A 55523-nucleotide genomic window follows, 5' to 3' on the forward strand; every position below is an offset into this window, starting at 1 on the left:
CGGACGCCTATGAATCACACTGACGACCCGTGCCGGAATCCCCAATCCGATTCCGGCTGAGGTGAAAACGCTCTAGCGGCCTGGGCCGACGCCCGCGAGCCGCACCAGTTCGGCGCCGGCCGCGCGTTCGCGGGTGATGATGGCGGCGAATTCGGCGGGGGTATTGCCGATCCCGTTGAAGAAATTCGGCGCCAGGGCGCGGCCCACGAATTCCTCATTGGTCACCACGCGGCGCACCGCGGCGGCCATCGCCTCCGCGATCGCCGGCGGCAGCGCGCCGGGCGCGGCCAGGCCCCACCAGGCGCCGCCATAGGGGAAGTCGAAGCCGAGCTCGGCCATGGAGGGCGTGTCCGGCAGTTCCGCCAGCCTGCGCGACCCCAGCACCGCCAGCGGGCGGATGCGGCCGCCACGGATCAGCGGCATGGACAGCGCCATGGCGCCGTAGCTGGCCTGCACGCGGCCGGCGACCAGCTCGCGGAAGGCGTCGCCGATGCCCCGGAAGGGCACGTGCTCCATCGCGAAACCCTCCTTCGCCTTCAGCCATTCGAAGAGCAACTGCTGCGCGGAGCCGACGCCGGAGGAGCCGTAGTTGATCTCGCGCTGGCCCTTGGCCCAGGCGATGAAGGTGCGCAGGTCGCCAGGCGGCACTTCCGGGCTGCCGACCAGCCCGCTCGGCGCGGAGGCGAGCTGCGTCACCGGCAGCAGCGATGCGAAGCGGGCAAACAGCTCCGGCTCCGCATGCGGCATGGTCGCCATGGATTCGATGTTCACCGCGCAGAAGGTGGTGCCATCGGGCGCGGCCAGGGCGCAGGCTTCCAGGCCGATCACGCTATTGCCGCCGGGGCGGTTCTCCACGATCACGGGCTGGCCGAGATCCTGGCGCAGCCCCTCCGCCACCGCGCGCACCAGGATGTCCAGGTTCCCACCCGGCGGCTGCGGCACGATGATGCGCATGGGCCGGCGCGGCCAGTCCGTCGATTGGGCAAGTGCAGGTGCAGCGAGCAACGCTGTGGCGCCCGCGCAGAAGCTGCGGCGGCTGATGGCTTTCATTGTTGTTTCCTCCCCGTTAGTGGAAAGCTCAGCTTTCGTCGGCGACTGGGTTGCACAGCAGGCCGACGCGGTCGATCTCCACCTCCACCACATCGCCGGGCTTCAGCCAGAGCGGCGGCGTGCGCTTGGCGCCGACACCGCCCGGCGTGCCGGTGGCGATCACATCGCCCGGCTCCAGCCGCGTGAAGGTGGAGCAGTATTCGATCTGGCGCGGGATATCGAAGATCATCTGGCCGAGCAGCGCATCCTGCACCACCTGGCCGTTCACCCGCGTCTGCAGGCGCAGGTCGTCCAGCGCGCCGACCTCGTCCGGCGTCACCATCCAGGGGCCGAAGGGGCCGGTCTCCGGAAAGTTCTTGCCCGGCGTGAACTGGTGCGTGTGGCGCTGCCAGTCGCGCACGCTGCCGTCATTGTAGCAGGCATAGCCTGCGATCTGCGCGAAGGCGTCATCCCGGGAAACGTGGCGGCAGGAGGTGCCGATGATGACGGCAAGCTCGCCCTCGAAGTCGAAATCGGTCGAGGCCTTGGGGCGCAGCAGCGGCGACAGGTGGCCGGTCTGGCTATTGGGAAAGCGCGTGAAGACGGTGGGGTTCTCGACCTCGGACCGACCCGTCTCCTTGCGATGGGTTTCGTAGTTCAGGCCGATGCAGAGGATCTTGTCGGGGTTCGGGATCACTGGCAGCCAGGTGATATCCGCGAAGGGAATGCGCGCGCCATCGGCCTGCGCGGCCTGCGCCACGGCGCCGGCGGCGATCAGCGACTTCAGGTCTGGGAAGCGGGCACGCAGCGTGCCGGCCTCGGTGACGACACCATCGCCGACCAGGCCCCATGTCGCCGTGCCGCCATGCGAGAAGCTTGCGAGTTTCATGCGTATTCCCCTTGAAGCGCTTGCAGCAGGTGTTCCAGCGTCGCGGCATCGGTGGCGACGCCATAGACATAATGGTCGGGCCGGATGATCGCGGCCTGCACGGCATGGCGCGCGAACCAGGCGGCGAGCAGGCCGTCCTGCTCCTCGACATCGTCGAGATGCAGCGTGGCGAAGGGCGCGGTGATGCGCGGCGCGCCGGCCGCCAGCATCAGGCGCCATCCATGGCCGAGGATCCGGTCCATCAGCACCCAGTCCTCGCTTTGGCGCAGGCGTGGCTGCGGGAATAGCGTGCCCTGGGCGGGATGCGGCAGCGTGGCGAGAAATCCGGTGGTGATGGGCGGCACAATCTCCTGCCGCGTTACCACCGGTGCGCGGCCGCCGCCCTGCGCCAGCAGCGCCGCATCGCGCGCGCGGGCGGCGACGGGATCCCGCTCGCAGATCTGCCGGCCGATCGCCTTGATGCGCGCGGTCAGCGTGCGGACATGCTCGGCACGCTCCACCTCGTAGCTGTCGAGCAGCGCATCCGGCGCGCCGTCACGCACCGCGGCCAGCTTCCAGACGAGATTGGAAACGTCGCGCAGCCCCTGGCACATGCCCTGGCCGATGAAGGGCGGCTGCTGGTGTGCCGCATCGCCGGCGAGGAAAACGCGGCCCTGGCGCCAGCTTTCGGCGACCAGCGCATGGAAGCGGTAGCTGGCGGCGCGCCACAGCGTCGCCTCGCCGGGTTTCAGCCAGCGGGAGAGCAGGCGCCAGACCTCGGGCTCGGTCTGCATCCGCGCAGGGTCTTCGCCAGGCAGCAGCATGATCTCCCAGCGGCGATGGTTGCCGGGGCCGACAATGGCGGTGATGGGGCGCGCGGGGTCGCAATGCTGCGCGGCGGTGGCCGGCAGGCGGGCCAGCGCCTCCTCACCCACCAGCATGTCCACCACCAGCCAGGGCTCGTCGAAGACGAGATCGACGAAGCCGATGCCGAGCGCCTGGCGCGTGAAGGAGGAGGCGCCGTCGCAGGCGATGACCGTTTGCGCGGTGACGGCGCGCGTGCCCGCGGCGCTGCGCAGCGTCAGCGTCGCGCGCGTGGCATCCTGCGCGATGCCCACAAGCTCCGTGCCCAGTTCCACCGTCACGCCCGGCTGCGTCGCGGCATGGGCGCGCAGCGCGGCTTCTACCGGCGGCTGGGTGAAGACCATGGTGGGCGTGAAACCCATGGGATAGGGCGGCGGCACCATGTCGATGCGGCGGATCAGCTGGCCGTCCACGCCGAAATGCTCGGAGGCGGGGAAGGGCGCGGTATGCGGCAGCACCTGCTCGGCGATACCCATATTGTCAAACAGGCGCAGGATCTCGTGGTCGATCGCGATGGCGCGCGGCTTCGGATAGATTTCGGTGCTGCGATCGATCGCCAGCGTGCGGAAGCCGGCCTGGCCGAGCAGCGCGGTGGCGACGGCGCCCGAGGGGCCGAAGCCGACCACCACCACATCGTGGTCGGTGCTCATGGCGCGGCGAACCGGATGGCGAGCTGGGCGCGCTTCGTGGCCTCCGGCTTCGGCGGTGCGATGCCCCATTGGTCCGTGCGGCCGGGCGGCCAGACCCATTCGGAGGGGCCGCGCACGACGTGGTGGTCATCCACCTGCTGCACCTCCGCCGTGTATTCCACCACGATGCCGAAGGGGTCGATGAAATAGGCAAAGACGTTGTCGCCCGGCCCGTGGCGCCCGGGCCCCCAGGCGATGGGATGGCCGCCATCGATCACGCGGCCGGCGCCGCGCATCACCGCCTCCCACCCCGCCATCTGGAAGGCCACATGGTTCAGCCCGTCATGCGGCGCCTCCGCCAGCACCACCGCATGGTGGTCGCTGTTGCAGCGTTCGAAGGCCATCAGCTTGGAGCGGTCCGTCAGCTGGAAGCCGAGGCCGGATTCGAAGAAGCGCGCCGTGGCATCGACATCCGCGCAGTTCAGGTTGACATGCGCCAGCCGCTCCGGCCGGTCGGGAGAGACCGCATCCGCTGCGCGCTGCTCGTCATCGGCGACGAGGCGGAAGACGGCGCCGAAGGGATCGCGCAGCGTGGCGCCAAGACCGCCGCCGGGTTCGGTGATGGCCGCGGGCGGCGCCAGCAGCGTGGCGCCCGCCGCCTGGGCGCTGGCCAGCACGCGGTGCAGCGCCTCGGCATCCGCGGCCCGGAAGGTCACGCTGCGGATCGCCGCCTGCGGCGCCGCGTGCAGCGCCAGCACATGATGGTCGGCGCCGGTGGCGCGCAGCCACAGCGAGGCGGCGTCGCGCGCCACCACCGTGAGGCCCCAGGTCGCCGTATAGAAACGCTCGGCCAGAGCGAGGTCCGGCACCAGAAGGTCGACGCTGCGCAGCGCGGTGAGGGGGAAGCGTGTCATGCCGGCAGTCCCAGGAAGCTCAGTGCATTGTCCCGCAGCACCGCCTCACGCGCCGCGCCGGGCTCCAGCACCTCCGCAATGCGGCCTACGGGATCATTCTCGCGGAAGGCGAAGGGGTCGTCGGTGCCGAGCAGGATGCGCTCCGCGCCCATCACGCCCAGCAGGTGCCGAAGCATCGGCGCGTCGAAGACCAACGCATCGACGTAGAATCGTCGCGCCTGCGCGCTGGGTGCTTCCTCGATGCTGTCGCGCAAGGCGCCAAAGGTGTGCCAGGCCTGTTCGAGGCGCGGCAGCAGGCTCGCCAGCGTGCCGCCGCCATGGCTGAAGCAGAGGCGCAGCGCCGGGTGGCGCAGCATCAGGTTGGACGTGATCACAGAAGCCGCGGCCAGGCCGATCTCGCTGGGATAGCCCAGCGCCTGCTGCAGGTTCTTGGGGCCCACCAAGCGGTCCATGCCCGCGGGCCGCACCGGATGCACCAGCACCGCCATGCCGAGCTGTTCGGCGGCGGCGAAGAAGGGGTGCAGCGATGCGTCGCCGATCACCGTGCCGTTGATATTGCTGCCGATCTCGACCCCGGCGAAGCCCAGCTGCTCCTTCGCCCGCCGCATTTCGGCCAGGGCTGTATCCAGGTCCTGCATCGGCAGGGCGGCGAGGCCGATCAGGCGGCCGCCGGAGGCCGCGACCATCTCCGCCGTGCAGTCGTTCACATGGCGCAGCAGCGGCACGGCGGCCTCCGCCGGCATCCAGTAGGAGAAAAGCTCCGGCATCGGCGAGATCGCCTGCCGCGCCAGGCCCTTGGAATCGAGATCCGCCAGCCGCAGCGGCACGTCCCAGCAGCGCGCGGCGACGGTGCGGTATGGCTTGCCGTCGATCATCACATGCCGCTGGCCGCCTTCCGCCGGCGCCATGCTCGGCCAGCCGGGCAGGTCGCTTGCGGGGAAGGCGCCGGGCACCACATGGGCATGTGCATCGATGGGACCGGCCGTCTGGGCCATGGTGTTTCCTCGCGTCTGGCCCATGGATGATGGATAAGCGGGCGGCTGTAAAGGGCAATGTATATATTTTGCGGCTGGCCAATCCCTGTGTATATCTGGTCCTGCCATGAGCAGCCCCGCCACCCACGCCTCCTCCGTCTTCGAGCGCATCCGCGCCGATATCCTGGCTGGCCGCCTCGCGCCCGGGCGGCGGCTGCAGATCAAGGCGATGATGGAGAGCTACCAGATCGGCCAGACCCCGCTGCGGGAGGCGCTGAACCGCCTGAGCGCCGATGGCCTGGTGCTGTGCTCGGACCAGCGCGGCTTCACCGTGCCCGGCATCAGCGCCGCCGAACTGCTGGAATTGACGAAAACGCGCTGCTGGCTGGAGGAACGTGGGCTCCGCGAATCCATGGCCGCCGCCACGGTGGAATGGGAGGAGCGCCTGCTGGTCGCCGGCCACCGCCTGGCCCGCACGCCGCGCGGCCCGGATGGCGAGGCCGCGGCTGAGGATGCGACCTGGGAGGCGCGGCACCGCGACTTCCACCGCCTGCTGGTGGGCGGCTGCGGGTCCTCCTGGCTGATCGGCTTCTGCGACCAGCTGACGGACCGCCACCAACGCTACCGCAAGCTCGCCGCCCGACGCGCCTTTCCGCGCCGCGACGTGGAGGCGGAACACCAGGCGATTCTGGAGGCCGTGCTGAAGCGGGATGCGGACCGCGCCGTGGCGCTGCTGACCGCGCATTACACGCGGACGGCGGAAATCATCCTGGAGGATGCGGCGGTCTTCCCGCCCGGTTGACGCCTGGCCCCCGCCCGGCGGAGGCTGCGGCAACCGGAGAGGAAACACGCGAATGATCCACGTGCTCGCCTTCATCACCACGAAACCCGGGATGCGCGAGGCCGTGCTGGCCGAGATGCGCGCCAATATCCCGGCCGTGCTGGCCGAGGAGGGCTGCATCGAATACGGCCCGGCGATCGATGCGGAGGGCATCGGCGCCATCCAGACCGCGATCGGCCCGGACAGCTTCGTGGTGGTGGAGAAGTGGTCCAGCGCCGCGACGCTCGCCGCCCACGGCGCCGCGCCGCATATGAAGGCCTATGGCGCCAAGGTGCGCGAGATGGTGGCCAGCCGGGTCATCCATGTGCTGAGCCCGGCGGGCTGAGACGCGTCTCAGTCCAGCGTCACGCGCCCCTCGCGCACCACCACCGCCCATTTCGCGACTTCGGCGCGGACAAAGGCGTCGAAGTCGGCGGGGGTGGTGGCCTCCACCAGAAAGCCCTGGCTCGCAAAACTGTCCTTGATCTCGGGGGACTGCATGGCGCGCGCGACCTCCGCATGCAGCTTCGCCAGCACCTCGGCCGGCGTGCCGGCGGGGGCGAAGAGTCCCTGCCAGGAGGCGGCGTTGAAGCCGCGCAGCCCGGCCTCCGCCATGGTGGGCACCTCGGGCAGCAGCGGGTGGCGCTCCAGCGAGGTCACGGCAATGGGGCGGATGGCGCCGGCCCGCACCTGCGGCAGCACGACGAGGAAATCCGCGAAGCTCGACTTCACCTGACCGGCGATGAGATCGGTCAGCGCCTGGGCCGAGCCGCGATAGGGCACATGCGTCAGATCGACGCGCGCCGCCTGGCTGAACATCACACCGGTGAGGTGCATGGAGGTGCCATTGCCCGGCGTCGCATAGGTCATGCCGCCGCCGGCCGCGCGCGCCTCGGCGATATAGCCCTGCAGATCGGTCGCCGGCACATCCTTGTTCACCACCAGGATCAGCGGCGCGGAGACCAGGCGGGAGACCGGCGCGAAGGCATTGGCGGGATCGTAGGGCAGGTTGCGGAACAGGCTGCCGGCGATGGCATTGCTGCCGGTGACGCCCATCAGCAGCGTATGGCCATCCGGCGGCGATTTTGCGACGGCATCGGCGCCCACCGTGCCGCCGGCGCCGGGGCGGTTCTCCACCACCACGGTCTGGCCGAGCGAGACGGTCAGCCGCTCCGCCAACCGCCGCGCCAGCACATCGGTGCTGCCGCCGGGTGGGAAGGGCACGACGATGCGGAGCGGGCGCGTCGGCCAGGTTTGTCCGAATGCCGGGGCGGCGAGGGCCATGGTGAGGGCCGCGCCGAGGCCGCGGCGGGTGAGTCCGGTCACGATTCGTCTCCCTGTTTGTCGGCGGGGCCCCAGCCGCCCCCGCCCGCGGTCTCCAGCACAAAGCGCTCCCCCGCCGCCCAGGCGATGCGGGCCTTGGAGGGAAGTTGTCGGGCCGTCCCATCGGCGCGCAGGATGCAGGCGGTGGCTGTCGCGCCAGGGCCGCCGCCCTGCGCCCCCGGGGCGCCGGCCAGATGCCGCTCGCCGCGATAGGAAATTTCCGCCGTGCCCGACAGCAACCGATAGATTCTGCGCACGCCATCGCCGCCGGGATGCAGCCCGGCGCCGCCCGAGCCACGACGGCGCGCGATGGATTCGACACGGATCGGGGCCGCGGTTTCCAGTATCTCCGCCGGCAAGTTGCGCGCATTCGAGACATCGGCCGAAAGCCCTGGCAGCCCCGGCCCATCGGGCCGCCCACCGGACCCGCCCGCCACGATTTCCGTAAAAATCCAGCGCCGGCCCGCGCCATCCACGCCACCGATGGAAAGCACCACCGCAACGCCGGCATTGGGCGCCGCCGCGGGTCGTGGCGAAAGCCGCGCCAGCGCGGCGAAGAGCGCGTTGCAGGCCAGCTTCACCGTGGCCGTGCGCGCATTCACCGCGGCCGGGAAGCGCGGATTCACCACGCTGCCCTCCGGCAGATGCAGGTCCAGCAGGTCGAGCAGCCCGTGATTGGCCGGCGCCTGCGGCGCGATGCGCTGCAGCAGGCAGAAGCAGGCGGCGAGCAGGCCGGAAGGCGCGGCATTCACCGGCCCCTCCGTCTGTGGCGCGGAGCCCGTGAAATCTACCGCGAGCCGCGGCCCCGGCAGGCGGCGCAGGGTGACGCGCAGCGGCACGGCGCCGGGGCTGCGGCCATCGCCTTCCAGCGCATCCTCCGCCGCAGCCTCGCCTTCCGGCAGCGCCGCCAGCGCCTGCGCCAGCGTCTGCCGCGCCTCGGCCAGCAGCGCGGCGCAGCCCTTGGCGAAGGCGGTGGTGCCCATGCCGGTGGCCAGTGCCGCGACCTCCCGCGCCGCGAGCGACACGGCCGCCCATTGCGCGGCAAGGTCGCCCGCCAGCATCGCCGGGGTGCGCGTATTGGCGGCCAGGATCGTGGCGATGCCGGGATCCTCGACCCCCGCATGCCGCCATTTCACGGGCGGCAGGCGCAGCCCCTCCTGGAAGATGCTTTGGGCATCGGGCGGGACGGAGCCGGGGGCGATGCCGCCGAGATCCTGGTGGTGCAGGATGGTGGCGGCGATGGCCACAGGCGCGCCCGCGGCGAAGATCGGCCGCGCGACGATCAGGTCCGGCAGATGCGTGCCGCCGGTCCAGGGATCGTTCATCAGCAGCCCGTCACCCTCCGCCAGCGTCGCCGCCGGGAAGGCGCGCAGCAGGCCGGCGATGGCCGGGATCATGCCGCCGAGCAGCAGCGGCAGCGACCGCGCCTGCGCCAGCACGCGGCCATCCGGCAGGAAGAGCGCGGCGGCGCAGTCCATCCCCTCCCGCGCCACGGGCGACAGCGCGGTGGCGAGCAGGCTGTCCTGCATGCGGTCGGCCAGACCCTCCAGCGCCAGGCGCAGGATGTCTCGAGATGCAGCCTCGGCGAGGCTCATGCGGCCTGCTCCAGCAGCAGCGCGCCATCCGCGCGGCGCGTGGCGTGCCAGCCGGGCGGGATGCGCAGCGTGGCGTCCGCGCCATCGCGCAGCTGCGTGCCATCGGGCAGGGTCCGATGCGAAAGCGTGGCGGGCGGCGGCGTGGCGGGCGGTGGGCCGAGCGGCGCTTCCGCCAGGCAGCGCAGCGCGAGAATGCGCCGCGCGCCGCCGGGCGCATGGCCGCGGGTGGCGGCATGCAGGGCATCGAAGCGCGCGGCGAGGTCCTGCGGTGTGTCGTCGGGCGCGAAGGGCACGGCCAGCGTCTCCGCCTGCCCGCCATAGACCATGGCGAGGCTGTGGGCGGGCCTGGCGGGGCAGCCCCAGGCCTCTAGCCGCGCAGCCAGCGCCGCGGCCTGGGCAGCGGCCTGCGGGGCGAGCTGGGCCAGATCCTCCAGCGCCAGGTCGCAGGGCGCCTCCAGGCTCGCCGCGGCGGGGGCCAGCGCCAGGCCGAAGGCGGAGAGTAGGCCGGGCGCGGGCGGCAGCAGCACGCGGCGCGCCCCGATGCGCTGCGCGATGGCCGCCGCATGCAGCGGCCCGGCACCGCCGCCCGCCACCAGCAGCGCCCGCGTCGGGTCCAGGCCGCGGCGCAGGGCGATGCGGCGCAGCGCGTTGGCGATGACGGCCTCCGCCAGTTCCAGCGCAGGCTTCGCATCGGTCGTGCCGAGCGCCGTGACCAGCGCGGCCGCCGCCGCCGCACGGTCCAGCGCCAGGCCGGGCGGCGCCCCGGGCAGCCAGCCGGCAAGCAGCGCCGCATCTGTCAGCGTGGCCTGGGTGCCGCCGCGGCCGGCAGGGCGCGCCGCGGGCCCGAAGCGCAGGCGCCCCTGCCGCAAGGCCAGCGTGGTGCCGCCGCCCATGCCGAGGCTTTCCACATCCAGCGCCGGACAGCGCAGGCGCAGCGTGCCCAGGCCGATCTCCCGCGCCGTCATCGGCTGGCCGGCGCGCACCAGGCTGACCTCCGTGGTGGTGCCGCCCATGTCGAGGCCGATGGCCTCCTCGCCCTGCGCCCAGAAGGCGACTGCGCGGGCGCCGGCGGCGGGGCCGGAGAGCGCGAGACCCAGCGGATGGTCCAGCGCCTCCGCCAGCGGTGCCAGGCCGCCCTCCGCCCGCAGCACCCAGGGCGCGGGGGTGAGGCCGGAGAGGCGCGCGGCGGCCAGCGGCTTCAGCGCGGCATCGGCCAGCGTGGCGAGGGTGCGTTCGAATTCGCGCAGGCCCGGATCGACCTGGTGGGAGAGGGACAGGCGCAGATCCGGCCGCGCGGCGGCGATGGCCTGCGCCACGGCCAGCTCATGCGCCGGATTCAGCGGCGCGAAGAGCAGGCAGATGGCAACGGCGGCGCCCTGCGGCAGGGCGGCGAGATGCGCGAGCGCGTCCGCGACGCCGTCGAGCGGCTCGACCTCCACGCCACGCGCATCGATGCGGCCGCCGACCTCGCAGCGCAGGTCGGGCGGCGAGAGCCAAGGCGGCGTGGGCGGCGGTGGCGCCTCCTCCATCGGATCGCGCTTCGACTGGCGGCCGAGATCGGGCACATCCACGAATCCGCGCGTGGCGACCAGCGCCACCGGACCGGCCGTGCCATTCACCAGCGCATTGGTGGCCAGGGTGGTGGCCAGCCGCAGCCGCGCGACCTCCACCGGTGCGATGCCGGCCTGCGTCAGCAGTGCGGTGACCGTGGCGCCCAGCGGCGCCGTGGCGTCCCGTGCCTGCTTCAGCAGGATTGTCGGCTGGTCCGCACCATGGGCGACAAGATCGACAAAATCGCCGCCGACATCGATGGCGACGTCGAGGCGCGTCATGCTCAGGCCGCCCAGCGCGTGGGGGCGAAGGCCGAAAGATCGATCTCCGGATCGCGGCCGGCGACGAGATGCGCAATCTCCCGCCCCGTGCTGGCGGCGCCGCACATGCCGATATGGCCATGGCCGAAGGCGAACCAGGCATTGTCCACGCGCGGCGCGCGGCCGATCACGGGCAGGCTGTCCGGCAGGCAGGGCCTGTGGCCCATCCATTCGCTGGTGACGCTGGTATCCAGATGCGGGAACATTTCCTTGCCGCGTGCCAGCAGCATCGCGGCGCGCCGGAAGTCGGGCGCGGCGCTGAGGCCAGCGAATTCCACGGAGCCGGCGAGACGCAGGCCCATCTGCATGGGGTTCACCATGAGGTTGTGCTCCACCGCCATGACGGTGTGGCGCAGCGCCAGGTTGTTGCTGCCGACGGTGACGTGATAGCCGCGCTGCGTCTCCAGCGGGATGCGTGGGCCGAGCTGATTGGCGAGTTTCGCCGACCAGGCGCCGCCGGCGAGCACCACGCCCTCCGTCTCCAGCGTCTCCCCGCCTTCGAGCTCCAGCGCATGGACGGAGCCGCCCTTGACGCGGAAGCCGGTGACGCGGGCGCGACGCATCTGCGCGCCGTCGCGTTGGCATTGTTCGAACAGCGCGCGTGTCATCGCGGCGGGGTCGAGCGTGCTGCCATTCTCCGGCGCCAGGATGCCGAAGCGGAAGCGGCCCTTCAGGTCGGGCTCCAGCGCCACCAGCTCGTCCTCCGCCACGTCGCGCATCTCGACGCCGAGGGAGCGGCGCAGATTCATGCCCCAGGCCCATTGCCGCGCGGCTTCCGGGCCGGAGTAGACGTAAAGACAGCCGCTGCGGCGCATCAGCCCGCTGGCATTGGCGCGTTGCAGCAGCGGCTCGTAGCAATCGAAGATCGGTGCGAGCAGGCCGCGCAGCGCGGTGGCGATGCGCACCACCTCGTCCCGCGACGAGTGCTTCAGGAAGCGCGCGAGCCAGGGCGCGACGACGGGCGCGTACCACCAGCGCACGGCGAGCGGGCCGAGCGGATCCAGCAGCCAGCCGGGCACCTTCTTCCACATCCCGGGCATGCCGACCGGCAGGCAGGCTGAGGGCGAGAGCGAGCCGGCATTGCCGAAGGAGGTCGCCTCCGCCGGGCCGAGCGGATCGACGAAGGTGACCTGGTGGCCATCGCGCTGCAGCCAGGCGGCGGTGGCGGTGCCGACGATGCCATTGCCGATCACCGCGATGCGCATGCTGGGGTCCTGCACCTGGCTGCTGTTCGAAGACCGAACGTCTGTGCGAATGCTAGCGCGCGTTCACCGCTGCACGCAACGCGAAGGTCACAACAATTGCGGTGCGAGTTCGGCGGCCTGTGCGCGCAGCAGCGGCAGATAGCCTTCGCGCAGGGCAGTGGCCGTGCCGCGTTCGGTATGCATGCCGATGTTGAGCGCCGCCACCACGCGCCCGTCATGCCGCCGCAGCGGCACGGCGAGGGAGCGAAACCCCTGCTCGGCCTCCTGGTCGACCAGGGCAAAACCCTCGCTGCGTGCGCGGGCGATGCGCTTGCGCAGGCGCAGCGGGTCGAGCTCCGTCTGCGGTGTGACGGCGAAGGGCGGGTGCTGCGCCAGCAGCGCCTCCATCTCCGCCTCCGGCAGGCTGGCCAGCAGCACACGGCCGAGCGCGGTGCAGAAGGCGGGCAGGCGCAGACCCACCATGGTGGTGAGATTGAGCAGCCGTGCCGGCTGGCCATAGGCGATGAAGACGATCTCCGCCCCATCCAGCACCGCGGCCGAGCAGGGCGCGCCGAGCTCGGCGCTCAGCCGCTCGCAGCGCGGCTGCAGGATGGCGGAAATGCCATTGGCGCCGAGATAGCCCGCGGCGAGCCGCAGCACGCGGGGCGTGAGGCGGAACAGCTTGCCCTCGACCTCGACATGGCCGAGCACGACCAGCGTATGCAGCGCGCGGCGCACGGTGGCGCGCGGCAGGTCCACCGCGCGCGCGGCTTCCGCCAGCGTCATCTGCCGGCGCTCCGGCCCGAAGGCCTGCAGCACGGCGAGGCCGCGGGCCAGGGCCTCGAGAAAATCCGGGCCGTGACCGGCGGCCTCGCGGCGGCCCGCATCCTCGGCATTCAGGCGCGGCATGTGCAGAACCTTCCAAAAGCGGCTTGTGTGGAAAGCTGGGCCTTGGCTACTATCGCACAAGTGTTCGGTCAGTGAACACTTGTTGCCGGAGGCGCCGCCGCCATGATCTCCGCCGAGATGAATGAACGCCTGACGCGCGTGGGGCCCGGCACGCCGGGCGGGCGCGTGCTGCGGCAGTACTGGCAGCCGATCGCGCTGGTCGACGAACTCGAGGAGAAGCGCCCGGTGCGCGCCGTGCGCGCGCTGGGCCAGGATTTCGTGCTGTTCCGCGACGAGCAGGGGCGCCTCGGCCTGCTGGATCGGGACTGCCCGCATCGCAACGCCGATCTCGCCTTCGGGCGGCTGGAGGATGGCGGGCTGCGCTGCCCCTTCCATGGCTGGCTCTTCGACACGCAGGGCAAGTGCCTCGACACGCCGGCGGAGCCGGAGGGCAGCACGCTGTGTACCCGCATCCGCCAGCGATCCTATCCCGTGGAACTGCGCAGCGGCATCGTCTTCGCCTTCCTGGGCGAGGGTGCGGCACCGCCTTTTCCGGCGCTGGATTGCTTCACGGCGCCGGATACGCATGTCTTCGCCTTCAAGGGCCTGATTTCCTGCAACTGGCTGCAGGCGCTGGAGGTCGGCATCGACCCTGCCCATGCCAGCTTCCTGCACCGCTTCTTCGAGGATGGCGACGCGGCCGAGGCCTATGGCAAGCAGTTCCGCGCCACCTCCGACGGCTCCGACCTGCCGATGACCTATGTGCTGCGCGAATTTTCGCGGCCGCGGATCGAGGTGGAGAATACCGATTACGGCCTGCGCGTGACCGCGCTGCGCAGGATCAACGAGGCGACGACGCATGTGCGCGTGACGAACCTGGTCTTCCCGCAGGCCTTCGTCATTCCGATGAGCGCGGAGATGACCATCACCCAGTGGCACATGCCGGTGGATGACACGCATACCTATTGGGTGGCGATCTTCACCAGCTTCTCGAAGCCTGTGGACAAGGCACAGATGCGCGCGCAGCGGCTGGAATCCTACAGCCTGCCGGACTACCTGCCGAAACTCGGCCGCCACAACGACTACGGCTTCGACCCGGAGGAGCAGGCGACCGAGACCTATACGGGCATGGGCGAGGACATCAATGTCCACGACCAATGGGCCGTGGAATCGCAGGGCGCCATCCAGGACCGCACGCGGGAAAACCTGGCAAGCAGCGACAAGGCGATTGCCGCCAATCGCCGCCTGCTGCTGCGCGCCATGGCTGCGATGGAGGAAGGCCGTGCGCCGGCGCTGATGCAGGATGCGGAGGCGACGCCGCGCATCATCGGCCCCGCGACGATCGACACCATGGCGCCCAGTGCCGAATGGGAAACCCGTTGGCGCGAGGCCGTGGCGCGCCGCCGCGGCGCCGCCCCCTGGGCCCCGCCGGCGCTCGCCGCCGAATGAGCTTTGTTCAGCGGCATGCGCTGCATGCCGAGGCCGAGCTGGCGGATGTGCTGCGGCAGATCGAGGCCGCGGGCCTTGGCGTGCTGCGCCTTGCCTTCCCCGACCAGCACGGCATCCTGCGCGGCAAGACCATCATGGCCAGCGAGGCGGCGGGCGCGCTGGCCAATGGCGTGGCGATGACCACGACGCTGCTGCTGAAGGATTCCTCGCATCGCACCGTCTTCCCCGTCTGGTCCGCCGGCGGCGCGATGGGCGAGAAGGCGATGGAGGGCGCGGCGGATGCATTGCTGGTGCCGGACCCCAACACCTTCCGCATCCTGCCCTGGGCGCCGCATAGCGGCTGGATTTTGTGCGACGCCTATTTTCCGGACGGCCGCCCGGTGCCGCTCGGCACGCGCCACCTGCTGCGCCAACAGGTTTCGCGGGCGGCCGAGCTCGGCTTCGAATTCTGCACGGGGCTGGAAGTCGAATTCCATCTGTTCCGGCTGACGGATCCGAAGTTGGCGCCCAGCGATGCGGGACAGCCGGGCACACCGCCCGACGTGGCGCTTCTGACGCAGGGCTACAACTACCTGACCGAGCTGCGCTACGACCAGCTCGACCCCATCCTCGAAATCCTGCGCCGCGAGATCCAGGCCCTCGGCCTGCCGCTGCGCTCGATGGAGGTGGAGTACGGGCCGAGCCAGGTGGAGTTCACCTTCGGTCCGCAAACCGGCCTGGCCAGTGCCGATGCCATGGTGCTGTTCCGCAGCGCGGTGAAGCAGGTGGCGCGGCGGCATGGCTACCACGCCACCTTCATGTGCCGCCCGCGCATCCCGAATGTGATGTCGAGCGGCTGGCACCTGCATCAGTCCTTGGTGAAGGACGGCCGTAACATCTTTGCGGGCAAGGACACGCTGCTGTCGGAGACGGCGCGGTACTACCTCGGCGGGCTGCTGGCGCATGCGCGGGCGGCAGCCGCCTTCTCCACGCCGACGATCAACGGCTATCGCCGCTACCGCAGCCATTCGCTGGCGCCGGACCGCGCCATCTGGGGCATCGACAATCGCGGCGTCATGGTGCGTGCGCTGGGCGCGCCCGGGGATGCGGCGACGCGGCTGGAGAACCGCGTGGGCGAGCCGGCGGCGAATCCCTATCTCTACCTCGCCTCGCAGCTCGCCTATGGGCTGGACGGCATCGCCGCGCAGCGCGATCCCGGTCCGCCGGCCGATACGCCCTATGAAACCGCGGCGCCGCTGCTGCCGCGCAGCCTGGCGGAGGCGGTGACGGCGCTGGAGGAGAGCGCCGCGGCGCGCGCCGCCTTCGGCGACACCTTCGTGGACTACTACGCGCGGCTGAAGCGCGCGGAGATTGCCCGCTTCGAGGCCGAGGTCTCGGACTGGGAACAGCGCGAGTATTTCGAACTCTTCTGACGGGATTGGGCACGGCAACGACCGTGCCTTCGGAAACGCCGCACGGCTTCAGGAAGGGATGCAGATGCTCCTCGAGCTCGATGCGGTCAGCAAGGAATTCCCGACCCGCGGCGGCCCGCCCGCGCGGGTGATGGATCGCGTCTCGCTCGATGTGCGGGCGGGCGAATTCATGGCGGTGCTCGGCCCCTCCGGCTGCGGCAAGTCCACGCTGCTGCAGATGGCGGCGGGGCTGCTGCCGGTGACCTCCGGCACGGTGCGGCTCGCGGGCCGACCGGTGACCGCGCCGCCGCCTGAGGCGGTCTATGTCTTCCAGCAATACAGCCGGTCTCTGCTGCCGTGGAGAACTGTGCGGGACAATGTGGCCTTCGCGACGGAGCATCGCATCGGCCGCAAGCGCGCGCGGGCGGCGGCGGAGGAACCGCTGGCGCAGGTGGGCCTGGCCGGCTTCGGCAACCATTTCCCCTGGCAGCTTTCGGGCGGCATGCAGCAGCGTGTGGCGATCGCGCGCGCGCTGGCTGCGGAACCCGCGATGCTGCTGATGGACGAACCCTTCAGCGCGGTGGATGCGCTGACGCGGCTCGACCTGCATGCCCTGGTCCTCGAGATATGCGCGCGCCGCCGCCTGACGGTGCTGCTGGTGACGCATGATGTGGAGGAGGCGATCACGCTGGCCGATCGCATCGCCGTGCTGACGCCGCGGCCGACCACGGTGGCCGAGGTGATCGAGGTCGGCATTGCGCGCCCACGCGATCCCGTCGCGACGCGCGAGCTTCCGCGCTTCCTCGAACTGCGCCACGCGCTGCTGGAGCGCTTGATGATCCGTCATGGCTGAGCGGCTGCGCGCGGTACTGCCCGGCCTCGCCGTGCTGGCGCTGCTGCTGGCGGGTCTCGAGTGGGCGGTGCAGGCAGGGCTGATCCGTCGCGTGCTGCTGCCGCCGCCCTCCGTCATCGGCACCACGCTCTGGGATCTCCTGGTATCCGGCGAATTCCTCGCGCCACTCGTGGCGACGCTGCGTCTGGTTTTCGCCGGCTTCGCCATCGGCAGCGTCATCGGCGTGCTGCTCGGCACCGCGATGGGCTGGTGGCCCGCGGCCTTCCGGCTGTTCGAGCCGCTGGTGGAACTGCTGCGGCCAGTCCCGAAATCCGCGCTGGTGCCGCCGTTGATGCTCTTCCTCGGTATCGGTGACACGATGAAGATCACCTCCGTCGCGCTGGTGGTGATCTTCCCCGTGCTGCTGAACACGCTGCAGGGCGTGCGTGGCGTGGATCGCGTGATGCTGGATGCGGCGCGCACCCATGGCTGGGGCACGGCGCATACGCTGTGGCACCTGGTGCTGCCGGCGGCGCTGCCCTTCATCCTGGCCGGCATGCGCATCAGCCTCGGCCTGGCGCTGGTGCTGGCCGTGCTGGCCGAAATGCTGGCGGGGCAGGGCGGGCTCGGCTTCCTGATCCTCGACATGCAGCGCAGCTTTCTCATCCGGCAGATGTATGCCTGGCTGGTCATTCTGGCGCTGCTTGGCCTGATGCTGAACGGCGTCTTCGTCGTGCTGGAACGTCGCGCGCTGCATTGGCAGAACCGCAACCCATAAGGAGGTCTTCGTGGACATCACCCGTCGTACTGCCCTGGCCATCCCCGCAGCCCTCGCCGCGCCTGCGCTGCGTGCGCAAAGCCTGACGAAGATGCGCGTCAGCGTGATTCCCGTGCTGGACGTCGCACCGCTGCATGCCGCGATTCGCGAAGGTTATTTCGCTGCCGAGGGAATCGAGATCGACACTTCCACCACTGCCGGCGGCGCCACCGGCCTTCCGGGGCTGGTCGCCGGTCAGTTCCGCGTCGTCTTCTCCAACGTTGTCTCCATCATGCTCGGCGTGCGGGAGGGGCTGGATTTCCGGTTCGTCTCCGGTGCGAGCAAGGGCAAGGATGCGCCGCCGGACATCCTGGCGCTGCTGGTGCGCAAGGGATCGGGCCTGCGCACGGGTAAGGACCTCGAGGGCAAGCGGCTGGCCTCCAATACCCGCAACAACATCGTCTGGTTGCGCGGCATGGCTTGGGTGGAGAAGACCGGCGGCGACTGGCGCCGCGTCACCACCGTCGAAGTGCCCTTCCCACAGATGGCGGATGCGCTGGCCGGCGGCCAGGTGGACGCGGCGATCTTCTCCGAACCCTTCGTCGCCGCGGCGCTGGAGACGCATGGCGACAGGCTGGAGCGCATCGGCTGGCCGATCAGCGAGACGGAGCCCGGCGGCACCAATGCGCAATACGTGGCGATGGCCGAGGATCTGGCGCGCAATGCGGAACTGTTCGACCGCTTCGGCCGCGCGCTGCACAAGGGCGTGGACTGGGTGAATGAGCGGGCCGGCCAGCCGGCACTGCTGGAGCTGATCTCTGCCTTCTCGCGCGTGCCGCTCGCGCGCCTGCAGAATACCGCGCTGCCCGCCTATCCCAAGGGCGTCACGCCGGCGGAGCTGGATACGCTGGTGGCAACGATGCAGCGCTACGGGCTGACCGGCCGCTACCCTACTAGCGCCAGCCTCATCCACCGCACCGCGCGCCTCTGATGCGGCGACCGTCCTCCGGCGTCTGGCTGGTGCTGGGCCTGCTCGCGCTGTGGGAAGCCTCGGCGCGGCTGGGCTGGGTGGACAGCCCGAACTGGCCGCCGGTGACGGACGTGCTTGCTGCACTGTTCCGTGACAGCGTGACGGGCGAATTGCCGCTGCGCGTCGGCGGGTCGCTGTATCGCATGTTTGCGGGGTTGGCGGCGGGCGGCCTGGCCGGAGTCCTGATCGGTCTCGGCTTCGCGCTGGTGCCGCTCACCGCGCGACTGTTCGGCGTGGTGGTGGAGTTGCTGCGGCCGATCCCCGTGCCGGCGGTGATTCCGCCGCTGGTGCTGTTCCTCGGCCTCGATGATCCCATGAAGATCACCGTGGTGGCGCTGACCGTCTTCTTTCCCGTGCTGACCAATACGATGCAGGGCGTGCGCGCGGTGGAGGCGGAGGCGCTGGCCATGGGCCGCACCTTTGGCATCGGCCCCTGGCGCCGCGCCGCCTTCATCGTGCTGCCCGCCTGCCTGCCCTATATCCTCGCGGGTCTTCGCGTGGCGCTCGGCCTGGCGCTGGTGGTGACGGTGGTGGCGGAGATGATCGCGGGCGAGCAGGGCGTGGGCAACTACCTCGTGCTCATGCAATTCGCCGGCCGTGCGCCGGAGATGTATGCGACGGTGCTGCTGCTGGCCGCGCTCGGCTATGCGCTGAACCGCGCCTTCGTCGCGCTGGAACATCGCGCCATCCATTGGTACTTCGCGATGGGGCGCTAAGCCCTCGCAATCACCGCGACGGGCCCGCCGCCATCCGGCCCCTGATGCTCCGCGCCGCCTGAGACGAAAAGGTCGGTGCGGCCGACGGCGGCGGCGATCACGCCGCCGACCAATGCGCGGGCGTGGCGCGTGGCGTTGATGTCGCTGTCGTCCCACATGATGTGGCGGCGGCCGCGGATGGTGCCTGTGGAGGAGGGCTCTGCCTTGGCCAGCACCGCGATCAGCCGCGCGGCATCCGCAGCATTGATCTGCCCGCCGGCGGGGTCCAGCCCTGCACCGCGCAGCGCCGCGTGCACCGCGGGTAAGGCGATGGCATCGGGCATCACGGCATGGGCGATGCGCAACGGCCCGCCCCAGGCCGTGCTCTGACCCATTACCACGATCTCGTTCCGCAGCAGCTCGACGCCGGCGGAACAGCTCGCGCGGCCGGAGAACAGCGACCAGTCCTGGCCTATGACCGAATCCGACAGCGCCGCCTCCGCCACCTCGCCCAACGCCAGCGCCACGCCGAGGGCGGAGGCGCCCCGCGACAGCCCCATGGAATGATAGGTATCCTCCGTCGCGACGGTGGCACCGCGGGCGCGGGCGGCGGCGATGCGCTCGCTGGTCAGCAGCGGGCATTTCACCTGGACGTAGTGGACATCGGCGATGTCGCTGATACCGGCCTGGGCCATCGCCTCCCGCACCGCGGCCGCCGTGGCTTGCACCTGCGGCATGCGGCCCAGCTCCTCCGCGGCAAAATCCCGCGTGAAGGCGGTGCCGAGGGCCAGCGCGCCTGCGGGTGCCGCGACCTCCGCCTCACCCACGGCAAAGACAAGAAAATGCGGCGAGAGGCCACCCTCGGTGCCGCCGGACATCACCATCGCCACGCGTTCGGCGACCTGCGCGGCGCTCAGGGCGAGGCGTGGCGCCAGCATGTGGCACAGCGCCTCCACCGCATAGGCGCGGGTGAAGTCGTTGACGCAGCCATTGCCCTCGGTCTTGCCGAGGATCGCCACCACCTGGCGCGGATCCAGCGTCCCGCTGTCGAAGAGCGCGGCGACCGCGCCGGCATCGCCGGGATGGCGTGCGGGGACGAGATGAACGAAGGCCTGCCGGATCATCGCGGGTCCTGTTCCAGGTGGCGGGAGATGGTGGCGCGTTCGCCGAACAGCCCGCGGGGCCGCGCGACGAGGATGGCCGCGATCAGAACGCCGATCAGCACCACCTGCAAGGCCGCGCCGCGCGCCTGTTCCGCCTGCGGCAGCAGGTCCCGCAGCAGCCCGCCGGAGATGGTCCAGATGCCCCAGACCAGCAGCGCGCCCGCCACCGCGCCGAGGTTGCGGCCGGAGCCGCCGACGATGAGCATGGCCCAGATCTGGAAGGTGAGGACCGGCAGAAAATCCTCGGGCGCGATGTAGCCGACGAAATGTGCGTAGAGCGCGCCACCAAGGCCCATTAGCATGCAGCCCATCACGAAGGCCTGCAGTCGGTAGCGCCGGGCGTGCTTGCCGAGTGAGGCGGCCGCGGCCTCATCCTCCCGGATCGCGCGCAGCACGCGGCCCCAGGGGCTGGCCACCAGCCGCTCCAGCCCCCACCAGGCGAGGCCTAGCGCACCGAGCACCAGCGCGAGATAGGCGAGGTTCCATGCGAGCCCGGCGCCAAGCAACGCGAACAGTGGTTTCGGGATGGACTGGATGCCGAAGGGTCCGCCGGTCAGCACCTGCGCGTTCAGCGCGACGAGCTGGATCACCACCGCGATGCCGAAGGTGGTGATGGCGAGGTAATCCTCCCGCAACCGCAGCGCGGCCAGGCCGACGATGAAGGCGGCCAGCCCCGCCGCCACCATGGCGCCGAGCCAGCCCAGCGCCACGGGCCAGCCGAGCGCGGTGGTCAGCAACGCGGAGGCATAGGCCCCGATCGCGACGAAGCCCGCGACGCCCACGTTGAACAGCCCCGCAAAACCCCATTGCAGATTCAGGCCGAGCGTCATCACGCCGAAGATCGCGGCGAAGCATAGAAAAAAGCTGCCATAGGCGAGGAGCTCCATCAGGGCTTCTCCCCGAACAGCCCATTGGGTCGCAGCAGCAGGATGGCGATCAGCACCAGGAAGGCCGTCGCCGCGCGATATTCCGCGCCGAAGAGCGGAACCGAGAAACTCTCGGCCAGGCCGACGATAAAGCCGCCCAGCACCGCGCCCCAGACGCTGCCGATGCCGCCGAGGATGGCGGCGGCAAACAGCGGCAGCAGCAATTCGAAGCCGAGGCCGGGGCGGATCTGTCCGACCAGCCCCGCGAAGACGCCGGCCACGGCCGCCAGCGCCGCGCCGATGATCCAGGTGGCGCGGATCACCGCCGCCACATCCACGCCGGCCACGCGCGCCAGCGCCGGGTTCATCGCCGTGGCGCGCATGGCGCGGCCGAGCGTGGTGCGTGTCAGCAGCAGATGCAGGCCGAGCACCACCACGCCAGTCAGGCCGATGACCAGCAGCTGGTCCGGCGTGACGCGCAAGCCCCCCAGCACATCCCGCGGTACCAGGCGGATCGCGATCTGGATTTCGCGCGTGTAGTATTCGGGCAAAGTCCCGTAGAGGAATTGCAGCAGGTTGCGCAGTGCCAGCGCGGCGCCGAAGCTTGCGATCACCAGCGTGATGGCGACGCCCCGCGCGCGCAAACGCTGGAACAGCAGCCAGTCCACCGCCAGCGCCAGGCCCGCCGTCAGCGCGGCCGCGATCATCATGGCGACCAGCAATTCCCAGCCGAAGGAGAAGGGGCCGATCGGCTGCATCACGCCGCCGCCCGTCATCGCCACGACGAAGCCGAGCGCGGTGACGGCGAGATAGGCGCCCCATGTCAAAAACTCGCCCTGGCCGAAATTGGCGAAGCGCAGGATGGAATAGGTCAGCGTCAGCCCCACCGCGCCGAGCGCGATGACGGAGCCCACGACGAGGCCATCGGCCAGCAATTGCAGCATCACCCGGCCTCCAGCCCCGCGCCCAGATACAGACCGGCCATGCGCGGATCCTCCACCAGCTCCGCGGCGCGGCCCACCAGCCTTTCGCGCCCCTCCACCAGCACCGCGGCCCGATCCGCGATGGCCAGTGCGGCCTTCACATTCTGCTCCACCAGAAGGATGGTGACGCCGGACTCGCGCACCGCCTGCAACCGCTCGAAGACCACGCCCACCAGCTTGGGCGAAAGGCCGGCGGAGGGTTCGTCCAGCATCAGCACGGCGGGCGAGGCGATCAGCGCGCGCGCCACCGCCAGCATCTGTCGCTGCCCACCGGAGAGCCGCCCGGCGGTCAGTTTCCGCTGCCGCTCCAGATCCGGAAACAGCCCAAACATTTTTGCCAGTTCCCCACGCCGGTGCTTCGGCACCAGGGCGGCGGCGAGCTGCAGGTTTTCCAGCACGGAGAGATTCGCAAAAATGTTGTCGGTCTGCGGCACGAAGCCGAGGCCTTCCTGCACCATGCGATGCGCGGGGGTGCGGGTGATGTCGCGGCCCTTGAGAAGAACCTGGCCGGACCAGATCGGCACCAGCCCCGCGGCCGCCTTCACCAGCGTGGACTTGCCCGCGCCATTGGGGCCGAGCAGCGCCACGATCTCGCCCTGCGCGACAGCCAGGGAGGCGCCACGCAGGATGGGCAGGCCGGGCTCATAGCCGCCCTCGATGGAGGAAAGTTCCAGGGCAGGGGTCATGCGCCGAGATAGGCCTCGATGACGCGCGGGTCGCGCTTCACCTCCTCGGGCCCGCCTTCCAGCAGCAGCCGGCCCTGCGCCAGCACCAGCACCGGGCGGCAGAGGCGCGTGACCAGCTCCATATTGTGCTCGATGATGAGGAAGCTGGTGCCCTGGGCGTTCAGCACCTCGATCTTCTCCATGATGGTGGCGAGCAGGGGCGGCGCGACGCCGGCGCCGGGTTCGTCCAGCAGGATCAGGCGCGGTTCGGCGACCAGCACGCGGGCCAGTTCCAGCAGCTTGCGCTGGCCGCCCGACAGCACGCGTGCCGGTTCCTGCGCCAGCCGGGTGAGGCCCACGAAATCCAGCCAGTGCCGCGCCCGGTCGCGGATGCGCCGTTCCTCCGCCGCCACGGCGCCGGGGCGCAGCCAATTGGCCCAGAAGCGCTCGCCGAGCTGGCCCGGCGGCGCCAGCATCACATTCTCCAGCACCGTCATAGCCGGAAAAGGCCTTGGGATCTGGAAGGTGCGGGCCAGGCCGTGGTCGAAAACCTGGTCGGGGCGGAGGCCGTCGAGGCGGACGCCATCCAGGGTGATGCGGCCGGCGCTGGGACGCAGGCTGCCGGCCAGGCAGTTGAACAGGGTGGTCTTGCCGGCGCCATTCGGGCCGATCAGCCCGGTGATGGCGCCGCGGGCCAGGGTGAAGGACACGTCCTGCACCACCGGCGGCCCGCCAAAACTCTTGGAAACCCCCTCCGCCACCAGCATCCGCGGCCATCCCTGATCCACCGGCCATGAAACCGTGGCGCGGGCGACGGTCAAGGCCCGTCTTGCAGCTTTGTCATCTTCAGCCTGATATGGGGGGGCGAGGGTGGGGCGGCCATGGAGTCGGACGTTTTCGAGTTGTGGGATTTGCGGGTCGAGGTGGTGGCCCCGCCCGGGGCGAAGCTGTGGTGCGGCGCCGTACCGGGCGACCACTTTGAGGTGCGGGGGGAGATGCTGCACCTGCCGCCGGGCCAGGGTTTTTCGATGTATTCGCTCGCCGCGCTGCTCCCGCTGCTGCCAGCAAAACAGCGGCCGACGCATCCGCAGGACTGGATGAGCACGGATGCGGAGGTGGCCTGCCCCGACCCCAACTGCCCCTCCCGCTTCCGCATCACCCGTACGGGCCTGCGCCGCTTCCGCCATGGCGACACCACCGCGGTGCCGGCGCCATGAGCGTGCAACGCTTCGACCTCGCGCCGGGCTATTCCATATCCCGCATCCTGCGCGGTGGCTGGCAGCTGGCGGGCGGCCATGGCGAGATTGCGCGGGATCGCGCGATTGCGGAGATGCGCGCCTTCATCGAGGCCGGCGTCACCACCTTCGACTGCGCGGATATCTATACCGGCGTCGAGGAGATGATCGGCGATTTCCGCGCGACACTTTCGCCCGCCGAGCGCGCGCGGATGCAGGTGCATACCAAGTTCGTGCCGGACTGGTCGGACCTGCCGCGCGTCGACCTCGCCTATGTCACGCGCATCATCGACCGGTCACTGCAAAGGCTGCGGACGGAGCAATTGGATCTGGTGCAGTTCCATTGGTGGAACTACGAAACGCCGGGCTGGCTGGAGGCGGCGCAGCACCTGGACCGGCTGCGGCAGCAGGGCAAGATCCGGCATATCGCGGGAACGAACTTCGACACGCCGCATGCTTCCGCGATGATCGAGGCGGGCGTGCCGCTGGTCTCCATGCAGGTGCAGTATTCGCTGCTGGACCGGCGGCCGGCCGGCGCGTTGGCGGGCCTCTGCGCGGCGCGCGGCATGACGCTGCTCTGCTACGGCACGGTGGCGGGCGGTTTCCTCTCCGCCCGCTGGCTTGGCCAGACCGCGCCGGCCGAGCCGATGGCCAATCGCAGCCTGATAAAGTACCGGCTGATCATCGAGGAGTTCGGCGGCTGGGACGCCTTCCAGGCGTTGCTGCGCGCGATGGATGGCGTGGCCCGCAAGCATGGCGTCTCCCTCACCGCCGTGGCCACGCGCTGGGTGCTGGACCAGCCGCATGTCGCCGGCGCCATCGTGGGCGCGCGCTATGCGGAACACCTGGCGGACAATCTCACCGTCTTCCGCTTCGCGCTGAATGCGGCGGATCGCGCCGCGCTGGAGGCTGTGCTGGCGCAGGCGCCGGGGCCGGCGGGGGATACCTATACGCTGGAACGCGACCGCGACGGGCCGCATGGGCGGATCATGAAATATGACCTCAACCGTGACTGACGCCGAGGCCTGCCTGGCCGAGGTGGTGGCGCTGCACGCGCTGTTCGAAACTTGGCTGGGCGCCCCCGGCCATGGCGATTTCAGCCGCTTCGAGCAGGCCTTCGCGCCCGGCTTCACCATGGTCGGCCCCGGCGGCACGCGGATGGACCGCGCCGGCACGCTGGCCTTCCTGCTGCGGGCCAAGGGCAGCCGCGGCGAGGGCTTCCGCATCGCGGTGGAGGAGGGCGCGCCGCTGCACCAGGCGCCGGGCCTGGTGCTGATGCATTACATCGAGCGGCAATGGCTGCGCGGCGGCGAAACCGCCCGCCGCGCCGCGGCCCTGCTGCAGATGACGCCGGCCGGGCCGCGCTGGCTCTTCGTGCAGGAAACCTGGGTGACGCCGCCGGTTTGATGCTGGACAGCCGGCCCTGGCTTCAGGACATTCCAGCCACAAGACGAATGGGAGATTCGGGAATGATCCTCCGCCGCGCAGCGCTCGCCGCCCTTGCCGCCGCCGCCTGGGGGGCCACGCCCGCCGCGGCGCAGGCACCCGCCTGCACCCATACCGTCGGCATGGTCGTTTCGCTGACCGGCCCGGCGGGGCGCTTCGGCCAGGCGGCGGCGAAATCCGTGGAGCTCGCCTTCAACGAATTGAACGCCGCGGCCGGCGCGCAGGGCATCGCCGGCTGCCGCCTGGCCTTCGACCTGCGCGATGCGCAATCCCAGGGCAGCGTGGCGGTGGACCAGGCGCGGCAGCTGGTGGATCTGCGGCGCGTGCCCGCGATCCTCGGCGGCATCATCAGCAGCGTCTCCATCCCCATCGTCACCAGCGTGACGGGACCGGCCGGCGTGGTGCAGATCTCGCCGGCCTCCTCCTCGCCGACGCTGACGCGCATGGCGGTGGAGGGGCAGACGCGCGGCTGGTTCTTCCGCACCATCACCTCGGACGCCCTGCAGGGCACCGCCGCCGCACGCTACGCCATGGACCAGGGGCTGCGGCGGCTGGCCATCATCCATGTGAACAACGACTTCGGCGTGAACATGGTGAACGAGTTCCGCCGCGCCTATGTGGCGCTCGGCGGCACCATCGTCTCCACCACGCCCTACAACCAGGGCCAGGCGAGCTACGCGCCGGAAGTCACCAATGCGCTGCGCGGCGATCCGCCGGCGCTGTACCTGGTGAGCTATCCCGGCGATGGCACCACCATCGCCCGCACCTGGATCCAGCAGGGCGGCCCCGCGACCTTCCTGCTGAATGACGGCATGAACAGCGCCGATTTCATCCGGGATGTCGGGCCGCGCTTCCTGAACAATGCTTTTGGTACCTCCTCGGGCACCGTCACCACGCCCTCCACCGAGTATTTTGCCCGCGCCTATCCCGCCATGTCGGGCGGCTTCGGCGCGGGCGCGCCGGCGGCGGACCGAGCCTTCGATGCGGCGGCGATCCTGGGGCTCGCCATCGCCAAGGCGGGCAGTTTCGAGGCTGCCGCGATCCGCGATGCGATCCGTGCGGTGACCGCGCCCGGCGGCACCGAGATCCATGCGGGGCCGGAGGGTTTCGCGCGCGGGCTGGCGGAGCTGCGCGCCGGGCGCGCCATCCGCTATGTCGGCGTGATCGGCGCGGTGGAATTCGACGCGAACGGCGATATCACCGGCCCCTTCCGCAAGTGGCGCATCCAGAACGGCGAGATTGTCACCGTCGGCCAGATGACGGTGGAGGAAGTGCAGGCCGTGCAGCGCCAGCTGCCGCCGCGCTGATGCCGCACCGTCCACGCCCGCCCCGCGTGCTGCTGGCCCCGGGGCTGGAAGCCAGCCGCATCGTCACCGGCCTGTGGCAGGTGGCAGACCAGGAACGCGATGGCCGCGTGCTGGACCACGCCGCGGCCGCCGCCGCCATGGCGGATTATGCCGAAGCCGGCTTCGACAGCTTCGACATGGCCGACCACTATGGCGGCGCCGAACAGATCTTCTCGCGGTTCCGCGACGCCGATGGCGCTGGCCAGGTCTTCACGAAATGGGTGCCGACGCCGGGGGCGATGACGCGGGAGGTGGTGCGCGAAGGTGTCGGGCGCAGCATAGAACGGCTGGGCTGCGTGCCGGACCTCATGCAGTTCCATTGGTGGTCCTTCCACCATCCCGCCTGGCTGGATGCGCTGCGCGAAATGGCGGCGATGCGCGCGGAAGGCGCGCTGCGCCATATCGGCGTGACGAACTTCGATACCGATCATCTGCGCGTGGCGGTGAAGCAGGGCATTCCGGTCGTCACCAACCAGCTCTCCTTCTCGCTGCTGGATCGTCGCGCAGCGGGCGCGATGAGCGAGTTCTGCCTCGCCCACGGCGTGAAGCTGCTGGCCTATGGCACGCTGGGCGGCGGCTTCCTTTCGGAGCGATGGCTGGGGCGGGACGAACCCCCGGAGATCACCGACTGGTCCAAGATGAAGTACCGCCGCTTCATCGAGGCGATGGGCGGCTGGGACGCCTTCCAGCATCTGCTGCGCGCGGTGGCGGAGATTGCGCGCAAGCATGGCGTCTCCATCAGCAATGTCGCGACGCGTTGGGTACTGGAGCATCCGGCGGTGGGCGCCGTGATTCTCGGCGCGCGGCTGACGGAGGCGGAGCATCGCGCCGATAATCTGCGCCTGTTTGGCTTCGCACTGGATGCGGAGGACCACGCGCGGCTCGACCAGGTCTTCGCGACGCTGCGGCCGATCCCCGGCGATTGCGGCGACGAATACCGCAAGCCGCCCTTCCTGACCGCCTCCGGCGATCTCAGCCATCATCTGGAGGCCCTGCCCAAGGCTTTCGTGGCCACAGAATTCCGTCCCGGGCGCAGCCGCGTCGACAGCGGCAGCGTCTGGGAGGCGAATTGCGGCTATAGCCGCGCGATCCGCGTGGGCGACCGCATCCTGGTCAGCGGCACCACCGCGACGCATACCGATGGCAGCGTCGTCTGCCCGGGCGATGCCGCGGGCCAGGCCGTCTATATCCTCGACAAGATCGCCGCCGCGATCGAGGCGCTGGGCGGCACGATGGAGGATGTGGTCCAGACCCGGATCTGGCTGCGCGATGCCCAGGATTGGGAAGGCGTGGGCCGCGTGCATGGCCGCGTCTTTGCGGAGGCGCGTCCGGCCAATACGCTGGTGGAAGTGGCCCGGCTGGTCGGCCCCTATCTCGTGGAGATCGAGGCCGAGGCCGTGGTCGGCTAGTTGGCCGGGCGCATCGACATCGCATAGGTCTCCTCGTCGTTGCGCGCGATCACCTCGACGTTGCGGCGTGAGGCCCAGATGTTCACCTGGTGGTGCAGCGGGATGATGGCGTAGTCGGCCATCGCCACGCGTGTGGCCTGGCGGTACAGCTCCTCCCGCGCCGGGATGTCGATGGTGGTCAGCGCGCGTTCCACCAGCGCGTCGAATTCCGGGTTCGAATACATCGAGCGGTTGGAAATGCCGCGGCCGCGCGCACGGTCGAGCGTCGCGATCAGCGCCGTCATCGGGCTGTCCGGCTCGCCCGTGCCGGTGCCCCAGCCGGACAGGCCGATGGGGAACTCATTGCGGGCGGAACGGGTGAAATAGACGTTGGACGGCATGGCCTGCACATCGGTGCGCACGCCGATGCGCGCCCACATCTGCGCGACGGCCTGGATGATCTGCTCGTCATTCACATAGCGGTTGTTGGGGCCGGCCAGCATCACGCGGAAGCCGTTCGGATAGCCGGCCTCCCGCAGCAGTTGCTGCGCCCGTGCCGGGTTGAAGGGGTCCGGTTTCAGCGAGGGATCGTGCCCCATCACGCCCTCCGCCAGGAACTGGCCGGAGGGCGAGGCATAGCCGCCCATCACGCGGCTGACGATGGCATCGCGGTTGATGGCCAGCGACAGCGCCTGGCGCACGCGGTTGTCGCGCAGCGGGCTGCGCTCCAGCCTTTCGCCATTCGGGCCGGAGACGGCGGGCGTGTCGTCCCGCTGGTGGTCGAGGTAGAGGTAGATGTTGCGCAGCGCGGCGCGGCTGGCGATGCGGATATTCGGGTCGCTCTTCAGGGAATCGACGTCGCGCGTGGAGACCGCGTCGATCGCCTGCACGTCGCCGGCGCGCAGCGCGGCGATGCGGGAGGCGTCGTTGGCGATGATGCGGTAGTTCACCCGCGCCCAGGGCTGCGCCGGGCCCCACCAGTTGGGATTGCGCTCCATCACCGCCTCCGTGCCCGGGGCGTAGGAAACGAGGCGATAGGGTCCGGTGCCGATGGCAGCGCGGCCGTTGTTGAAATCGGCGGTGTCGATCTCCGTGCCGAATTGCCGGCTGATGATGGAGATGCCGCTCATCCAGTTCGGCACCAGCGGATTGGGGGAAGCGGTGTGCATGCGGATGGTATGGGCATCCACCACCTCCAGCCGCTGCACCTGGCGCGTATAGATGGTGAAGCTGCCGGGGCTGTTGCGCACATTCGGCACGCGCTCGAAGGTCGAGACGATGTCCTCGGCGGTGAAGGGGCGGCCGTCATGCCAGGTGACGCCCTGGCGCAGCTTGAACTCCCACACCGTCGGGCTGATCGAGGTCCAGGATTCCGCCAGGCCCGGGCGCAGGCGGAAATCCTCATCCGTGCCCACCAGCCGGTCGAAGATGTGCTTGTTCAGCGCATTGTTCGGCGTCAGCGTGTGGTAGTGCGGGTCCATCGAGGTGAAGGCGCCGCCGACGCCGATCGTCAGCGTCTGCGCCACTCCGCCTGTGGCGCCGAGGGCCAGGAAGGTGGCGGCCAGCAGGGTCTTGCGCATGGGTCTCTCCCCGGACATGCTCGTCGGGCTGGATAGTATTGTCCGTACAATGCGGCCGCAACCGCCTTGTCACCGGCCCGGGGGAAAGACTTCGATGGATTTGCTCGTCACGGATGCAGTCATCGTCACCCAGGATGCAGAGCGCACCATTCTGGACCGCGGCGCGATCGCGATCCGCGGCGACCGCATTGCCGATATCGGGCCGACCGCACAGCTTGAGGCCGCGCATCCGGACCTGCCGCGCATGGCGGGCCGCGGAAAGGCTGTGCTGCCGGGCTTCGTCAATGCGCATACGCACACCATCCTGACGGTGCTGCGCGCGACGGTGGAGGATTGGTCCGGCAATGCCGTCTACGGCTATATGTCGCCCGTCTCCTATACCATGACGCCGCATGAGCGGGCGGTGATGGGCATGCTCGGCATCGTCGAGGGCATCCGCTCCGGCACCACAACCTTCGTCGATCCTTTCCGCCATGTGCCGGATTATGCGGATGCCATGGCCTCGCTGCGCGTGCGTCTCGTGCTCAGCGAGAACTGCGCCGATGTGAACACGCTGAAGATCCGCCATGGCGACTGGTCGCAGGACCCGGCCTTTGGGGAGGGCTTTCTCGAACGCACGCGCGCCGGCATCGCGCGCTTCCACAATACGCATGAGGGGCGGCTGCAGATCCAGATCGCAGCGCATGCGACGGACAACTGCACGCCCGATTACCTGGAGAAGCTGACGGAGCTGGCGCGCCAGCACAATATGCCGCGCACCATCCACCTGGCGCAGTCCGTCGAGGAAATCCGGGTGATACGCGACAAGTACGATTGCACGCCTGCCGAATATCTCGCGCGGCATGGCTGGGCGGAGCCCGATGTGGTCGGTGCGCATTGGACCTATCTGACGGAGCGCGACATCGCGCTGCTCGGCGAGCGCGGCATGCAGATGGTGCATTGCCCGGCAAATGGATCGCGCCGCGGCCCGCATCCGGTGCTGGCGAAATCCATCCGCCGCGCCGGCATCAACATCAGCTTCGGTACCGACAACATGACGGAGGACATGTTCCACGCCATGAAGATCGGCCTGATCGTGCATCGCGGTGCCGAGAGCCAGCAGGGCACGGATCCGCAGCCGGAGGACATTTTTGACAGTTGCAATCGGAATGGCGCGCGCAGCATCGGGCGGCAGGACGACATCGGCAGCCTGGAGGTCGGCAAGAAGGCGGATCTCACCTTCCTCAACCTGAACACGCCGGCGCTGCGGCCCGTGACGAACCTGATCGGCAATATCGTGCATTACGGCCATCCGGGCACGGTGGAATCCGTGATGGTGGATGGGGAATTCGTGCTGCGGGACGGCAAGGTCCTCGTGGCCGATGAGCAGGCCCTGCTGGAGGAAGCGCAGGCCGTCACCAAGGCGGTCTGGGCGCGGATGCTTGCGAACAACCCGGACCTGCCGCCGCCGCGCAAGCTGAACTGGATGGATGTGTGAGGCCAGGCCGATGAAGAAGATGCACCTGGTCGCCTATATGAAGACCGGGCCGAGCGCCAGCTATCCCGGCAGCTGGCGCCACCCGACGGCGACGCTGCACGACCTGTTCGAACCCTCGCGCTACGAACACATGGCCCGCGTCCTGGAAGCGGCCTGCTTCGATGCCTGCTTCTTCGCGGATGGCCTGGGCCTGCCTGACAACTACAGGAACCACTTCGCCGATTATGCCGGGCGCGGCGGGCAGACCAGCATGCTGGACCCGATGGTGGTGCTGCCTTTGATGGCGCGCGTCACCAGGCATCTTGGCCTCGGCGCGACGCTCTCGACCACCTTCCACAACCCCTACAACCTGGCCCGCGCGCTGGGCTCGCTCGACTTGCTCAGCAAGGGCCGCGTCGCCTGGAATGTCGTGACCACGGCGCGGGAATTCGAGGCGCAGAATTGCGGCCCCGAATCCCTGCCGCCGAAGGAAACGCGCTACGACCGCGCGGATGAGATCCTGGAGGCCTGCTGCGCGCTCTGGGATGGCTGGGACCCCGATGCGCTGGTGCTGGACAAGGCCAGCGGCGTCTTCGCCGATGCGACGAAGATCCGCTACGCCAACTACGTCGGCCAGCACGTCTCCTCCCGCGGTCCGCTCTCCATCCCGCGCAGCCCGCAGGGGCGGCCGGTCATCATGCAGGCGGGGTCCTCCGAGCGTGGCCGTCGCTTCGCGGCGCGCTGGGCGGAGATGATCTTCTGCTCGCCTGCGACGAAGGAGGCGGCCATCGCCTATCGCAACGACATCCGCGCGCGCATGGAAGTCATCGGTCGCAATCCGGATGAATGCGCCGTGCTGCCGACGCTGCAATTGGTGATCGGGGAGACGCAGGCGATCGCGCAGGAGAGGGCGGCGCTCTACGCCTCGCTCGCCGATCCGGAACTGGTGCTGGCCGCCAGCTCCTGGGCCGTCGCCGCCGATCTCAGCCTTCTGGAAACGCCGGAGGCGATCGAAGGCCAAAGCGGCAACCAGGGCGTGCAGGGGCACCGCGATCGCATGATGCAGGTGGCCAAGGCCAAGGGCATCAGCTTCGCGGAAGCCGTGCGCCGCCCGCGCGACCTGACGGCCGGCACGCCGGTGATGATCGCCGATATCATGGAGGACTGGTTCCGCTCCGGTGCCTGCGACGGCTTCATCCTGCCGCCGACCACCTGGCCCACGAGCTTCGAGGAATTCGGGACCATGGTGGTGCCGGAGCTGCAGCGCCGCGGCCTGTTCCGCACCGCCTATGCCGGGTCTACATTGCGGGAGAATTTGCTGAACCCCGGGTGAGGACAACGCCAGATGAAGTATCGCAACCTGGGCCGCAGCGGCCTGCGTGTCTCGCCGCTCTGCCTGGGCGCCATGATGTTCGGCGGCGCGACGGATGAGCCGACCAGCCGCCGCATCATCGACACGGCCCGCAGCCAGGGCATCAACTTCATCGACACGGCGAATGGCTACAATGCCGGCGCGTCGGAGGAGGTGGTGGGCCGTGCCATCGCCGCCGATCGCGCCTGGTGGGTGCTGGCAACGAAGCTGGCGAACCCGGTGATGCCCGGGCCGAATGGCGGCGGCCTGTCGCGGCTGCATATCATGCTGGCGGTCGAGGCTTCGCTGAAGCGGCTCGGCACGGACTGCATCGACATCCTCTATTGGCACAAGGAGGATCACGCGACCCCGCTGGCGGAGGCCGTGCATGCCATGGCGGACCTGGTGCGCGCCGGGAAGATCCGGCATTTCGGCGTCTCCAACCACCGCGCCTGGCGCGTGGCGGAGATCTGCCGGCTTTGCGACCTGGCGGGCATCGACCGGCCGGTGGTCAGCCAGCCGCTGTACAATGCGCTGAACCGGATGGTGGAGGTGGAGCATATCCCCGCCTGCGCGCATCTCGGCCTCGGCGTCTTTCCCTATTCGCCGCTGGCGCGCGGCGTGCTGACCGGCAAGTACCGGCCGGATGCGCCGCCGCCCGAAGGCACGCGCGCCGCCCGGCAGGACAAGCGGATGATGGAGACGGAGTGGCGCCCGGAGAGCCTGCGCATCGCGGCGCAGCTGGCCGCGCGCGCGGCGGAGCGCGGGATCAGCGCCGGACAGTTCGCGCTGGCCTGGGTGCTGCAAAACCGTCTCGTCACCGGCGCCGTGGTGGGCCCGCGGACGGAGGCGCATTGGGCGGATTATATGGGCGCGCTGGACTATGCCTTCACGGCGGAGGATGAGTCGCTGGTGGATGGGCTTGTGGCGGCGGGCCATCCCTCCACGCCCGGCTACAACGATCCGCAATACCCGCTGGAAGGCCGCGTGACGGGCTGATCAGCTCTCGGTCGGGAAGACCAGCAGGCGCTCGGCGGGGATCGCGGCCAGCAGCACCTCGCCGAGTGCCGGCGCGGCATCGGGATTCACATCGGCCAGCAGCCGCAGTGCGCCGGCCTGCAGCGTGAGGCGCAGCGCAGGGCCGCGGAATTCCTGTTGCAGCACGCGGGCGGCAAAATGGCCTTCCAGCGCCGCGGCGGCGGGTCCGAGCACCACATCCTCCGGCCGCAGGAAGGCCTGCACCGGCGTGCCGTAGGTCAGGCGCCGCGCATCGAGGCTCGGCAGCGCCAGCGCATCGGCGCGCAGCATGCCCGGCGGCGCATCCACCGTGGCGGGCAGGAAGCTGCCATGGCCGATGAAATGCGCGGCGAAGGCGGTGGCGGGGCGGCGGTAGATTTCTTCCGGCGTGCCAAGCTGTGCGACACGGCCCTGGGCGAGCACAAGGATCCGGTCCGCCAGCAGCAGCGCCTCCTCCTGGTCCTGCGTCACCATCACCAACGTGCTGCCGAGCCGGCGCAGCATGGCCCGCAATTCCTGCCGCAGCATGGCGCGGAGCTGCGGATCCTGGCCCGAGAAGGGATCGTCCAGCAGCAGCAGGTCGGGCTCCGAGGCCAGGGCACGCGCCAGCGCCAGGCGCTGCCGCTGGCCGCCGGAGAGCTGCCCCAGGGTGGGCTGCGCGGGCAGGTCGAGCAGGCGCAGCAGCTCCGCCACACGCTGCGCGCGCCGGGCCGGCGGCCAAAGGCGGCCGCGCAGCACCTGGCCCAGCGCCGCGGCTGCCGGCAGCCGCGAGGCGGCGGCCGTCTCCAGCATCACGCCGGCGCCGCGGGCGCTGGGCGGCAGCGCGGTGATGTCACGTCCCTCCAGCAGGATGCGGCCACTGGTCGCCGGATCGGTGCCGGCGATGGCACGCAGCAGCGTCGACTTGCCGCTGCCGCTGGGGCCGAGGACGCAGAGCAGCTCGCCGGCCGCCAGCGCCAGGCTGACACGCTCCAGCACGCGGCGTTCGCCCTGGTCCTTCGTCACCTGGTCGAGCAGCAGATGCGGCGCGGCGGCGGGGCCAGGCGACGGCGCGGGCGCCAGGCTGCGCGTGGTTTGCGGCGATGCGGGCATGCTGCGGCGGGACATGACGCGGCCGCGCCGCCACGTCACGTGAAGTTTTGGTGGCGGCGGGCCGGGAAGGCGGTCAGGCCGGCAGGGATTCGGGAATGCGGTTGGCACCCTCCGCAATGCGCAGGCAGGCGGCCTGATGCGCGGTGGCGCCGTGCACCGCACGCAGTTCCGGCGCCGTGTCCCGGCAGGCAGGCACAGCGACGGGGCAGCGGCTGGCAAAATGGCAGCCGGGCGGCAGGGCGATGGGGGAGGGAATCTCGCCCTCCAGCACATGCCGGCGCAGCATGGCTTCGGGATCCGCGGGCAGATGGGCGGAGATCAGCGCCTGCGAATAGGGATGCGCGGGCTCGGCGAATACCTGCGCGGCGGGCGCGTATTCCACCACGCGGCCAAGATAGAGCACCATGATGCGGTCCGAGATCAGCTTCACCGTTCCCAGGTCGTGGCTGATGAACATCATCGCCACGCCGGTTTCCGCCTTCAGCTCCGCCAGCAGTTCGAGGATGCCCGCGCGCACCGAGAGATCGAGCGAGCTGGTGGGCTCATCCAGCACGATCAGTTTGGGCTGCGTCGCGATGGCACGCGCGATGCACACGCGCTGGAGCTGACCGCCCGAGAGTTCGGAGGGGTAGCGCGTCAGCAATTCGGTGGTCAGGCGCACGCGACGGGCCAGGTGCTCGGCGCGGTCGCGGCGCTCGCTGCGCGAGAGCTTCGTGTGCAGCAGCAGGGGCTCCGCGATCAGCTCACCGATGCGGATGCGCGGGTTCAGCGCGCTCCAGGGGTCCTGGAAGACCATCTGCATCTCGGACCGCAGCGGGCGGCAGGCGGATTCGGGCAGGGTGGTGATGTCGCGGCCCTGGAACAGGATGCGGCCGGCGGTGGGCTTCAGCAGGCGGATCACGGCGCGGCCGATGGTGGATTTGCCGGAGCCGCTTTCGCCGACCACGCCGAGCGTCTCGCCCGCGTTGATGGCGAAGGAGACGCCGTTCACCGCATGCACGGTGCGGCCACCCTGAGCAGGAAAATGCTTCGTCAGGTCTTCGACCTGCAGAACGGGCGTCATGCCGCCACCCGGTGGCAGCGCGCGATATGGCCGGCGCCGAGCGCGACATCCGGCGGCGTCTGCGCGCAATCGGGACCGGCCTGCGGGCAGCGGTCGCGATAGGCGCAGCCCTCCGGCAGGCGGAACAGGTTCGGCGGCGGGCCGCCCACCGTGCGCGGTCCGCCGAGGCGCAGGCGCTCCGGCGTCGCGCCGATCAGGTTCGCCGTATAGGGATGGGACGGCCTGGCAAAGACCTCGCGCACGGGCCCGCTCTCCACGATGGCGCCGGCATACATCACGGCCATCTCGTCGCAGTAATGTGCCACCACGCCGAGGTCGTGCGTGATGATCATGGCGCCGATGCCGGTGCGGCGCACCAGGTCGCGCAGCAGGTCCAGGATCTGCGCCTGCACCGTCACGTCGAGCCCAGTCGTGGGCTCATCCGCGATCAGCAGCCGCGGCGCGTTCATCAGGGCCAGCGCGATCAGCACGCGCTGCGCCATGCCACCGGAAAGCTCATGCGGCCAGGCGGCCATGCGCCGCGCCGGGTCCGGGATGCCGAGCGAGGCCAGCATCTCCACCGCGCGATCCCGCGCCGCGCGCTCGCTCACCTTGCGATGCGCACGATGGATGCGGATGAGCTGGTCGCCGATGCGCGTCAGCGGGTCCAGCGAGGATTTGGGGCTCTGCACCACCAGCGAGATGTCGCAGCCGCGCAGCGCATTCACCTGCGCCTCGGGCATCGCCAGCAGGTCCTGGCCCTCAAACAATGCGCGGCCGCCGACGACGCGTGCCGGTGGGCGCAGCAGGCCCATGATGGAGGTGGCGGTGAGCGACTTGCCGGCGCCGGTCTCCCCCACTAGGCCGAGGATGCGGCCGGAGTCCAGCGTGAAGGACACGCCGTTCAGCGCGCGCGCGACACGGATCTGGTTGTCCAGGTCGCGCGAGATGAAGTGGGTGTGCAGGTCTTCGACCGAAAGCAATGTCACCGTGTCGCCGCCTTCCGGCGCGGGTCCAGCATGTCCTGCATCCCGTCGCCCAGCATGTTCAGCCCCAGCACCATCAGGATCAGCGCCAGGCCCGGGAAGATGCCGACCCACCACTGGCCGGTGACGAGGTATTCGGCACCCTGCCGGATCATCGCGCCCCATTCCGGCGTCGGCGGCTGGATGCCGACACCGAGGAAGGCGAGCGTGGCGGAGATGCGCACGGCCCAGGCGGCGCGCACGGCGGTCTGCGCCATGGCGCCCTGGATGGCGTTGGGCAGGATATGCACGAAGAGGATGCGCCAGGTCGGGTTGCCGGCGGCGACGGCGGATTCGACGAAGGTGGAGCCGCGCAGCGCGATGACTTCGGCGCGCACCACGCGGGCGAAGACCGGGCTATCGAGAAAACCGATCACCAGCACCACGTTCAGCAGCGAGGGTCCGGCCGCGGCGACGACGGCCAGCGCCAGGATGATGGAGGGAAAGACGCGCAGCGCGTCAAAACCGCGCATCATGATCTCATCCGGCCAGCCGCCGCGATAGCCGGTGTAGAGGCCGAGCGGCACGCCGGCGAGCAGCCCCACCACAACGGCCGGAATGGCGATGCCAAAGGCCCAGCCGGCGCCGGCAATGACGCGGGACAGCACATCCATGCCATTGCCATCGGTGCCGAAGGGATGCGCGCCGCCCGGCGGTGCCAGCACATTGCGCGGCTGCGCCTGGATCGGATCGAAGGGTGTGATCCAGGGCGCGAGGATCGCCATCAGCGCGAAGACCAGCAGGATGGCGAGGCCGACGGCCAGCGTCGGGCTGCGCCGCGTGATGCCGGCGACGCGCAGCGCCCAGCGCGGCGGTGGGGCGGTGGTGGCGCTCATGGTGCCGCCCCCGCGCGCGGTTCGGTCAGCATCACGAAGACATCCACCACGAGGAAGACCAGCACGGAGAACAGCGCCAGCACCAGGACATAGCCCTGCACCACGGCGAAATCCCCGGCGATGATGGCGGAGAGGCCGTATTGCCCGAGCCCGCCCCAGGCGAAGACATATTCGATGAGGGAGGTGGTGCCCACCAGGCCGGTGATTTCCGTGCCGATGAAGGTGACGATCGGCGTCAGGCTGTTGCGCAGCGCCATGGCGCGGATTTGCCGGTGCGGCAGGCCCTGGGCACGGGCGTAGCGGATATAGTCGGAGGCCAGCACCTCCAGCGCAATCGCCCGCGTCTGCTTGATGATCGGCGCGGCCGAGATGATGGCGACGCAGAGCACCGGCAGCACCAGCTGCGCGAAGGCGGATCCCGCGGCTTCCCAATCCGCGGCCAGCAGCCCGTCGATCAGGTAGCTGCCGGTGATGCGATCCGGCGGCGTCAGGAACAGGTCGATGCGCCCCATCCCCGGCGGCGCCCAGCCCAGCAGGTAGAAGAAGACGAAGAGCATGATGAGGCCGAGCCAATAGGTCGGTACGGAAAAGCCGAGCAGCGACAGGAAGCGCGTCACCTGGTCGAAGCCGCCATCGGGGCGGAAGGCGGCACGCAGACCGGCGGGGATGCCGAGGCCGGCGCCGATCAGCACGCCCCAGAACATCAGCTCGATGGTCGCCGGCGCGCGGTCCAGGATCTCGGCCAGAACGGGCTGGTTGCTCAGCCAGCTATTGCCGAGATCGCCCTGCAGGACCTTGCCGAAATAGACGCCGAACTGCACCCAGATCGGCTGGTCGAGCGCGAGCGAGGCGCGGACCAGCGCGATTTCCTCCGTCGTCGCGGTGGGGCCGGCAAGCAGCCCCACCGGGTCGCTGCCGCTGATCCGCACCAGCAGGAAGGTGAACAGCAGGATCACCGCCAGCAGCGGCACCACCAGCGCGATGCGCCGGGCGAGCAGCCCGGACATCAGCCCACCTTCAGGTCGTACCAGCGTTCATGATCGTCCGGATGCGGGCACCAGCCGGAGATATTCGGTGCCATCGCCTCCCAGACGCTCGGGTAGACGGTGGCGATCCAGGGCGCCTCCTCCATCCATAGCGCCTGGGCCTGGCGCATCAGCTCGTTCCGCCGCGGCACGTCGAGGCTGGTGCGCGCCTCGTCGATCAGCGCATCCATGCGCGGATCGGCGAAGCGGGCGCGGTTGGAGACGCCCTGCGAATGCGCCAGCAGATAGGTGGTATAGACCGGGTCCAGCACGATGCCGCCATCCTCGAAGGCGAAGAAGGGCATGTCCTGCCGCGCCGGGGCACCGCGCGCCCGCATGTCGCTGTCGCTGATCCGCACCGCGCGCGCCTTCACGCCGATGGCCTGCAGCTGGGACGCCACCTGGATCGACAGCGGCTCCTCCCAGTTGAAGATCTGGCTGTAGAAGATCTCGATATTCTGGTTGAAGTCGAAATTCGCCTGGGCCAGCAGCGCCTTCGCCTGCTCCGGATTGTGGTCGTATTTGAAGGCGCTGCCGTCATAGCCCGCGACGATGGGCGGGATGATGGAGCGCGCCTGTTCGGCCAGGCCGAAGAACACGCCCTGGATCAGCGCCTGCTTGTCCACCGCATAGTTGAAGGCTTGGCGCACCAGCTTGCTCTCGAAGGGCGGGAATCGCAGGTTCATGCGCAGGGAGGAGATGGTGCGCCCGAAGCTGTCCTGTGCCTTCACGCGCCGATCCGCCCGCAGCTCCGCCACCTGCTGCAGCAGCGGGCGATGGATCCACTGCACCTGGCCGCTGCGCAGCAGGGTGATACGCGAGGCGGCGGAGGGCACGGCCCGGTAGATCACCCGGTTGAAATGCGGCTGTTCGCGAAAATAGTTCGGATTGGCGACAAACACCGCCTGCTCGCCGGAGCGCACGGATTCGAGGTGATAGGCCCCGAATCCCGCGGTATTGGTCTCCATCCACTTCAGGGCCCAGGGGTCCTCTGCGGTGGCGTGCCTCTTCACCTCGGTCGAGTCGTAGATGCCGGGCACATAGAGCGTCAGCGCCGAGAGCAGGATGAGGCTGGGGGCGGAGAGGGTGAATTCCACCTCGTAGCGCGAGGTTGCCTTCACCGCGGTGACATTGGAGACGGTGGCGATGAAATTGCCGGTGCGGCGCTGCGCGAAGGATTTTGCCCAGCTCCACTCCACATCGGCCGCCGTCAGCTCATTGCCGTAGAAGCTCTTCACGCCCTGTCGCAGCTTGAAGACCCAGCTCTTGCCATCCGCCGAGCTGGTCCAGCTTTCGGCCAGATGGCCCTCGATGACATCGGGGTTCAGGTAGGGGCGGCCATCGCGGATGGTGCGGCCGTAGCGGGTCAGGCCCTCATAGACCTGCACCACCGTCTCCTGCGTCCCGGGGCGCAGGGCGTCGCCATCGAAACCCTCGGGCGCGCCGGGGGCGGCCAGCAGCAGGGTGCGCCCGCCGCCGCGCTGCGCCAGTACCGCCGGGGCGCCCAGCGATGTCCCGGCAGCCAGTGCCGCGGTGCCCAGCAGAAGGTCGCGCCGTTCGATGGTCATGGAAAAATGGTCCCCCGTTCGCCCCGCGCACATTGACACCGCTTCCGGCAAAGATTTCAAGACTGGGATGCAAGTGCTCTTCCGGGGCACACCAGGCTGAGGGGTTTCGCATGCACGATTTGGTCATCCGGGGCGGCACCATCGTGGACGGCACCGGCCAGCCCGCCTTCACCGGCGACCTGGCGATCGATGGCGACCGCATCACCCAGGTGGGCGGCAAGGCCGGGCCGGCGAAGCGGGATGTGCCGGCGGAAGGGCGCCTGGTGACGCCGGGCTGGGTGGATGTGCACACGCATTACGACGGCCAGGCCACCTGGGACCCCGTCCTCGCCCCCAGTGTCTGGCACGGCGCCACCACCGTGCTCTTCGGCAATTGCGGTGTCGGCTTCGCCCCGGTCCGCAAGCGCGACCACAAGGCACTGATCGATTTGATGGAAGGGGTGGAGGATATTCCCGGCATCACCCTGACCGAAGGGTTGAAGTGGAACTGGGAAAGCTTCCCCGAATATCTCGACGTGCTGGGTTCCATGCCGCGCACCATCGATATCGGCGCGCAGATCGCGCATCACCCGCTGCGCGTCTATGTGATGGGCGAGCGCGGCCTGAACCGCCAGGCCGCGACGGCGGACGACATGGAGGAGATGGCGACGCTGACGGAGCATGCGCTCCGCGCCGGCGCCTTCGGCTTCACCACTTCCCGCACCGACCAGCACAAGACGCCGACCGGCGACCTGGTGCCCGGCCGCTATGCCGAGGAGAAGGAGCTGCTGGCGATCGGCCGCGCCATGGGCCGCGCCGGCCGCGGCACTTTCGGGATGCTGTCGGACTTCGAGGATGAGGCGGCGGATTTCCGCTGGATGCGGGAGCTGTCCACCATCTCCGGCCGCCCGGTCTGGTTCCTGCTGACGGATCGCAACTATGACCCGCAGCGCTGGCGCCGGCTGATGAGCAATGTGGATGCCGCGCGCGCCGATGGCCTGCCGCTCTCCGCGCAGGTCGCCTGTCGTCCGGTTGGCCTGATCCTCGGCCTGACGACATCGCTCAATCCCTTCGCCCTGCGCGAAGGCTTTCACGAACTGGCCGCGCTGCCGCCGAAGGAACAGCTGGCAAAGCTCCGGGAGCCGGCGATCCGGGCGAAGATTCTGGCGGAGGAGGCCTCCGAGCGGCTGCTGCATGTGGTGCCGCCGCTGTCGCGGCAGATCGCGACGCGCTGGGACAATATGTTCGCCCTCGGCGATCCGCCGGACTACGAGCCGCCGCCGGAGCGCTCCATCGCCGCCCTGGCCGCCAAGGCCGGGCAGGACCCGGCCGCCTTCTGCTACGACTACCTGACCGCGGATGATGGCGGGCGGATGCTGTATTTCCCCGTGGTGAACTATGTCGGCGGCGACCTCTCGGTCGTGCACGACATGATGCTGCGCCCGCATACGGTGAACGGCCTGTCCGATGGCGGCGCGCATTGCGGCGTGATCTGCGATGCCTCCATGCCCAGCTTCATGCTGACGCATTGGGTGCGCGACCGCGCGCGCGGCGACCGCGTGCCGCTGGAATTCGCCGTGAAGCGGCAGACCAGCGAGACGGCGGACTTCTTCGGGATGACGGATCGCGGCCGGCTGCAGGTCGGCAAGAAGGCGGATGTGAACGTCATCGATTTCGAGGCGCTGCGCCTGCACCACCCGGAGATGATCTTCGACCTGCCCGCCGGCGGCCGCCGCCTGGTGCAGCGCGTGGAGGGCTACGACATGACCCTCGTCTCCGGCCAGCCGATCATGGAGCGGGGGCAGGAGACGGGCGCGCGGCCGGGCAGGCTGGTGCGCGCCTAGGCGGCGACCATGGCGCCGGCCAGCACCGGCGCCAGGCGCTGCGCCCAGGCCTCGATCCCCGCGTCATCGGCCAGCAGGTCCTGCCGCACCTCGATCAGCGCGGCGGCGATGCCCCGCGCATCGCCATGCACCGGCACGGTATAGTCCTCCGCCAATTCGATCCGGTAGGGCTCGTTGTCGCCCACCGTCAGGGCGGGATCCTGCCGCAGCCCGGCCAGCAGCGCGGCGCCGAAGCCCGTCGCCTCACCATAGAGCACGCCTGCCTCCCACGGTCGCGCGACGCCGAGGAAGACCGGCGTGAAGCTGTGCACGCCGAGGATGAAGCGCGTCGGCCGCGCATCCAGGAAGCGGGCGATGCGGTCCTGGAAGGGCCAGAAATAGTCCTCCTGCCGCCGCGCCACCTCCGCCTCCGTCAGGTCCCGGTTGCCCGGAATCTCCGTGGATTCGCTGCGCAGCGGGATGCTGCTGGGCACGCCGGGCGGGCGGTTGCAGTCGATCAGCAGGCGGGAATAGCCCGAGAGGAACAGCGGCGCGTCCAGCAGCGCCGAGAGCCGCCGCGCGAGGGCGGCCGCGCCGATATCCCAGGCGATGTGGCGCCGCAGCGCCTCCGCCGGCAGGCCCAGCGCGGCGTGGTGCGCCGGGATGTGGTTGCTGGCGTGTTCGCAGACCAGCACGAGCGGCGAGGCGCCGCCCTCGTTCACCGCCGTGACGGCCGGCGGGTCGCTCAAGCCGCCACCTCGTCCGTGAAGACCTGGAAGTCCGAAAGGGTGCAGGGGCCGAAGGTGGTGGTGATGGCGACATCCGTCGCATCCCGCCCGCGCGCCATCAGGATGCGGCCGATGCGCGGCGTGTTGTTGCGCGCGTCGAAGGTGTGCCAGGCGCCGTCGAGATAGACCTCGAACCAGGCGGCGAAGTCCATCGGGCCATAGGGCGGCGGCACGCCGATATCGCCGAGATAGCCCGTGCAGTAGCGCGCCGGGATATTGACGCAGCGGCAGAGCGTGACAGCCAGATGCGCGAAATCCCGGCAGACGCCGACCTGTTCGCGATGCGCGTCATGCGCGCTGCGGGTCGCGCTGGCGCGCTGGTAGTCGAAGGTGATGTGGTTGTGCGCATAGTCGCAGATGGCCTGCACCCGCGCCCAGCCTTCCGGCCCCTGGCCGAATTGCGCCCAGGCGAAATCGCCCAGCTTGTCCGTGTCGCAGTAGCGGCTGCCCAGCAGATAGACCAGCGCCTCGTCCGGCAGGTCCTCCACCCTGTGCTGGCGTGCATAGGGCAGCAGCGGGTCCGGCCGGCCGGTATCCTGCACCAACAGCTTGGTCGAGATCACCAGCCGCCCGGCCGGGGCCACGATGCGCGTGCAGGTATTGCCGAAGCCGTCGCGGTAGTGCTTCGCGGGGATCGCCGGCTCGAAATTGACCTGGTGCGGGCCGATCAGGTCCGGCGTGCGGGACGGATGCGGGCTGATCATCAGCAGCATCGGGGTCGGCTGCGGACAGTCGTAGGTGATCTGGCAGCCGGCGCTGATGCGCATGGCGGACTCCTCGAGGAAAAGATGGGCCGGGAAAGCCCGGGCGGTGCAACGCAATCACGTGAACGGAACGAATCCGCGTTGGTTCCCTGGCATAGGCCGCGCAGCCGCCGGTGGACAGGGAAAGGTCATGGCGCCACCATTGCGTGTCCCGATGACAAGCCCGCACACCACCCGCTTCCCGATCTCCGGACCGCCCGACCCGCGCGGGCCGGTACGCCGCGACGGGCTGGCGCTGGAGGTCGCGCGGCTGGAGGCGGCGCCGCAGCGCATCGGCTTCGTGCTGGTGCCTGGCTTCGCCATGCTGGCCTATGCCTGCGCGGTGGAGCCCTTCCGCGCCGCCAACGACCTGGCCGGCATGGTGCTGTACCAGTGGATCCATATCTCGCCGGACGGCCAGCCGGTGCGCGCTTCCAACGGCGTGTCGATCGTGGCGGACCAGGGCACCGGCAGGCCGGCGCAGGTCGATGCGCTCTTCGTCTGCGCCGGCGGCAATCCGGCGGAATTCGAGGATCCGGCGACGCTCGCCTGGCTGCGGGCGGAAGCGGCGCGCGGCATCCGCATCGGTGGTGTCTCCGGCGGCCCCCATATCCTGGCGCGGGCCGGCCTGCTGGCCGGGTACCGATGCACGGCGCATTGGGAATACATCCCGGCGATGATGGAGCGCTTCCCCAATCTCACCCTGACCCGATCGCTCTACGAGGTTGATCGCGACCGCTGCACCTCCTCCGGCGGCACCGCGGCGCTGGACATGATGGTGGCGCTGATCGAGGCCGCGCATGGCCGCCCGCTGGCGCGCGCCGTGGCCGAGTGGTTCCTGCACACCCGTCCGCGCGCGGGCGACGAGCCGCAGCGGATGAGCCTGCGCGAACGCTACGACATCGGCCATCCGAACCTGCTGGCCGCGCTGGCGCAGATGGAACGCGCCATCGAGAATCCGGTCCCGCGCGAGGCGCTGGCGGAGCATGCGGGCCTGTCCGTCCGGCAGCTGGAGCGGCTGTTCCGCAGCCATCTCGGCCGCACCATTGGCGCGCATTACCTCGGGCTTCGGCTGGACCATGCACGCCGCCTGCTGCAGCAGACCGCGCTTTCGGTTCTGGAGGTGGCGATGGCCTGCGGCTTCGTCAGCGCGGCGCATTTCTCCCGCGCCTATGCCGCCCGCTTCGGCCGATCGCCACGGCAGGATCGTGGTGGAACGCTGCCGGGCAGCAAGCGGCAGCGCGCGATGCCGGCCGAGGGCGCCTGATCAGCGCTGCCCATCCCAGGCGCTGATCGCATCCTGCGCCAGGCCACCGACCCGGGCATGCGGGCGCCCGCCGGTGGTCATGGCCAGCGCGAAGAGAATCTCCTCCGGCCGCGGCGCATCCGGCACCGTCGCGGTGATGCCGTCGAAATGGCTGCGGACATAGGCCGCGTTGCGGTGGTGGATGGGCAGGTCCAGCACCGCGCCCATCGGCCCCACCTTGGTCATCGAGGGCACGATGGACAGCGCCTGGCCGAGCAGGCCGCGCATCGCATAGCCGCCCGCCACATGCCACAGCGCGCCGTGCTCCAGCTCTCCGGCCGAGCCGACCAGGCCGCCCTTGCCATAGGCCTCGATCCGCGCGGGATCGCCGCCGAGCCCGGCCAGCAGCTTCTGCGCCACCATCAGGCCGATCGGCTTCATCGCCTCCATCATCCACATCAGCTCGGGCTCGTGCCGCCCGGCGAAGGGATTCTTGAGGATCACCGCGCACCAGCCCTTCAGGATGGGCGTGGCCAGGCGCGGGCCGCCATCATGGTGGATCTCCTCCACGCAGAGCACGGTCTTCCGGATATCCAGGGTCTGGGTCATGGGCTGGGGGCCTTGAGCAGGAGGGAGGAGGCGCCGGCGAGGCGGAGGTGGCCGCCGAGGCGCAGCGCGGCGGCGCGGATCAGGCCGGCCTGGCAGCAGCTTTCCGCGAAGGCCGTGCCGGCGTGCAGCGCGGCCTCGATCTCGGCCATGGTCAGCGCATCGACGGCCACCGTCACCAGGCGCTCGCCCAGGTCGCTGTCCGGATCGAGCGTGGAGGCGGGGCGGCGGGTGATGGCGGCGCTCGCCACATCCACCGCATTGGCGATCAGCGTGGCAGCCACATCCGCCGCCGCCGCATCGCGCGCCAGCACGGTCACGGCATCCGCAATGCCGAGGGAGAAGGAGCGGCCATGCCGGCCGGAGGTGGCGATGCCGCCGATGCCATCCGCCGCGCGCAGATGCAGCCTGCCATCGAAGCCACCGCGCGGATCCGCGGCCAGGCCGATATCAAGGCCCTCACCCGCCAGCACGGCGATATCCCCGCCATCATTGACGAAGGCGCGCCTGAGGCCCGGCGCAGCGGCGCTCATCGTGGCCAGCAGCGCATCCGCCACCGCACCGGCCACCGCCGCCATGGGCGTGACGAAAAGGTCGCGCGCGGCATAGGGCAGGCAGGCGGCGTGCATGGCCCGCGCGATCTCGCCCCGTGGTGGCGCGGAGGGGTGAGCCGCGCGGCGCAGCAGCGGCAATTCGGCGACGAGTTCGGGCAGCACGCTCTGGAAGCGAATGGTCGCCGCCGCTTCCGCCGCGGCGATGGCAGCCGGCGGCCCCCAGGCGCGCAGCACGACATCGATCGGGCCGTGCTGCAGATGCAGGCGACCCTCCGTCAGGCGCTGCACCTGCGGCATGTCAGCCGGCAAAGGGCCAGGGATTGCCCGCCTGCCAGTCCTCGATGCGCAGCGCGGGGCCGAGGTCGCGCAGCAGGTCCTGCACCGGCACGATCTCGGACACATGCCCGCCGAGGCGTTCATATAGCGCGCGCGGCAGCGTGAATTCGATGGGCGCGACCAGGGCCGGCGTGGGCACATGGCCGAAGGCGTTCTTCGGCAGGCGCAGCACATCCGCCATCACCGTGATGCCGCCGCCCGGCCAGAGATAGACGGGCGCGCCGCCCATGGTGACCCGGGTTTCGCCGGAGGCCACGCTGCGCGTCAGCAGCACGGGGTTTTCCGTGACGCCGGCGCGCAACGACCCGCCGGCGCCGGCCATGAAAATGACGGTGCAGAGCGAGGGTTCGCAATTCTCCCCGATCCGCTCCACGACCTTCGCCACGCCGGGCGGCATCTCCGCCGGCATCGGGCGCAGCGCATCATCCAGCACGCACCACAGCGCATCCTCCCCGGTGGTGGAGGTCAGCAGCAGGCGCAGGCCGGGCCAGGCGATCTTCGGGTCGATGCTCTCGATGATGGAAAGCGGGTCGCTGATATCCGTGCCACCCCAGCCGAGGCCCGGATTCGCCACCTGGAAATAGCGCCCGGGCGTGGAGCGCCGGCCGCGCAGGCGGATGCCGGTGGGCCGCATGCCAAGCACCTTGCCCGCCTGGTGTTCGGACAACAGGCCGGTGATGTGGTCATCCACCACGATCACCTCATCCACCAGCCCGAACCATTGCTGCGCGAAGATGCCGATGGTGGCGCTGCCGCAGCCGACGCGCATGCGCACCTCCGGCTTGCCATCCACAACGGGCGCCTGGCCGGCCTGCACGCGGACGGCGTGGCCGCCATCGATGGTCAACTCCACCGCATCCCCCGCGCAGAGCTTCAGCAGCGTGTCGCAGGTGACGGTGCCCTCGCGCTTGGATCCGCCCGTCAGGTGCCGCACGCCGCCGAGCGACAGCATCTGGCTGCCATATTCGGCGGTGGTGACATGGCCCACCTGCTCGCCATTGGCCCGCACGGCCGCTGTCTCCGCGCCCAGGTGCCGATCCGTGTCGATCTTCACCTTCACGCCGCAATAGCTGAAGATTCCTTCCGTCACGATGGTGACGGTATCCACGCCCGCATGGCTGGCGCCGACGATGAAGGGGGCGGGCTTGTAGTCGGGATAAGTTGTGCCGGCGCCGATGCCGGTGACGAAGGCGCGGGAGGGATCGAGCAACTGCCCATCCCAGCCACCTTCCGCGAAGGCCACCACAGGCCCGCCTGATTCCACGGCGCGCGCCAGCGTTACCGCCGGATCGGTGCGGACAAGATGCCCGTTGTCATTGGCATAGCGCGAACAGGCGCCGCTGCGGCCGGGGCGGATGCGGCAGAGCACGGGGCAGGCATCGCAGCGCACGATGCCCTGGTCACCCTCCGCCGCGCCGAATTTCCGGGATCGCGCGGCGAGGCTGCCATGGTCGCTCATCGCATCTGCTCCCACAACCGGTGCGGCAGCACGGGCACCTGTCGCATTGTGACGCCGGTGGCGTGCCGGATGGCGGAGAGGATGGCCGGCGCGGTCGGCACCAGCGCCGGCTCGCCGACTCCCTTTGCGCCATAGGGGCCTTCCGGTTCCGGGTCCTCGATGAGATGCACCGCAATCTCAGGCACGTCGCCCACGGTCGGGATCAGGTAGTCATGCAGGTTCTCGGTGCGGCCGGGCAGAAACTCCTCCATCAGCGCCAGGCCGAGGCCCTGCGCAATGCCGCCATGGATCTGGCCGAGCACGAGGGTGGGATTCACCGCGCGCCCGACATCCTGCGCGGCGACGATGCGCCGCACCTTCACCGTGCCGAGCGCGGTATCCACCGCCACCAGCGCGATCTGCGCGGCGAAGCCGTAGGTGGCATAGGGCGTGCCCTGGCCATTCTCGTCCAGCGCCGTGGTTGGCGGATCGTAGCGGCCTTCCGCTTCGAGATCCGCCTCGAGCGTGGCGAGGTCGATCACCCGCGCGCTGCCGACACGCAGCATCGTACCCTCCAGCGCCAGCACCGCATCCTCCCCGGCATTGGCCAGCGCAAGAATCCTTCGACGCAGCGCCAGCCCCGTCTCCATCGCCGCGCGGCCACTGACAAAAGTCTGGCGGGAGGCGCTGGTCTTGCCGGCGTCGTAGGTGCGCGCCGTATCGCCCAGCACGAAGCGGAAGTTCTCCAGCGGCAGGCCGAGCGCATCGGCGCAGATCTGCGCCATGACCGTGGTGCTGCCCTGGCCGATATCCACCGCGCCGTTGAACAGCGTCAGCCTGCCATCGCGCGCGAGGGTGAGCTTCATGCGGGAGGGATTGGACATGCTGGTATTGCCGCAGCCGTACCACATGCAGGCAATGCCAGCGCCCAGCTTCACGCGCGGCGCATCGGCGTTGTGGGCCGCCACCTGCGCCAGCATCGCATCCCAGCCCGGCTTCAGCGCATCCAGGCATTCCGGCAGGCCGGCCGAGGCATGCAGCACCTGGCCGCTATGCGTGGTGTCGCCGCGGCCGATGGCGTTCCGCCGCCGGATCTCCCAGCGATCCAGGCCGAGCTGTTCCGCCAGATCATCCACCAGCGATTCGGTGGCAATCGCCGCCTGCGGCACGCCGAATCCCCGGAAAGCGCCGGCGGGCGTATCGTTGGTGTAGATGGCGCGCGCGCGGTTGCGGAGGTTCGGGATGCGGTAGGGACCGCCGGCATGCACGGGCACGCGATTGGCGACCGTGGCGCCCCAGCTGGCATAGGCGCCGGTGTTGAAATCCGCGTCGAACTCGTAGCTGGTGAAGCGGCCCTCGGCATCGGCGGATATGCGCGCGGTGATCCGGGCGGGGTGGCGCTTGGTGGTGCTGGCCATGCTTTCCGCGCGGGAATAGATGATGCGCACCGGCCGGTTCACCTTGCGTGCCGCCACGGCCAAAAGCGGCTGCACCGAGACATCCAGCTTGCCGCCGAAGCCGCCACCGCAGGCGCTGGGCCGGATGCGCACCGCATTCTCCGCCACGCCAAGCACCCGCGCGGTCTCCTCCCGGTCCATATAGGGCGCCTGGGTGCAGGCGAAGATTTCCGTGCCGAGGCCATCGGGCGCGGGGCGGGCATAGCCTGCTTCCGGCTCGATATAGGCGTGCTCGACGAAGCTCGTGGTGAAGCGGCCCTCCGCATGGGCGACGTCGCGCACCGGCGTGCCGCGGTTCAGTCGGCCCTCGATCAGCAGATTGCCGGGCGCATGCATATGCAACTGCGGCGCATCCGCCGCGCTGGCGGCATCGGCGCCATGAAGCGCGGGCAGGGGGTGCCAGGTGAGCGGTAGCGCCGCATCGCGCACCGCCATCACCGCGTCCCGCGTGCCGACCAGGCCGAGCACCGCCTCGCCCCGGAAGCGCATCAGGCCATCGGCCAGCACGGGCTGGTCCTTCAGGTTCGGCATGATGCCGAAGGCGTTCACGCCGGGCACATCGGCGGCGGTGAGGATCGCCTCCAGCCCCAACTCGCGACGTGCGGTCTCCAGATCACCGAGAGAGAAGCGCGCGCTGGCATGCGGCGATCGCACCACGCGCAGCCAGAGCGCATCCGCCGGCGCCTCATCCGCGCCAAAACGGTCCGTGCCATTCAGCTTCGCCACGCCATCCAGCCGCGCGATGCCGGCGCCGACCGCCTCACCCGCCAGCGGCGAAGCGACAGCCTGCGGCGCGGCATCCAGCACGGCGTCCAGAATCTTCGCATAGCCGGTGCAGCGACACAGCACGCCACCCAGCGCATCGCGAACTGCTGCGCGGTCCGGCGTCGCCTCGCGCAGCAGCAGGTCGGCGGCCGCCATCAGCATGCCCGGTGAGCAGATGCCGCATTGCGCCGCGCCATGCGCGAGGAAGGCCGCGCGCAGCCGCGCCAGCACGGCGCCAACCTCGCCCTGCGTCGCCTCCACCGTCTGCACATCCGCACCCTGCGCCTGGGCCGAGGGGATCAGGCAGGCGCAGGCCTGCGCGCCATCCACCAGCACCGTGCAGGCGCCGCAATCGCCGGCGTTGCAGCCCTCCTTCGTGCCGGTCAGGCCGAGCCTTTCGCGCAGCGTATCGGACAGGGGTGCGAAGGCGGGCGCGGTCACGGCGCAGGGCGCGCCGTTCAGAGTGAAGGCGATCTCGATCATCCGCGCGCCTCCAGCAGATCCCGCAGCAGCACCAGCGCGGCGTCGCGGCGATAGGCGGCGCTGGCGCGGATGTCGTCGATGGGGGTGAGGGATTCAAGATGATGCGGCTGTGGGATACGCGCTGCCTCGGCCCGTGGCACGCCGCGCAGCGCGGCCTCCAGCCCCGGCAGCCGCTGCGCCACCGCGGAGCAGGCGCCGAGAGCGAGACGCGCGCCCGTGATGCGCCCCGCGCCATCCGTCGCGATCACGCCCGCGGCCATGGCGATGGAGATCACCATGTAGTGCCGCGCGCCGAGCTTTCGGAAGTGACCCTGTGCACCGTCCAGCCGCGGCACGTGCAGGGCCAGCACCAGTTCATCCGCCGCCAGCGCCGTGGTGCGATAGCCCGTCAGGAAATCCGCCACCGGCAGCCAGCGCGTGCCGCGCGGGCTGGCGAGCTCGACAAGGGCCTCCAGCGCCAGCAGGTTTGGAATGCCGTCCCCGGCCGGCGAGGCGGTGACGAGATTGCCCACCAGGGTGCCACGATTCTGCACCTGCCGGCCGCCCACCTCGCGCGCCGCAGCCTTCAGCCCGTCGAGGAGCGGCGGCAGCCTGGCCGCGATCAGGGCGGACCAGGTGACGAGGCATCCGATGCGCCAGCCCTCTTCCGTCTCCTCGATGACACGCAGGCCGGGCAGGGCGCTGATGTCCAGCACGTCGCGGTGCGTCGGATCGCCCCAGGCGGCGCGCGCCGTGCGTGCGGCAAAGATATCGGTGCCGCCGGCCAGCACCGCCACATCCGCGCCGGCGCGGATCGCCAGAGCCTCCTGCAGGCATGTCGGACGGTGATAGGCCGTCATCCCCACAGCGCCTTCGCCTGATCGGCCGTATAGTAGCCGCGCCGGACATCCTGCGCGACGAGGGCCTTGTCGCGGTCGCGTGGATGGCCATAGCCGCCGCCGCCCGGCGTCATCACCTCCACCCGATCGCCGGCGCGCAACTGCAACCCCTGATCCTTCGACAGATGCGGCGGGATGGTGGTCTGGCCGTTGCGATGCAGCTTCACGACGTTCCGCGCGCCCGCGCCACCGCCCAGAACGCCGGGCGGGCCGAAGCGGCCGTGGTCCATCACGAAGCTGGCCTTGGCCTCGCCGCGCAGCAGCTCGACCTCGTAATGCACGCCGAAGCCGCCGCGCTGCGCGCCGGCGCCGCCGGAGCCTTCGTGAATCGCGAAACGCCTGAACAATACGGGATAGTATTGCTCCATCACCTCCACCGGCGCGGTCTTGCTGATGCCGATGGTGGAGCAGCCATTGGTCAGCCCATCGGCCTCCGCCGTGCCGCCATAGCCGCCGCCGGTGATCTGGTACATGACATAGCCGGCCTGGCGTGCAGGGTCGAAGCCGCCGAGGGCGAAATTGCCGGAAGTGCCGGCGGGCGCTGCCCAGACGTCTGCGGGCAGCGCCTGCGCGATGGCGAGGAACACCGCCTCCGCAACCCGCTGCGAGACTTCGGCTGCGCAGCCGGAGACCGGGCGCGGGTAGCGCGCATCGAGAAAGGTGCCCTCCGGCCTCAGCACGCGCAAAGGCGCGAAGGTGCCGGCATTGATCGGCACGTCCGGGAAGATATGCTTCATGGCGAGATAGACGGCGGAGCAGGTGGTGGCCCAGACGGAATTCATCGGTCCCTGACAGGGCGGCGAGGAATCGCTGAGATCGAAGACCAGCTCGTCATCCTGCCGCGTCACGGCCAGCGCGATACGCAGCGGCGCATCCGCCACGCCGTCCGAATCGACGAAAGTCTCCGACACATAGACGCCATTCGGAATGCGCCGGAGTTCCGCCAACATGCGCTCCGCCGCGCGGGCACGGATGCCGGCAATGGCCTCTCGCAGCGTGTCGATGCCGTAGCGGGACACCATCTCGGCAAGCCGTGCCTCGCCCACCAGCAAGGCCGCCGCCTGCGCCTTGATATCGCCGATCCGCTGCTCGGCCACGCGGATGTTGGATTGGATGATCGACAGGATCTCCCGGTCCAGCACGCCCTTCTTGAACAGTTTCACGGGCGGCAGGCGCAGACCTTCCTGTTCGACTTCGGTGGCGTGGGCGGAAAAGCCGCCGGGCACCATGCCGCCGATATCCGGCCAGTGTCCCGTGTTCTGCAGCCAGCAGAACAGCTTGCCATCGACGAAGAAGGGTCTGGCGAATCGCACATCCATCAGGTGTGTGCCGCCGAGATAGGGGTCGTTGATGATGTAGATGTCGCCCGGCTCCGGCGCCGCCACCGCGCCTTCGCCGATCAGGCGCACCAGATGTGCGGCGGAATGCGCCATGGTGCCGACGAAGACCGGCAGGCCGAGCTCCCCCTGCGCGATCAGCGCGCCATCCTCCGCTGCATAGATGCCGTCCGATCGGTCATCGGCTTCGGCGATCACCGGCGAGAAGGCGGCGCGGGAGAAGGCGATGTCCATCTCGTTGCAGACCTGCTGCAACCCGGCCTGGATCACGGCGAGCGTCAGGGCATCGATCATGGCTGCACCCTGACGCGGAGATTCCCGATGGCATCGACCACGGCTTCGGAGCGGGGTTCCAGAACCGTGGTTGCATCCGCCTGCTGGATAATGGCAGGGCCGGCGATGCGCGTGCCCTCGGCCAGCCTTTCGCGCTGCCACACCGCGGCGCGGTGCCAGGCGCCCTCCGCGTAGAGATTGCGTTCACCGATGCGGGCTTCGCCGCACCGCTCGGCGGGGTCGAGCAGCGCCGCGAGCGCGAAGGCGCGGCGGCGGCCGATGACGGTGGTGGTCAGGTTCACCAGCACGGCTCGGATCTCGGGCAGCTGCACCTGGAAGCGGGAGAAATAGGCGGTCTCGAAGGCGGACTGGATCTCGGCGCGGGTCATGTCGATACGAGGAAGCGCGACGCGGATGAGATGCGTCTGGCCGCGGAACTGCATGTCTGCCGCATGCAGCACATCGGTTCGCTCGATTTCTGCGCTGTCGGCACTGACGGCAGCGAGGGCACGGTCGCGCTGCGCTGCCAGCGTCGCTGTGATCTCCTCGGCGGAAATATCGTCCAGCCCACGGTTCAGCGTGTTCATCGCATCCTGCCGCAGGTCGGCCACCAGGCAGCCCAGTGCATTGGTCAGGCCGGGCCGCGCCGGCACCAGCACCATGGGGATGCCGATCTCCCGCGCCAGCGCCACCGCATGCAAAGGCCCGGCGCCGCCGAAGGCCAACAGGCAGAAGTCGCGTGGGTCATGGCCGCGGGAGAGGGAGACCATGCGGATGGCGCCGGCCATATGCACATTGGCCAGCCGCAGCGTCGCCTCCGCCGCCTGTTCGACGCTCATGCCCAGCGGACCGCCGATCTGCTCCGCGAAGGACTCGCGCACTGTCTCCATGGGCACCGCCTCGCGCACCGCCAGCAGCCGCGCGGGATCCAGCCGGCCGAGCACCAGGTTGGCATCCGTGATGGTGGGCCGTGTGCCGCCACGACCGAAGCAGATCGGCCCGGGCAGGCTACCCGCGCTTTCCGGCCCGACGCGAAACATGCCCGCGCGGTCGATGCTGGCGATGGAGCCGCCGCCGGCGCCCACCGTGCGCACATCCACCATCGGAAGGTGGATCGGCAGGCCATAGGCGATGGACAGTTCCGCCGAAACCTCCGGCACACCGCCCGCGATCAGCGCGACATCGGTGGAGGTGCCGCCCATGTCATAGGTGATGGCATTGCGCAGCCCGCTCTGCGCGAGTGTCGCCGCCGCGGCCATGACGCCGGAGGCGGGGCCGGACATGACGGTCTTCGCCGCCTCCCGCGCCACCAGTCCTGCGGGCACGGTGCCGCCATTGCCGTTCATGACCAGCAGTTCGCGCTTGTGGCCCCGTTCGGCCAGTTGCGCCTGCAGCCGCGTGATGTAGCGGTCCAGCACCGGCTGCACGGCGGCGTTCACGGTGGCGGTGGTGCCGCGTTCGTATTCACGGAATTCCGACAGCAGTTCGTGGCCGAGCGTCACGTAGTCGTTTGGCCATAGGGCGCGTGCGATCTCCCCGGCGCGGCGTTCATGCGCGGGGTTGGCATAGGCGTGCAGGAAATGCACGACCAGCGCCTCGCACCCCTCCGCCAGCAGCGACTGCACCTCCCGCCCCACCGCTTCCTCATCCAGCGGCGTCACCACATTGCCGCGGGCATCCATGCGCTCCGCCACCTCGCGGCGCCATTCGCGCGGCACCAGCGGCTCGAATGTGCCTTTCAGACCATAGGGATGCGGGCGCGTGCGACGGCCGAGTTCCAGCACGTCACGGAAGCCGGCGGTGGTGATGAGGCCGACCTTGGCCAGCTTGCGTTCCAGCACGGCGTTGGTGGTGGCGGTGGTGCCGTGGATGATCAGGTCGAGCGCCGCCGGCGAACTGCCCGCCGCCGCGATCGCCGCCAGCACGCCCTCCGCCTGGTTCGCCGTTGTGGTCGGCACCTTGGCCAGGCGCACGCGCCCATCGGCATCCTGCATGAGCAGATCGGTGAAGGTGCCGCCGACATCGATGCCGGCCGTGATGCGGGGCATGGGCGTCACACCGTCAGATAGGTGATGCGGATCTGCTCATCCGCTTCCAGCGCGGCCATGCTGCCGGCGAAGCGGATGCCGCCCTTCTCGATGACATAGGCGCGGTCGGAGACGGCGGCAGCGAAATCGAGGTTCTGTTCGGACAGCAGCACGGCCAGGCCCTGGGCCTTCATGCGCAGCACCGCCTCGGCCATCAGTTCCACGATCACCGGCGCCAGGCCTTCGGAGGGTTCGTCCAGCAGGACCGCTTCCGGGTTGCCCATCAGCGTGCGCGCGATGGTCAGCATCTGCTGCTCGCCGCCCGACATGGCGGCGGCGCGGCGGCCGCGCATCTCGGCGAGGTTCGGAAAGATCTCGTAGAGGCGCTCGGCCGTCCAGGCCGCCCTGCCACCTTGCGCCGCGCGGCGCCCGACTTCCAGATTCTCGGCCACCGTCAGGTCGGTGAAGATGCGCCGATCCTCCGGCACATAGCCGAGGCCCGCGCGCGCGATGCGGAAGGGGGGCCAACCGGTGATATCCTGGCCGGCGAAGCGCACCTGGCCCGCGCGGGGCGGCAGCATCCCCATGACGGC

At 70.0% G+C, this 55523-nt stretch carries 50 protein-coding genes (1 of these 50 running past the window's edge); 18 read left to right on the forward strand and 32 right to left on the reverse strand.

Going from position 1 to position 55523, the window contains the following annotated elements; translation table 11 throughout:
• Nucleotides 1-72: 72 nt before the first annotated feature.
• The 5 genes from ACTIF1_RS10430 to ACTIF1_RS10450 all read right to left on the reverse strand — a co-directional run bounded on the left by ACTIF1_RS10430 (nucleotide 73) and on the right by ACTIF1_RS10450 (nucleotide 5299).
• Nucleotides 73-954 carry a Bug family tripartite tricarboxylate transporter substrate binding protein gene (locus ACTIF1_RS10430; RefSeq protein ID WP_439596344.1) on the reverse strand — a complete coding sequence of 294 codons (882 nt, stop codon included), beginning with the start codon at nucleotides 952-954 and terminating at the stop codon, nucleotides 73-75.
• 124 nt (nucleotides 955-1078) lie between these two features.
• Nucleotides 1079-1918, reverse strand: coding sequence for a fumarylacetoacetate hydrolase family protein (locus ACTIF1_RS10435; RefSeq protein WP_439596345.1), 840 nt, complete (start codon nucleotides 1916-1918; stop codon nucleotides 1079-1081).
• The gene (locus tag ACTIF1_RS10440; protein ID WP_439596346.1) at nucleotides 1915-3411 is read right to left on the reverse strand and encodes a bifunctional 3-(3-hydroxy-phenyl)propionate/3-hydroxycinnamic acid hydroxylase; all 1497 of its coding nucleotides are present in this window, start codon (nucleotides 3409-3411) and stop codon (nucleotides 1915-1917) included. The genes ACTIF1_RS10435 and ACTIF1_RS10440 overlap by 4 nt, the downstream gene beginning before the upstream one ends.
• Entirely contained in the window at nucleotides 3408-4304 is an 897-nt protein-coding gene (locus tag ACTIF1_RS10445) for a VOC family protein (protein WP_439596347.1), read from the reverse strand. The genes ACTIF1_RS10440 and ACTIF1_RS10445 overlap by 4 nt, the downstream gene beginning before the upstream one ends.
• Nucleotides 4301-5299, reverse strand: coding sequence for an amidohydrolase family protein (locus ACTIF1_RS10450; RefSeq protein ID WP_439596348.1), 999 nt, complete (start codon nucleotides 5297-5299; stop codon nucleotides 4301-4303). The genes ACTIF1_RS10445 and ACTIF1_RS10450 overlap by 4 nt, the downstream gene beginning before the upstream one ends.
• A gap of 106 nt (nucleotides 5300-5405) precedes the next feature.
• On the opposite strand from ACTIF1_RS10450, the gene ACTIF1_RS10455 reads away from it, so the two are divergent.
• Together ACTIF1_RS10455 and ACTIF1_RS10460 are read left to right on the forward strand one after the other, a co-directional pair.
• Nucleotides 5406-6080 carry a GntR family transcriptional regulator gene (locus tag ACTIF1_RS10455; RefSeq protein WP_439596349.1) on the forward strand — a complete coding sequence of 225 codons (675 nt, stop codon included), beginning with the start codon at nucleotides 5406-5408 and terminating at the stop codon, nucleotides 6078-6080.
• A gap of 52 nt (nucleotides 6081-6132) precedes the next feature.
• Nucleotides 6133-6444: a putative quinol monooxygenase gene (locus ACTIF1_RS10460; RefSeq protein WP_439596350.1), complete on the forward strand. Its 312-nt coding sequence runs from the start codon at nucleotides 6133-6135 to the stop codon at nucleotides 6442-6444.
• Between the two features lie 8 nt (nucleotides 6445-6452).
• On the opposite strand, the gene ACTIF1_RS10465 is transcribed toward ACTIF1_RS10460, so the two are convergent.
• The 5 genes from ACTIF1_RS10465 to ACTIF1_RS10485 all read right to left on the reverse strand — a co-directional run bounded on the left by ACTIF1_RS10465 (nucleotide 6453) and on the right by ACTIF1_RS10485 (nucleotide 12980).
• Nucleotides 6453-7424 (reverse strand): Bug family tripartite tricarboxylate transporter substrate binding protein, encoded by a 972-nt coding sequence (locus tag ACTIF1_RS10465; protein WP_439596351.1) that lies wholly within the window; start codon nucleotides 7422-7424, stop codon nucleotides 6453-6455.
• Nucleotides 7421-9016 carry a hydantoinase B/oxoprolinase family protein gene (locus tag ACTIF1_RS10470; protein WP_439596352.1) on the reverse strand — a complete coding sequence of 532 codons (1596 nt, stop codon included), beginning with the start codon at nucleotides 9014-9016 and terminating at the stop codon, nucleotides 7421-7423. The genes ACTIF1_RS10465 and ACTIF1_RS10470 overlap by 4 nt, the downstream gene beginning before the upstream one ends.
• On the reverse strand, nucleotides 9013-10848 hold the full coding sequence (locus tag ACTIF1_RS10475) for a hydantoinase/oxoprolinase family protein (RefSeq protein ID WP_439596353.1): 1836 nt from the start codon (nucleotides 10846-10848) through the stop codon (nucleotides 9013-9015). The genes ACTIF1_RS10470 and ACTIF1_RS10475 overlap by 4 nt, the downstream gene beginning before the upstream one ends.
• 2 nt (nucleotides 10849-10850) lie before the next feature.
• A complete protein-coding gene (locus ACTIF1_RS10480) occupies nucleotides 10851-12092 on the reverse strand; it encodes an NAD(P)/FAD-dependent oxidoreductase (protein WP_439596354.1) in 1242 nt (413 codons plus the stop codon).
• An 87-nt stretch (nucleotides 12093-12179) separates the two neighbouring features.
• Nucleotides 12180-12980 carry an IclR family transcriptional regulator domain-containing protein gene (locus tag ACTIF1_RS10485; RefSeq protein WP_439596355.1) on the reverse strand — a complete coding sequence of 267 codons (801 nt, stop codon included), beginning with the start codon at nucleotides 12978-12980 and terminating at the stop codon, nucleotides 12180-12182.
• A 102-nt stretch (nucleotides 12981-13082) separates the two neighbouring features.
• Between ACTIF1_RS10485 and ACTIF1_RS10490 the strand changes: the two genes are divergently transcribed.
• The 6 genes from ACTIF1_RS10490 (at nucleotide 13083) to ACTIF1_RS10515 (ending at nucleotide 19134) form a co-directional block, all read left to right on the forward strand.
• Complete coding sequence (locus ACTIF1_RS10490) at nucleotides 13083-14408, forward strand: Rieske 2Fe-2S domain-containing protein (RefSeq protein ID WP_439596356.1); 1326 nt, start codon at nucleotides 13083-13085, stop codon at nucleotides 14406-14408.
• Complete coding sequence (locus ACTIF1_RS10495) at nucleotides 14405-15820, forward strand: glutamine synthetase family protein (protein ID WP_439596357.1); 1416 nt, start codon at nucleotides 14405-14407, stop codon at nucleotides 15818-15820. Before ACTIF1_RS10490 ends, ACTIF1_RS10495 begins: the two co-directional genes overlap by 4 nt.
• 64 nt (nucleotides 15821-15884) lie before the next feature.
• On the forward strand, nucleotides 15885-16652 hold the full coding sequence (locus ACTIF1_RS10500) for an ABC transporter ATP-binding protein (protein WP_439596358.1): 768 nt from the start codon (nucleotides 15885-15887) through the stop codon (nucleotides 16650-16652).
• Nucleotides 16645-17409: an ABC transporter permease gene (locus ACTIF1_RS10505; protein WP_439596359.1), complete on the forward strand. Its 765-nt coding sequence runs from the start codon at nucleotides 16645-16647 to the stop codon at nucleotides 17407-17409. Before ACTIF1_RS10500 ends, ACTIF1_RS10505 begins: the two co-directional genes overlap by 8 nt.
• A 10-nt stretch (nucleotides 17410-17419) precedes the next feature.
• Nucleotides 17420-18379, forward strand: coding sequence for an ABC transporter substrate-binding protein (locus ACTIF1_RS10510; protein ID WP_439596360.1), 960 nt, complete (start codon nucleotides 17420-17422; stop codon nucleotides 18377-18379).
• Nucleotides 18379-19134 (forward strand): ABC transporter permease, encoded by a 756-nt coding sequence (locus ACTIF1_RS10515; RefSeq protein WP_439596361.1) that lies wholly within the window; start codon nucleotides 18379-18381, stop codon nucleotides 19132-19134. The genes ACTIF1_RS10510 and ACTIF1_RS10515 overlap by 1 nt, the downstream gene beginning before the upstream one ends.
• Here ACTIF1_RS10515 and ACTIF1_RS10520 read toward each other — a convergent pair.
• From ACTIF1_RS10520 to ACTIF1_RS10540, 5 genes are read right to left on the reverse strand one after another with little or no spacing between them, the layout of a single operon-like run.
• Nucleotides 19131-20237 (reverse strand): ring-opening amidohydrolase, encoded by a 1107-nt coding sequence (locus ACTIF1_RS10520; RefSeq protein ID WP_439596362.1) that lies wholly within the window; start codon nucleotides 20235-20237, stop codon nucleotides 19131-19133. The genes ACTIF1_RS10515 and ACTIF1_RS10520 overlap by 4 nt on opposite strands.
• Nucleotides 20234-21163, reverse strand: coding sequence for a branched-chain amino acid ABC transporter permease (locus tag ACTIF1_RS10525; RefSeq protein ID WP_439596363.1), 930 nt, complete (start codon nucleotides 21161-21163; stop codon nucleotides 20234-20236). Before ACTIF1_RS10525 ends, ACTIF1_RS10520 begins: the two co-directional genes overlap by 4 nt.
• Nucleotides 21163-22086, reverse strand: coding sequence for a branched-chain amino acid ABC transporter permease (locus ACTIF1_RS10530; RefSeq protein ID WP_439596364.1), 924 nt, complete (start codon nucleotides 22084-22086; stop codon nucleotides 21163-21165). Before ACTIF1_RS10530 ends, ACTIF1_RS10525 begins: the two co-directional genes overlap by 1 nt.
• Nucleotides 22086-22811 carry an ABC transporter ATP-binding protein gene (locus ACTIF1_RS10535; RefSeq protein ID WP_439596365.1) on the reverse strand — a complete coding sequence of 242 codons (726 nt, stop codon included), beginning with the start codon at nucleotides 22809-22811 and terminating at the stop codon, nucleotides 22086-22088. Before ACTIF1_RS10535 ends, ACTIF1_RS10530 begins: the two co-directional genes overlap by 1 nt.
• Complete coding sequence (locus ACTIF1_RS10540; protein WP_439596366.1) at nucleotides 22808-23578, reverse strand: ABC transporter ATP-binding protein; 771 nt, start codon at nucleotides 23576-23578, stop codon at nucleotides 22808-22810. The genes ACTIF1_RS10535 and ACTIF1_RS10540 overlap by 4 nt, the downstream gene beginning before the upstream one ends.
• A gap of 93 nt (nucleotides 23579-23671) precedes the next feature.
• Here ACTIF1_RS10540 and ACTIF1_RS10545 point away from each other — a divergent pair, with 93 nt between their 5' ends.
• The 5 genes from ACTIF1_RS10545 to ACTIF1_RS10565 all read left to right on the forward strand — a co-directional run bounded on the left by ACTIF1_RS10545 (nucleotide 23672) and on the right by ACTIF1_RS10565 (nucleotide 28226).
• A complete protein-coding gene (locus ACTIF1_RS10545; protein ID WP_439596367.1) occupies nucleotides 23672-24007 on the forward strand; it encodes a TIGR04076 family protein in 336 nt (111 codons plus the stop codon).
• Entirely contained in the window at nucleotides 24004-25041 is a 1038-nt protein-coding gene (locus ACTIF1_RS10550; RefSeq protein ID WP_439596368.1) for an aldo/keto reductase, read from the forward strand. The genes ACTIF1_RS10545 and ACTIF1_RS10550 overlap by 4 nt, the downstream gene beginning before the upstream one ends.
• Entirely contained in the window at nucleotides 25034-25432 is a 399-nt protein-coding gene (locus ACTIF1_RS10555) for a DUF4440 domain-containing protein (RefSeq protein WP_439596369.1), read from the forward strand. Before ACTIF1_RS10550 ends, ACTIF1_RS10555 begins: the two co-directional genes overlap by 8 nt.
• A 62-nt stretch (nucleotides 25433-25494) precedes the next feature.
• Nucleotides 25495-26778 carry an ABC transporter substrate-binding protein gene (locus tag ACTIF1_RS10560; RefSeq protein WP_439596370.1) on the forward strand — a complete coding sequence of 428 codons (1284 nt, stop codon included), beginning with the start codon at nucleotides 25495-25497 and terminating at the stop codon, nucleotides 26776-26778.
• A complete protein-coding gene (locus ACTIF1_RS10565; RefSeq protein WP_439596371.1) occupies nucleotides 26778-28226 on the forward strand; it encodes an aldo/keto reductase in 1449 nt (482 codons plus the stop codon). The genes ACTIF1_RS10560 and ACTIF1_RS10565 overlap by 1 nt, the downstream gene beginning before the upstream one ends.
• Here the strand turns inward: ACTIF1_RS10565 and ACTIF1_RS10570 are convergent.
• Nucleotides 28223-29785: an ABC transporter substrate-binding protein gene (locus ACTIF1_RS10570; RefSeq protein WP_439596372.1), complete on the reverse strand. Its 1563-nt coding sequence runs from the start codon at nucleotides 29783-29785 to the stop codon at nucleotides 28223-28225. The two genes, ACTIF1_RS10565 and ACTIF1_RS10570, sit on opposite strands and share 4 nt — an antisense overlap.
• 94 nt (nucleotides 29786-29879) lie before the next feature.
• Here ACTIF1_RS10570 and ACTIF1_RS10575 point away from each other — a divergent pair, with 94 nt between their 5' ends.
• Genes ACTIF1_RS10575 through ACTIF1_RS10585 form a run of 3 tightly spaced genes read left to right on the forward strand, consistent with a single transcriptional unit; the run spans nucleotide 29880 to nucleotide 33591 of the window.
• Nucleotides 29880-31262, forward strand: coding sequence for an amidohydrolase family protein (locus tag ACTIF1_RS10575; protein ID WP_439596373.1), 1383 nt, complete (start codon nucleotides 29880-29882; stop codon nucleotides 31260-31262).
• Between the two features lie 10 nt (nucleotides 31263-31272).
• Complete coding sequence (locus tag ACTIF1_RS10580) at nucleotides 31273-32574, forward strand: NtaA/DmoA family FMN-dependent monooxygenase (protein WP_439596374.1); 1302 nt, start codon at nucleotides 31273-31275, stop codon at nucleotides 32572-32574.
• 12 nt (nucleotides 32575-32586) lie between these two features.
• Nucleotides 32587-33591: an aldo/keto reductase gene (locus ACTIF1_RS10585; protein WP_439596375.1), complete on the forward strand. Its 1005-nt coding sequence runs from the start codon at nucleotides 32587-32589 to the stop codon at nucleotides 33589-33591.
• Here ACTIF1_RS10585 and ACTIF1_RS10590 read toward each other — a convergent pair whose 3' ends face one another.
• The 6 genes from ACTIF1_RS10590 to ACTIF1_RS10615 are packed head-to-tail and all read right to left on the reverse strand — an operon-like array spanning nucleotide 33592 to nucleotide 40197.
• Nucleotides 33592-34716, reverse strand: a complete 1125-nt coding sequence (locus tag ACTIF1_RS10590) for an ABC transporter ATP-binding protein (protein ID WP_439596376.1) — start codon at nucleotides 34714-34716, stop codon at nucleotides 33592-33594.
• Nucleotides 34717-34774: 58 nt separating this feature from the next.
• Entirely contained in the window at nucleotides 34775-35764 is a 990-nt protein-coding gene (locus ACTIF1_RS10595; protein WP_439596377.1) for an ABC transporter ATP-binding protein, read from the reverse strand.
• Complete coding sequence (locus tag ACTIF1_RS10600) at nucleotides 35761-36732, reverse strand: ABC transporter ATP-binding protein (RefSeq protein ID WP_439596378.1); 972 nt, start codon at nucleotides 36730-36732, stop codon at nucleotides 35761-35763. The genes ACTIF1_RS10595 and ACTIF1_RS10600 overlap by 4 nt, the downstream gene beginning before the upstream one ends.
• A complete protein-coding gene (locus ACTIF1_RS10605; protein ID WP_439596379.1) occupies nucleotides 36729-37604 on the reverse strand; it encodes an ABC transporter permease in 876 nt (291 codons plus the stop codon). The genes ACTIF1_RS10600 and ACTIF1_RS10605 overlap by 4 nt, the downstream gene beginning before the upstream one ends.
• Nucleotides 37601-38611: an ABC transporter permease gene (locus ACTIF1_RS10610; protein WP_439596380.1), complete on the reverse strand. Its 1011-nt coding sequence runs from the start codon at nucleotides 38609-38611 to the stop codon at nucleotides 37601-37603. Before ACTIF1_RS10610 ends, ACTIF1_RS10605 begins: the two co-directional genes overlap by 4 nt.
• The gene (locus ACTIF1_RS10615; protein ID WP_439596381.1) at nucleotides 38611-40197 is read right to left on the reverse strand and encodes an ABC transporter substrate-binding protein; all 1587 of its coding nucleotides are present in this window, start codon (nucleotides 40195-40197) and stop codon (nucleotides 38611-38613) included. The genes ACTIF1_RS10610 and ACTIF1_RS10615 overlap by 1 nt, the downstream gene beginning before the upstream one ends.
• A gap of 110 nt (nucleotides 40198-40307) precedes the next feature.
• Here ACTIF1_RS10615 and ACTIF1_RS10620 point away from each other — a divergent pair, with 110 nt between their 5' ends.
• Entirely contained in the window at nucleotides 40308-42020 is a 1713-nt protein-coding gene (locus tag ACTIF1_RS10620; protein ID WP_439596382.1) for an N-acyl-D-amino-acid deacylase family protein, read from the forward strand.
• Here the strand turns inward: ACTIF1_RS10620 and ACTIF1_RS10625 are convergent.
• The gene (locus ACTIF1_RS10625) at nucleotides 42017-42748 is read right to left on the reverse strand and encodes an N-formylglutamate amidohydrolase (RefSeq protein WP_439596383.1); all 732 of its coding nucleotides are present in this window, start codon (nucleotides 42746-42748) and stop codon (nucleotides 42017-42019) included. The two genes, ACTIF1_RS10620 and ACTIF1_RS10625, sit on opposite strands and share 4 nt — an antisense overlap.
• Nucleotides 42745-43554 carry a transglutaminase-like domain-containing protein gene (locus ACTIF1_RS10630; protein ID WP_439596384.1) on the reverse strand — a complete coding sequence of 270 codons (810 nt, stop codon included), beginning with the start codon at nucleotides 43552-43554 and terminating at the stop codon, nucleotides 42745-42747. Before ACTIF1_RS10630 ends, ACTIF1_RS10625 begins: the two co-directional genes overlap by 4 nt.
• A 151-nt stretch (nucleotides 43555-43705) precedes the next feature.
• Between ACTIF1_RS10630 and ACTIF1_RS10635 the strand changes: the two genes are divergently transcribed.
• Nucleotides 43706-44797, forward strand: a complete 1092-nt coding sequence (locus tag ACTIF1_RS10635; protein WP_439596385.1) for a GlxA family transcriptional regulator — start codon at nucleotides 43706-43708, stop codon at nucleotides 44795-44797.
• Here ACTIF1_RS10635 and ACTIF1_RS10640 read toward each other — a convergent pair whose 3' ends face one another.
• The 8 genes in view from ACTIF1_RS10640 to ACTIF1_RS10675 are tightly spaced (at most 5 nt apart) and all read right to left on the reverse strand, a layout consistent with a single transcriptional unit that may run on beyond the window.
• On the reverse strand, nucleotides 44798-45385 hold the full coding sequence (locus ACTIF1_RS10640) for an amino acid synthesis family protein (RefSeq protein ID WP_439596386.1): 588 nt from the start codon (nucleotides 45383-45385) through the stop codon (nucleotides 44798-44800).
• Nucleotides 45382-46233 carry a UPF0280 family protein gene (locus tag ACTIF1_RS10645; protein WP_439596387.1) on the reverse strand — a complete coding sequence of 284 codons (852 nt, stop codon included), beginning with the start codon at nucleotides 46231-46233 and terminating at the stop codon, nucleotides 45382-45384. Before ACTIF1_RS10645 ends, ACTIF1_RS10640 begins: the two co-directional genes overlap by 4 nt.
• A gap of 1 nt (nucleotide 46234) precedes the next feature.
• Nucleotides 46235-47731: a 6-hydroxynicotinate reductase gene (locus ACTIF1_RS10650; RefSeq protein WP_439596388.1), complete on the reverse strand. Its 1497-nt coding sequence runs from the start codon at nucleotides 47729-47731 to the stop codon at nucleotides 46235-46237.
• Entirely contained in the window at nucleotides 47728-50415 is a 2688-nt protein-coding gene (locus ACTIF1_RS10655) for a molybdopterin-dependent oxidoreductase (protein WP_439596389.1), read from the reverse strand. The genes ACTIF1_RS10650 and ACTIF1_RS10655 overlap by 4 nt, the downstream gene beginning before the upstream one ends.
• A complete protein-coding gene (locus ACTIF1_RS10660) occupies nucleotides 50412-51254 on the reverse strand; it encodes an FAD binding domain-containing protein (RefSeq protein ID WP_439596390.1) in 843 nt (280 codons plus the stop codon). Before ACTIF1_RS10660 ends, ACTIF1_RS10655 begins: the two co-directional genes overlap by 4 nt.
• A complete protein-coding gene (locus ACTIF1_RS10665) occupies nucleotides 51251-52924 on the reverse strand; it encodes a hydantoinase B/oxoprolinase family protein (protein ID WP_439596391.1) in 1674 nt (557 codons plus the stop codon). Before ACTIF1_RS10665 ends, ACTIF1_RS10660 begins: the two co-directional genes overlap by 4 nt.
• Complete coding sequence (locus ACTIF1_RS10670) at nucleotides 52921-54951, reverse strand: hydantoinase/oxoprolinase family protein (protein WP_439596392.1); 2031 nt, start codon at nucleotides 54949-54951, stop codon at nucleotides 52921-52923. Before ACTIF1_RS10670 ends, ACTIF1_RS10665 begins: the two co-directional genes overlap by 4 nt.
• A gap of 5 nt (nucleotides 54952-54956) precedes the next feature.
• Nucleotides 54957-55523: the 3' portion of an ABC transporter ATP-binding protein gene (locus ACTIF1_RS10675; protein WP_439596393.1), read on the reverse strand. 147 nt of this gene lie beyond the right edge of the window; the window shows 567 of its 714 coding nt (coding positions 148-714); its start codon lies beyond the right edge, outside the window; it ends in the stop codon at nucleotides 54957-54959.

The sequence above is a fragment of the Falsiroseomonas sp. genome, assembly GCF_051860665.1.
Taxonomy (GTDB): domain Bacteria; phylum Pseudomonadota; class Alphaproteobacteria; order Acetobacterales; family Acetobacteraceae; genus Falsiroseomonas.

Coding starts and splice junctions, on each gene's coding strand:
- ACTIF1_RS10560 (WP_439596370.1), top strand. CDS start 25,495: ATGATCCTCCGCCGCGCAGCGCTCGCCGCCCTTGCCGCCGCCGCCTGG.
- ACTIF1_RS10470 (WP_439596352.1), bottom strand. CDS start 9,016: ATGAGCCTCGCCGAGGCTGCATCTCGAGACATCCTGCGCCTGGCGCTG.
- ACTIF1_RS10550 (WP_439596368.1), top strand. CDS start 24,004: ATGAGCGTGCAACGCTTCGACCTCGCGCCGGGCTATTCCATATCCCGC.
- ACTIF1_RS10650 (WP_439596388.1), bottom strand. CDS start 47,731: ATGAGCGACCATGGCAGCCTCGCCGCGCGATCCCGGAAATTCGGCGCG.
- ACTIF1_RS10595 (WP_439596377.1), bottom strand. CDS start 35,764: ATGACGCCCGTTCTGCAGGTCGAAGACCTGACGAAGCATTTTCCTGCT.
- ACTIF1_RS10565 (WP_439596371.1), top strand. CDS start 26,778: ATGCCGCACCGTCCACGCCCGCCCCGCGTGCTGCTGGCCCCGGGGCTG.
- ACTIF1_RS10585 (WP_439596375.1), top strand. CDS start 32,587: ATGAAGTATCGCAACCTGGGCCGCAGCGGCCTGCGTGTCTCGCCGCTC.
- ACTIF1_RS10515 (WP_439596361.1), top strand. CDS start 18,379: ATGCGGCGACCGTCCTCCGGCGTCTGGCTGGTGCTGGGCCTGCTCGCG.
- ACTIF1_RS10450 (WP_439596348.1), bottom strand. CDS start 5,299: ATGGCCCAGACGGCCGGTCCCATCGATGCACATGCCCATGTGGTGCCC.
- ACTIF1_RS10570 (WP_439596372.1), bottom strand. CDS start 29,785: ATGCGCAAGACCCTGCTGGCCGCCACCTTCCTGGCCCTCGGCGCCACA.
- ACTIF1_RS10590 (WP_439596376.1), bottom strand. CDS start 34,716: ATGTCCCGCCGCAGCATGCCCGCATCGCCGCAAACCACGCGCAGCCTG.
- ACTIF1_RS10545 (WP_439596367.1), top strand. CDS start 23,672: ATGGAGTCGGACGTTTTCGAGTTGTGGGATTTGCGGGTCGAGGTGGTG.
- ACTIF1_RS10615 (WP_439596381.1), bottom strand. CDS start 40,197: ATGACCATCGAACGGCGCGACCTTCTGCTGGGCACCGCGGCACTGGCT.
- ACTIF1_RS10610 (WP_439596380.1), bottom strand. CDS start 38,611: ATGTCCGGGCTGCTCGCCCGGCGCATCGCGCTGGTGGTGCCGCTGCTG.
- ACTIF1_RS10505 (WP_439596359.1), top strand. CDS start 16,645: ATGGCTGAGCGGCTGCGCGCGGTACTGCCCGGCCTCGCCGTGCTGGCG.
- ACTIF1_RS10500 (WP_439596358.1), top strand. CDS start 15,885: ATGCTCCTCGAGCTCGATGCGGTCAGCAAGGAATTCCCGACCCGCGGC.
- ACTIF1_RS10430 (WP_439596344.1), bottom strand. CDS start 954: ATGCGCATCATCGTGCCGCAGCCGCCGGGTGGGAACCTGGACATCCTG.
- ACTIF1_RS10475 (WP_439596353.1), bottom strand. CDS start 10,848: ATGACGCGCCTCGACGTCGCCATCGATGTCGGCGGCGATTTTGTCGAT.
- ACTIF1_RS10490 (WP_439596356.1), top strand. CDS start 13,083: ATGATCTCCGCCGAGATGAATGAACGCCTGACGCGCGTGGGGCCCGGC.
- ACTIF1_RS10660 (WP_439596390.1), bottom strand. CDS start 51,254: ATGACGGCCTATCACCGTCCGACATGCCTGCAGGAGGCTCTGGCGATC.
- ACTIF1_RS10495 (WP_439596357.1), top strand. CDS start 14,405: ATGAGCTTTGTTCAGCGGCATGCGCTGCATGCCGAGGCCGAGCTGGCG.
- ACTIF1_RS10455 (WP_439596349.1), top strand. CDS start 5,406: ATGAGCAGCCCCGCCACCCACGCCTCCTCCGTCTTCGAGCGCATCCGC.
- ACTIF1_RS10630 (WP_439596384.1), bottom strand. CDS start 43,554: ATGCGCATCAGCGCCGGCTGCCAGATCACCTACGACTGTCCGCAGCCG.
- ACTIF1_RS10445 (WP_439596347.1), bottom strand. CDS start 4,304: ATGACACGCTTCCCCCTCACCGCGCTGCGCAGCGTCGACCTTCTGGTG.
- ACTIF1_RS10640 (WP_439596386.1), bottom strand. CDS start 45,385: ATGACCCAGACCCTGGATATCCGGAAGACCGTGCTCTGCGTGGAGGAG.
- ACTIF1_RS10645 (WP_439596387.1), bottom strand. CDS start 46,233: ATGCCGCAGGTGCAGCGCCTGACGGAGGGTCGCCTGCATCTGCAGCAC.
- ACTIF1_RS10635 (WP_439596385.1), top strand. CDS start 43,706: ATGACAAGCCCGCACACCACCCGCTTCCCGATCTCCGGACCGCCCGAC.
- ACTIF1_RS10580 (WP_439596374.1), top strand. CDS start 31,273: ATGAAGAAGATGCACCTGGTCGCCTATATGAAGACCGGGCCGAGCGCC.
- ACTIF1_RS10620 (WP_439596382.1), top strand. CDS start 40,308: ATGCACGATTTGGTCATCCGGGGCGGCACCATCGTGGACGGCACCGGC.
- ACTIF1_RS10605 (WP_439596379.1), bottom strand. CDS start 37,604: ATGAGCGCCACCACCGCCCCACCGCCGCGCTGGGCGCTGCGCGTCGCC.
- ACTIF1_RS10525 (WP_439596363.1), bottom strand. CDS start 21,163: ATGGAGCTCCTCGCCTATGGCAGCTTTTTTCTATGCTTCGCCGCGATC.
- ACTIF1_RS10485 (WP_439596355.1), bottom strand. CDS start 12,980: ATGCCGCGCCTGAATGCCGAGGATGCGGGCCGCCGCGAGGCCGCCGGT.
- ACTIF1_RS10480 (WP_439596354.1), bottom strand. CDS start 12,092: ATGCGCATCGCGGTGATCGGCAATGGCATCGTCGGCACCGCCACCGCC.
- ACTIF1_RS10520 (WP_439596362.1), bottom strand. CDS start 20,237: ATGATCCGGCAGGCCTTCGTTCATCTCGTCCCCGCACGCCATCCCGGC.
- ACTIF1_RS10535 (WP_439596365.1), bottom strand. CDS start 22,811: ATGACCCCTGCCCTGGAACTTTCCTCCATCGAGGGCGGCTATGAGCCC.
- ACTIF1_RS10530 (WP_439596364.1), bottom strand. CDS start 22,086: ATGCTGCAATTGCTGGCCGATGGCCTCGTCGTGGGCTCCGTCATCGCG.
- ACTIF1_RS10460 (WP_439596350.1), top strand. CDS start 6,133: ATGATCCACGTGCTCGCCTTCATCACCACGAAACCCGGGATGCGCGAG.
- ACTIF1_RS10435 (WP_439596345.1), bottom strand. CDS start 1,918: ATGAAACTCGCAAGCTTCTCGCATGGCGGCACGGCGACATGGGGCCTG.
- ACTIF1_RS10665 (WP_439596391.1), bottom strand. CDS start 52,924: ATGATCGATGCCCTGACGCTCGCCGTGATCCAGGCCGGGTTGCAGCAG.
- ACTIF1_RS10655 (WP_439596389.1), bottom strand. CDS start 50,415: ATGATCGAGATCGCCTTCACTCTGAACGGCGCGCCCTGCGCCGTGACC.
- ACTIF1_RS10670 (WP_439596392.1), bottom strand. CDS start 54,951: ATGCCCCGCATCACGGCCGGCATCGATGTCGGCGGCACCTTCACCGAT.
- ACTIF1_RS10440 (WP_439596346.1), bottom strand. CDS start 3,411: ATGAGCACCGACCACGATGTGGTGGTGGTCGGCTTCGGCCCCTCGGGC.
- ACTIF1_RS10575 (WP_439596373.1), top strand. CDS start 29,880: ATGGATTTGCTCGTCACGGATGCAGTCATCGTCACCCAGGATGCAGAG.